Source organism: Streptomyces sichuanensis (assembly GCF_020328095.1).
Classification (GTDB): domain Bacteria; phylum Actinomycetota; class Actinomycetes; order Streptomycetales; family Streptomycetaceae; genus Streptomyces; species Streptomyces cinnamoneus.
Map to the genome: position 1 here is coordinate 172517 of NZ_JAIXMK010000005.1, position 47750 is coordinate 220266.

General features: G+C 71.3%; 44 protein-coding genes and 1 riboswitch (1 of these 45 cut by a window edge). Of the genes, 24 read left to right on the forward strand and 20 right to left on the reverse strand.

Annotation, left to right across the window (positions count from 1 at the left end; all coding sequences use genetic code 11):
• Positions 1-598, forward strand: the final stretch of a protein-coding gene (locus LE181_RS03955) for a hydroxymethylglutaryl-coenzyme A reductase family protein (protein ID WP_225659562.1). 1820 nt of this gene lie to the left of the window's left edge; the window shows 598 of its 2418 coding nt (coding positions 1821-2418); its start codon lies beyond the left edge, outside the window; it ends in the stop codon at positions 596-598.
• A 146-nt stretch (positions 599-744) separates the two neighbouring features.
• Positions 745-1116 carry a hypothetical protein gene (locus LE181_RS03960; RefSeq protein WP_225659563.1) on the forward strand — a complete coding sequence of 124 codons (372 nt, stop codon included), beginning with the start codon at positions 745-747 and terminating at the stop codon, positions 1114-1116.
• Between the two features lie 225 nt (positions 1117-1341).
• Here LE181_RS03960 and LE181_RS03965 read toward each other — a convergent pair whose 3' ends face one another.
• Positions 1342-1671, reverse strand: a complete 330-nt coding sequence (locus LE181_RS03965; RefSeq protein WP_225659565.1) for a hypothetical protein — start codon at positions 1669-1671, stop codon at positions 1342-1344.
• 228 nt (positions 1672-1899) lie between these two features.
• Here LE181_RS03965 and LE181_RS03970 point away from each other — a divergent pair, with 228 nt between their 5' ends.
• From LE181_RS03970 to LE181_RS03985, 4 genes are all read left to right on the forward strand, one after another.
• Positions 1900-3462: an alpha/beta fold hydrolase gene (locus LE181_RS03970; protein WP_225659567.1), complete on the forward strand. Its 1563-nt coding sequence runs from the start codon at positions 1900-1902 to the stop codon at positions 3460-3462.
• A 359-nt stretch (positions 3463-3821) separates the two neighbouring features.
• Positions 3822-4256 carry a hypothetical protein gene (locus LE181_RS03975; RefSeq protein ID WP_225659568.1) on the forward strand — a complete coding sequence of 145 codons (435 nt, stop codon included), beginning with the start codon at positions 3822-3824 and terminating at the stop codon, positions 4254-4256.
• Positions 4257-4687: 431 nt separating this feature from the next.
• Positions 4688-5272, forward strand: coding sequence for a dihydrofolate reductase family protein (locus LE181_RS03980; protein WP_225659569.1), 585 nt, complete (start codon positions 4688-4690; stop codon positions 5270-5272).
• 131 nt (positions 5273-5403) lie between these two features.
• Complete coding sequence (locus LE181_RS03985; protein ID WP_225659570.1) at positions 5404-6273, forward strand: DMT family transporter; 870 nt, start codon at positions 5404-5406, stop codon at positions 6271-6273.
• A 30-nt stretch (positions 6274-6303) separates the two neighbouring features.
• On the opposite strand, the gene LE181_RS03990 is transcribed toward LE181_RS03985, so the two are convergent.
• A complete protein-coding gene (locus LE181_RS03990) occupies positions 6304-7170 on the reverse strand; it encodes a LysR family transcriptional regulator (RefSeq protein ID WP_225659571.1) in 867 nt (288 codons plus the stop codon).
• Between the two features lie 160 nt (positions 7171-7330).
• Here LE181_RS03990 and LE181_RS03995 point away from each other — a divergent pair, with 160 nt between their 5' ends.
• Both LE181_RS03995 and LE181_RS04000 read left to right on the forward strand, forming a co-directional pair.
• The gene (locus tag LE181_RS03995) at positions 7331-7933 is read left to right on the forward strand and encodes a short chain dehydrogenase (RefSeq protein ID WP_225659572.1); all 603 of its coding nucleotides are present in this window, start codon (positions 7331-7333) and stop codon (positions 7931-7933) included.
• Positions 7934-8069: 136 nt separating this feature from the next.
• Entirely contained in the window at positions 8070-8720 is a 651-nt protein-coding gene (locus tag LE181_RS04000) for a CatB-related O-acetyltransferase (protein ID WP_225659573.1), read from the forward strand.
• Here the strand turns inward: LE181_RS04000 and LE181_RS04005 are convergent.
• Positions 8711-9520 carry a helix-turn-helix domain-containing protein gene (locus LE181_RS04005; RefSeq protein WP_225659575.1) on the reverse strand — a complete coding sequence of 270 codons (810 nt, stop codon included), beginning with the start codon at positions 9518-9520 and terminating at the stop codon, positions 8711-8713. The two genes, LE181_RS04000 and LE181_RS04005, sit on opposite strands and share 10 nt — an antisense overlap.
• Positions 9521-9899: 379 nt before the next feature.
• On the opposite strand from LE181_RS04005, the gene LE181_RS04010 reads away from it, so the two are divergent.
• Both LE181_RS04010 and LE181_RS04015 read left to right on the forward strand, forming a co-directional pair.
• Positions 9900-10289 carry an SH3 domain-containing protein gene (locus LE181_RS04010; protein WP_225659577.1) on the forward strand — a complete coding sequence of 130 codons (390 nt, stop codon included), beginning with the start codon at positions 9900-9902 and terminating at the stop codon, positions 10287-10289.
• A gap of 331 nt (positions 10290-10620) precedes the next feature.
• Entirely contained in the window at positions 10621-10989 is a 369-nt protein-coding gene (locus LE181_RS04015; RefSeq protein WP_225659579.1) for a hypothetical protein, read from the forward strand.
• 284 nt (positions 10990-11273) lie between these two features.
• Here LE181_RS04015 and LE181_RS04020 read toward each other — a convergent pair whose 3' ends face one another.
• The gene (locus LE181_RS04020) at positions 11274-11738 is read right to left on the reverse strand and encodes a DUF5959 family protein (RefSeq protein WP_225659581.1); all 465 of its coding nucleotides are present in this window, start codon (positions 11736-11738) and stop codon (positions 11274-11276) included.
• A gap of 339 nt (positions 11739-12077) precedes the next feature.
• Here LE181_RS04020 and LE181_RS04025 point away from each other — a divergent pair, with 339 nt between their 5' ends.
• Positions 12078-12635, forward strand: a complete 558-nt coding sequence (locus LE181_RS04025) for an RICIN domain-containing protein (RefSeq protein ID WP_225659582.1) — start codon at positions 12078-12080, stop codon at positions 12633-12635.
• A gap of 218 nt (positions 12636-12853) precedes the next feature.
• Positions 12854-14056 carry a serine hydrolase domain-containing protein gene (locus LE181_RS04030; RefSeq protein ID WP_225659583.1) on the forward strand — a complete coding sequence of 401 codons (1203 nt, stop codon included), beginning with the start codon at positions 12854-12856 and terminating at the stop codon, positions 14054-14056.
• Between the two features lie 72 nt (positions 14057-14128).
• On the opposite strand, the gene LE181_RS04035 is transcribed toward LE181_RS04030, so the two are convergent.
• The 3 genes from LE181_RS04035 to LE181_RS04045 all read right to left on the reverse strand — a co-directional run bounded on the left by LE181_RS04035 (position 14129) and on the right by LE181_RS04045 (position 18342).
• Complete coding sequence (locus LE181_RS04035) at positions 14129-14734, reverse strand: peptidase inhibitor family I36 protein (protein WP_225659584.1); 606 nt, start codon at positions 14732-14734, stop codon at positions 14129-14131.
• A gap of 135 nt (positions 14735-14869) precedes the next feature.
• On the reverse strand, positions 14870-17818 hold the full coding sequence (locus LE181_RS04040; RefSeq protein ID WP_225659586.1) for an AfsR/SARP family transcriptional regulator: 2949 nt from the start codon (positions 17816-17818) through the stop codon (positions 14870-14872).
• Positions 17815-18342, reverse strand: a complete 528-nt coding sequence (locus tag LE181_RS04045) for a hypothetical protein (protein ID WP_225659587.1) — start codon at positions 18340-18342, stop codon at positions 17815-17817. The genes LE181_RS04040 and LE181_RS04045 overlap by 4 nt, the downstream gene beginning before the upstream one ends.
• 346 nt (positions 18343-18688) lie before the next feature.
• On the opposite strand from LE181_RS04045, the gene LE181_RS04050 reads away from it, so the two are divergent.
• The 3 genes from LE181_RS04050 to LE181_RS04060 all read left to right on the forward strand — a co-directional run bounded on the left by LE181_RS04050 (position 18689) and on the right by LE181_RS04060 (position 23313).
• Positions 18689-20380, forward strand: coding sequence for a sigma-70 family RNA polymerase sigma factor (locus LE181_RS04050; RefSeq protein ID WP_308103062.1), 1692 nt, complete (start codon positions 18689-18691; stop codon positions 20378-20380).
• A gap of 174 nt (positions 20381-20554) precedes the next feature.
• Positions 20555-22582 carry an RICIN domain-containing protein gene (locus tag LE181_RS32115; RefSeq protein ID WP_263868388.1) on the forward strand — a complete coding sequence of 676 codons (2028 nt, stop codon included), beginning with the start codon at positions 20555-20557 and terminating at the stop codon, positions 22580-22582.
• Between the two features lie 119 nt (positions 22583-22701).
• A complete protein-coding gene (locus LE181_RS04060) occupies positions 22702-23313 on the forward strand; it encodes a hypothetical protein (protein ID WP_225659588.1) in 612 nt (203 codons plus the stop codon).
• Between the two features lie 48 nt (positions 23314-23361).
• On the opposite strand, the gene LE181_RS04065 is transcribed toward LE181_RS04060, so the two are convergent.
• Positions 23362-24666, reverse strand: a complete 1305-nt coding sequence (locus LE181_RS04065) for an outer membrane protein assembly factor BamB family protein (protein ID WP_225659590.1) — start codon at positions 24664-24666, stop codon at positions 23362-23364.
• Positions 24667-24756: 90 nt separating this feature from the next.
• Between LE181_RS04065 and LE181_RS04070 the strand changes: the two genes are divergently transcribed.
• The 3 genes from LE181_RS04070 to LE181_RS04075 all read left to right on the forward strand — a co-directional run bounded on the left by LE181_RS04070 (position 24757) and on the right by LE181_RS04075 (position 26052).
• Entirely contained in the window at positions 24757-25206 is a 450-nt protein-coding gene (locus tag LE181_RS04070; protein WP_225659592.1) for a 2-thiouracil desulfurase family protein, read from the forward strand.
• 136 nt (positions 25207-25342) lie between these two features.
• A complete protein-coding gene (locus tag LE181_RS32120) occupies positions 25343-25477 on the forward strand; it encodes a hypothetical protein (RefSeq protein ID WP_263868390.1) in 135 nt (44 codons plus the stop codon).
• Positions 25478-25578: 101 nt separating this feature from the next.
• Positions 25579-26052: a nuclear transport factor 2 family protein gene (locus LE181_RS04075; RefSeq protein ID WP_225659593.1), complete on the forward strand. Its 474-nt coding sequence runs from the start codon at positions 25579-25581 to the stop codon at positions 26050-26052.
• Positions 26053-26060: 8 nt separating this feature from the next.
• On the opposite strand, the gene LE181_RS04080 is transcribed toward LE181_RS04075, so the two are convergent.
• A complete protein-coding gene (locus LE181_RS04080; protein WP_225659595.1) occupies positions 26061-26846 on the reverse strand; it encodes a FadR/GntR family transcriptional regulator in 786 nt (261 codons plus the stop codon).
• A gap of 263 nt (positions 26847-27109) precedes the next feature.
• Between LE181_RS04080 and LE181_RS04085 the strand changes: the two genes are divergently transcribed.
• On the forward strand, positions 27110-28336 hold the full coding sequence (locus LE181_RS04085; RefSeq protein WP_225659597.1) for an acyl-CoA dehydrogenase family protein: 1227 nt from the start codon (positions 27110-27112) through the stop codon (positions 28334-28336).
• A gap of 81 nt (positions 28337-28417) precedes the next feature.
• Here the strand turns inward: LE181_RS04085 and LE181_RS04090 are convergent, their stop codons facing one another.
• The 5 genes from LE181_RS04090 to LE181_RS04110 all read right to left on the reverse strand — a co-directional run bounded on the left by LE181_RS04090 (position 28418) and on the right by LE181_RS04110 (position 32395).
• Positions 28418-29497, reverse strand: coding sequence for a magnesium and cobalt transport protein CorA (locus tag LE181_RS04090; protein ID WP_225659598.1), 1080 nt, complete (start codon positions 29495-29497; stop codon positions 28418-28420).
• A 317-nt stretch (positions 29498-29814) separates the two neighbouring features.
• Positions 29815-29997 (reverse strand): 4-oxalocrotonate tautomerase DmpI, encoded by a 183-nt coding sequence (gene dmpI / locus LE181_RS04095; RefSeq protein WP_190108612.1) that lies wholly within the window; start codon positions 29995-29997, stop codon positions 29815-29817.
• Positions 29998-30111: 114 nt separating this feature from the next.
• Positions 30112-31053: a LysR family transcriptional regulator gene (locus LE181_RS04100; protein ID WP_225659600.1), complete on the reverse strand. Its 942-nt coding sequence runs from the start codon at positions 31051-31053 to the stop codon at positions 30112-30114.
• Positions 31054-31170: 117 nt separating this feature from the next.
• Positions 31171-31734 (reverse strand): YbaK/EbsC family protein, encoded by a 564-nt coding sequence (locus LE181_RS04105; protein WP_225659602.1) that lies wholly within the window; start codon positions 31732-31734, stop codon positions 31171-31173.
• Between the two features lie 187 nt (positions 31735-31921).
• The gene (locus LE181_RS04110; RefSeq protein ID WP_372458233.1) at positions 31922-32395 is read right to left on the reverse strand and encodes an acyl-CoA thioesterase; all 474 of its coding nucleotides are present in this window, start codon (positions 32393-32395) and stop codon (positions 31922-31924) included.
• A gap of 122 nt (positions 32396-32517) precedes the next feature.
• Positions 32518-32740, reverse strand: a riboswitch (cobalamin riboswitch).
• Between the two features lie 133 nt (positions 32741-32873).
• Here LE181_RS04110 and LE181_RS04115 point away from each other — a divergent pair.
• Entirely contained in the window at positions 32874-33104 is a 231-nt protein-coding gene (locus LE181_RS04115; RefSeq protein WP_225659603.1) for a hypothetical protein, read from the forward strand.
• A gap of 95 nt (positions 33105-33199) precedes the next feature.
• Here the strand turns inward: LE181_RS04115 and LE181_RS04120 are convergent, their stop codons facing one another.
• Complete coding sequence (locus tag LE181_RS04120) at positions 33200-34753, reverse strand: FAD-binding oxidoreductase (RefSeq protein WP_263868395.1); 1554 nt, start codon at positions 34751-34753, stop codon at positions 33200-33202.
• A 253-nt stretch (positions 34754-35006) separates the two neighbouring features.
• On the opposite strand from LE181_RS04120, the gene LE181_RS04125 reads away from it, so the two are divergent.
• Positions 35007-36713, forward strand: coding sequence for an amidohydrolase (locus LE181_RS04125; protein WP_225659604.1), 1707 nt, complete (start codon positions 35007-35009; stop codon positions 36711-36713).
• Positions 36714-36744: 31 nt separating this feature from the next.
• Complete coding sequence (locus LE181_RS04130) at positions 36745-37749, forward strand: helix-turn-helix transcriptional regulator (RefSeq protein WP_225659606.1); 1005 nt, start codon at positions 36745-36747, stop codon at positions 37747-37749.
• Between the two features lie 58 nt (positions 37750-37807).
• Here the strand turns inward: LE181_RS04130 and LE181_RS04135 are convergent, their stop codons facing one another.
• The gene (locus LE181_RS04135; RefSeq protein WP_225659607.1) at positions 37808-38482 is read right to left on the reverse strand and encodes an HAD family hydrolase; all 675 of its coding nucleotides are present in this window, start codon (positions 38480-38482) and stop codon (positions 37808-37810) included.
• Positions 38483-38770: 288 nt separating this feature from the next.
• Between LE181_RS04135 and LE181_RS04140 the strand changes: the two genes are divergently transcribed.
• Positions 38771-42316, forward strand: a complete 3546-nt coding sequence (locus tag LE181_RS04140; RefSeq protein ID WP_225659609.1) for an NACHT domain-containing protein — start codon at positions 38771-38773, stop codon at positions 42314-42316.
• 52 nt (positions 42317-42368) lie between these two features.
• Here the strand turns inward: LE181_RS04140 and LE181_RS04145 are convergent, their stop codons facing one another.
• The 3 genes from LE181_RS04145 to LE181_RS04155 form a co-directional block, all read right to left on the reverse strand.
• Positions 42369-42890: a hypothetical protein gene (locus LE181_RS04145; RefSeq protein WP_225659611.1), complete on the reverse strand. Its 522-nt coding sequence runs from the start codon at positions 42888-42890 to the stop codon at positions 42369-42371.
• A gap of 163 nt (positions 42891-43053) precedes the next feature.
• Positions 43054-43809 (reverse strand): alpha/beta fold hydrolase, encoded by a 756-nt coding sequence (locus LE181_RS04150; RefSeq protein ID WP_225659612.1) that lies wholly within the window; start codon positions 43807-43809, stop codon positions 43054-43056.
• 30 nt (positions 43810-43839) lie between these two features.
• The gene (locus LE181_RS04155; protein WP_225659631.1) at positions 43840-44826 is read right to left on the reverse strand and encodes an AraC family transcriptional regulator; all 987 of its coding nucleotides are present in this window, start codon (positions 44824-44826) and stop codon (positions 43840-43842) included.
• A gap of 95 nt (positions 44827-44921) precedes the next feature.
• On the opposite strand from LE181_RS04155, the gene LE181_RS04160 reads away from it, so the two are divergent.
• A complete protein-coding gene (locus tag LE181_RS04160) occupies positions 44922-45947 on the forward strand; it encodes a zinc-dependent alcohol dehydrogenase family protein (RefSeq protein WP_225659613.1) in 1026 nt (341 codons plus the stop codon).
• A gap of 195 nt (positions 45948-46142) precedes the next feature.
• On the opposite strand, the gene LE181_RS04165 is transcribed toward LE181_RS04160, so the two are convergent.
• Positions 46143-47393 carry a phospholipase D-like domain-containing protein gene (locus LE181_RS04165; protein ID WP_225659614.1) on the reverse strand — a complete coding sequence of 417 codons (1251 nt, stop codon included), beginning with the start codon at positions 47391-47393 and terminating at the stop codon, positions 46143-46145.
• Positions 47394-47750: the final 357 nt, after the last annotated feature.

Sequence of the window (47750 nt, forward strand, 5' to 3'; positions counted from 1 at the left end):
GATGCCGTGGATCGGGCACGTTCCGAATGCCGCGGACATGGTGGAGATGAAAGACCTGTGGCGGGCCCTGGCCGACCACTCGGCGCAGGAATTCCCCGACATCGTCGACGGACGTCACCACGACCGCCTGGTTTCCTGCATTGGGACCATCGACCGCTGGTGGCCGCGGATCGAGGCGATGCCGAGGACTCTCGTGCACAACGACTTCAACCCGCGCAACCTCGCCATCCGGGCCGATGGCAGGCTGTGCGCGTACGACTGGGAGCTCGCCACCCTCCACATTCCCCAGCACGATCTGGCGGAACTGCTCTGCACCGCCCTGAAACCCGCCGACATCAACGCCACGGTGGTCGGGGAACTTTCGGAAATCCACCGCAGGTCGCTCGAAACCCATGCCCGGACCACCATCGACAGGGGCCAGTGGGAATCCGGGTACCGCCTCGCCCTCAGAGACCTGGCGGTCAACCGTTTCGGGCTCTACTTCGTGGCGCATACCGTTCGCCACTACGGCTTCCTTGAGCAGTGGTGGCGAAACCTCTGGGCCCTGATGGATCTGGCAGAGGCGGCTGAGAGAAGCTCATTCCCGCCCGGGCGGTGATTTTACTGATGCGCATTTCAGCGGATCGTAACTCTGAGCGCGCCATGCCGTTAGACCAACCGGGTGAGAGCCGGTGGTAGTGCCGCATGGCGCTCGCTCGCGCTTCTCACAGCCGTAACCACCCTTCGAAATGAAAAGGCGGACTAGTGGGTTCACTGAAGCGATTCGCGGTTCTGTCCAGCATGGCCGTGGCGGTCCTGGCGTCCCCCGCGGGTATCGGGGCCGCGAGCGCCGACACGATCGATCTGGGGGCGGGCGGCCTGCTGTCCAACGTCGCGAGCAGGAACGCCTCGACGCACTCCAACCAGTGCGGCTCCAGCCGGGTCGGCCTCCTCAACGACCGGAGCTGCGTCACCCGACAGAACTCCCACCACAACAAGAACCGTCAGGTGACCGGCCCAAGCGGCGGTCTGCTCTCCAACATCGACTCCCGCAACGCCTCCGGATCCAGCAACAACTGCGGGACGGACACCGTCGGAATCCTCAACCACACCACCTGCGTCACTGAAGAGAAGTAAGGCACGCAAGCGGGCCACGCCCGGGGCGGCGGCGTCACCCGGCGCCTCCCCGCTTCGATGGGCTAGGCACAGCGGCAACACTGGCAGGTGCACCTGACACCGCCGCCGGCCCGGGCATGTACGGCGGAGGCGAAGAGCTCTTTGCCTCCGCCGTACACGGCTCGCGCATTCCGCGCCGCCCCGCCCGTAGGTCGACCCGTCCGATGGGCCCTCGCTTGAGCGGGGTCACGGGGGAAACTCGGTGAACCGCACGCTGTGGTACTCGGGCAGCGTGCCGTTGTCGCCGGGGTTGAAGAACCCGAAGATTCCGCCATTGCAATTGCTCTGGAAGTAGACGTTGGCTACCCGGTTCGTCTGGTTGGAGATCGGGCCTCCGCCGTTTCCGAGATTGAAGCACGTGTTGTCCGCGGGATTGGTCAGGGAGCGTTCGAGGTCTCCTGGCTGCTCGTGGTAGAAGAAGGTGCCGGTGGCTGCTTGAGCGGGTCCCGCGGACATGGTCAGAGCCAGCAGGGCTGCAGCAACGGGTGCGTACAACGCGGCGGTGCGGTAGCGCATGACATGACCTCCGGTGTGCGGTTATGTCCTATCTCCAGCACAGCAGAAGCCGTCAAAAATTGTTGCCGCCGAGTACACAATCCCCCCGAGAGGGTGAAGCGGGACGTTGGACGGGCCGCTGGTTGGGGTGGCCCCACTCGGAGTGGGGGGACAGCGGTAGTGAGGGGGGACGGCTGCTCCGCTTAGCGTTTGGCCCGGCCGCAACGCTCAGCAACTCAAGGAGGCTTCGTGATCCACCCCAGTCCGGCCGCGAGCCGCACCTCGGTCGTTGGCCTTCTCCTCGCCGCCTGCCTCGGCACGGCCCCCACTGTCACGGCTGCGGCAGCTCCCACCGCGTCGAGATCCGGAGCCGGTCTCGACCGGTACCACGACCAGCACCTGCGCTGGGGCACTTGTGCCAAGAGCCCGGACGACACCATGGGCCGTGACCTGGACAAGGCCGGCGTGCAGTGCGCGGACGTCGTCGTACCGCTCGACTACGCCGACCCGCGGGGCCGTACGCTCACCGTCGCGATATCCCGGCTCAAGGCCACCGATACGCGCCACCGCATCGGCTCGATCCTGCTCAACAACGGAGGCCCCGGTGGTACCGCTCTTGAGTCTCCGCCCGAATTCCGTACGTGGATGAAGAAGACCGGCCCGCGATACGACATCATCGGCTTCGACCCGCGCTTCGTCGGCCGCAGCACCCCGCTGGACTGCGGCTGGTCCGTCGGCACCAGTTTCTTCTCGGCCGGTCTCAGCCGGGCAGTCTTCGAGCGCCAAGTCGCCCTCCAGAAGGGGCTGGCGTCCAAGTGCCATGCCACCAACTCCTCCGTGTTACCTCACATCAACACGCGCAACACGGCCCGTGACATGGACGTCATCCGCGGTGCGCTCGGCGAGAAGAAGATCTCCTACTTCGGCTACTCGTACGGTTCGTACCTGGGCACCGTCTACACCCAGATGTTCCCCGGCCGCACCGACCGCATGGTCCTGGACGGTGCCATCGACCCACGCAAGTTCAGTCCCCGGCTGCTCCAGGAGTCCGTCGGCGAAAACGAGCGGGCGCTCGCCGAGTGGGCCACCTGGGCCGCCGCTCGCCACGAGACGTACGGCCTCGGACGCACTCGTACCGAGGTTCTCGCCACCATCGACCACGTCATCAAGGCGTCCGCGCACGGCCCGCTGACCGTTGGCACCGCCCCGGCGACCTTCCAACTGGACGACAGTCAGGTCCCGTTCCTCCTGTTCGCAGGGGTCGACAGCGACACCGACACGTCCCGGGCGGCGCTCGGTGAGCAGGTGGCCGTGCTGGCCAGGGCCGCGGCCGGGCAGCCGACCCGGCTGTCGCCCCGGTTCGCGGAGACCCTGCGGTTCGCGATGACCGGCGAGCGGTCGCCGACGGCCAGCGTGCAGTCCGCGATCGTCTGCGGGGACGGGGTCGCCCCGCGCGACCCCGAGGTCTACTGGCGGGACATCGAACGCAGCCGTGCCGCGTACCCGCGCTTCGGCGCCCTGGTCAACAACATCGGCCCGTGCGCGTTCTGGGACCGGCCCCGAGAGGAACCCACCCAGGTGAAGCACGACGCCAAGGTGCTGATCGTGTCGGCCACCGGCGACCCGCGCACCACTCACAAGGGCGCCGTCGCCCTGCACGGACTGCTCCCGAGTTCCAAGCTGATCACCCTTGAGGGCGCCAACCGGCATGCGATCTACGGCCTCTACGAGAACGCGTGCATCGACAGCAAGGTCAACCACCACCTCGCCACCGGCAAGCTGCCCGCACACGACCAGGTCTGCCCCAAGTAGGTCAGGCACGGTGGAAAGGCCGACCGCGCGAAGACCGGCGGCCGGCGCGGCGCCTCGGGGGCCGCTGATTGCGCCCCCTCCGTTCGGTGGCCCCTCACTCCGGGGCTCACAACTCCGGTTCCGGGTCAACGGGCCTGCTGCCCGGTCGGGGCCAGGGTGTCGCGGTCGGCGTCGGCCGGAGCGGCGACGGGCGTCCCGGTGCCCGCCACCAGCCCGCGGGGCACCAAGGGCACCGCACATCTCCCCGAACCGTCCCCTTCCGGAGGCGCGGGGCGCCATGCGCAGTCGCGTATGGCAAGGTATGCCAACCGGACGCGATCGTTCCGTTCGGTTCACGCCCATCTTCAGGAGTACCACCCGTGAACGGAAAGCGCCGCCGGCTGCTGTTGGCCGCCGTCGACCCCATGCTCGTACCGGGGGAGCGGGTCGAGGTGACGACCATCGTGAACCTGAGTTCCGTCTCGGTGCGCCGGACGGCAGTGTTCGCGGCGGCCTCGGCGATCATGAGCGGGGGTGCCATGTCCGTGATTCCGGCACCGACTCCCATGTACCTGGCGATGACCGACCGCCGCATCTTCATCTTCCGGGCCAACCCGGCCTTCGCCCGCCCCGAGGAGCACGTGATGACGATCCCGCGGGCCGGTCTCGTCCGCTCCGAGATCAAGGAACGCCTGCTCAACTCGTCATTCGTCGTCTCCTCCCCGGACAGCGAGCACGGACTGAAGATCATCTTCCCGCTGGTCGGCCGCAAGGAGAGGAACGAGGTGGCGGCCGCCCTGCCCCTGGCAGGCTAAAGCCTGTCCTGTGACCGCTGTGACCAGCGGCTGAGGGTGCGGAGCCGGGGTGGTGGCGACGCACAGCGCGGACTTCTACGCCCGGTTCGCTCCGGCCGCGGACGAGGACCGTCTCCTGGCGACCTCCTTGCGGGTGCACTGGGGGTTCGGGTTCGACGACGCCCGGTGCGACGACGGGCCGTCGAGTACGCGACCTGCTCAGTGCGGTGAGGCCAGCAGCAGAGCCCACCAAGGGCCGTTCGCCCCGTCGTCCGGCCTACGCCGACGTGCCGGAACGCGCACGTGAGAAGTCGTGGGCCAGTTCCACCCCCACCGCACCCGGGACCGCAGCCTCGCCGGAAGACGCCCACCGGACCGTCGCGCGGGGCCATGATGGCCACGAGGTGCCCTGGACGTGGCATCTCGTCGCCCACGGGGAATGAGGACTCGCCTTGCGCAAGCTCACGTACTTCATCGCCTGCTCGATCGACGGCTTCATCGGCGACCCGAGCGGTGACGCCTCGTCCATGTACACCTTCGTGACCGACGAGTTCCTGGAGTTCCTCAAGACGGAGTACCCGGAGACCATCTCGGTCGAGGGCCGCCGGATCCTCGGTTTCGACGGCGCGGAGAACCAGCGGTTCGACACGGTGCTCCAGGGGCGCGGCAGCTACCGGCTCGCCCTGGACGCCAACGTCACCAGCCCGTACGCGCACCTGCGCGAGTACGTGGCGTCGCGGACGCTCAGGGAGTCGCCCGATGCGCACGTCACGATCCTCTCCGAGGACGTGGTCGGCGCGGTTCGCGAGCTGAAGGCGGAGGACGGCGGGCTCGGCATCTGGCTCTGCGGCGGCTCCCGGCTCGCGGGCGAGCTTCTCGACGAGATCGACGAGCTGGTCATCAAGACGTACCCACAGGTGTACGGCTCGGGCATGCCCATGTTCGGCTCGGACTTCGCGGTCACCGACTTCGCGCTGGATTCGGTCCGCGCCTTCGACAACGGTGTACTGGTGAGGAAGTACAGCCGCAAGCGGTAGCCCCGGCCGGCGCCTCGGCGGAGTCCCGGCGTGCCCGGCGCCCGCGCGCCTCTGCCCGGTACCCGGCCGGCCGTGTGATCGTCGTGTTCACCATGACGGCCGGCGTCCGAGGCGCCGAACCGGAGGATTCCGTGCCAGCCCTGCTCTCCGCACTGTTCGCCCTGTTGACAGCCGTGGCCAACGCCACGGGTACGGTGCTGCAGCGGATCGCCGCGCGCACCGTACCGCCGGGAGACGCCTTCAGCGTCCGCCTGGTGAGGCACCTGGTCCACAGCCCGGCGTGGCTCACCGGCATCGCCGTGATCGTGGGCGCCGCGGCGTGTCAGGCACTGGCCCTCAACCTCGGCTCGCTCTCACTCGTCCAGCCAATCCTGGTGACCGAACTGCCCTTCACCCTCCTCATCGCGTGCGCGTTCTCCCGACGGCGGCTGCCCGCGGCCGGCTGGGCCGCGTCCCTCATGGTGGCCTTCGGACTGGGCCTGGCGCTGGTGGCCGCCGCGCCCTCCGGCGGGCACAGCCACGTCTCCGCCGGCATGTGGGTCCTGACCCTGACCTCGACGGCAGGCGCCATGACCGTGTGCGTCGTCGCTGCCCTGCCCAGGCCGCGGGGCATGGCACGCGCGGCGTTCTTCAGCTCCGCGTCGGCCATCGGCTACGCCCTGACGGCGACGTTGATGTCGTCCGCCACCGACGTCTTCGAACAGCGGGGAGCCGGCGGCTTCTTCACCTCGTGGCAGACCTACGGTTTCGTCGCGTCCGGAGCCATGGCGCTGTTCCTGCTGGCCAACGCCATGGAGTCAGGGCCGCTGGTGGCCTCCCAGCCGGCCCTGACCCTGGGGGAGGCGCTGGTCAGCCTGGCCCTGGGCATGCTCGTCTACGGCGAGCGGGTACGCACCGGCTGGTGGCTGGTCCCGGAAGGCGTGGGCGCCGTGCTGGTCACCTGGGGCATCCTGATCCTGCCCGGAGTCGACACGGAGGGCAGCGAACCGTCAGCCACCTGACCCACGTCGCTCACTCATTCACCCATGCACTCATTCACTCACCAGGGCCTTCACCGCGGCAACGAAGTCCTCGGTGCGGGGATGCGTGGGGTGCGCCGGGCGGACGAGGTAGACGGTGGCCGCTGGTGCGTCGCTGACGCGGACGTACCGCACGCCCGGGTGGGTACGGCACTCCACGGTGCCTTCGGCTGCGATGCCGACGGCCCCGCCGACGGCGACGGCGTTGAGCCACTCGTCGACGTCGTGCACCTCGGCGCCGACCGCCGGCCGCTCCTCGGGCCGCCACAGCTCCGGCCCCGACGTGCTCACTGCGCGCCACGTCACCAGCGTTTCCCCGGCGAGCTCGGCCAGGCCGATCTCCCGCCGCCCGGCCAGCCGATGGTCGTCGGGAAGCGCGGCGAAGCGGTCCTCCCGGTAGAGGGCCTCGGCGCGCAGCCGCGGGTCGCCCGGGTCCGCGCGGACCACTGCCACGTCCACGGCCCCGGTCGCCAGACCCGCCGTGCCCTCGTCCTGCCGACGCAGTTCCAGCGGGACCTGCGGGTGGTCACGCTGCCAGGACCGCAGCAGCGGAGCCGTGGACCGGCCCAGCAGGGCGCAGTTGTAGCCCAGGCGCAGTGGCCGGGAGACGGCTGCGGCGTCGGCCAGGGCGGCGTCGACGTGGGCGAGGATGGCCCGCCCGTGGTCGTACAGCGTCCGCCCGGCCGCGGTGAGGGCCGTCCGGCGGGACGCTCCCGTGGATCCGCGGTCCACCAGGCGGGTGCCGACGTGCTGCTCCAACTGGGCCAGGGTCCGGGAGAGGGCCGGTTGCGTGATGTGCAGGCGGGCGGCCGCCGCGGTGACGGTGCCCTCGTCGGCGATGGCCACCAAGGCCCTGAGATGCCGCAGTTCCACGTCCATGCATGGGAAGCATAGTCCCTGACCAGAAGGCATTTTCGAACGGGCGAGCGGGTCCGTACGGTCGGAGACGCGACGGCCGGTGAGGCCGTGGCAGACCCACCCGTCACGCTCCGGCCGGCGAATACCGCACCGGTGCGGCGAAGCACGAAAGAGAACCCCTGTGAAGATCCTCCTCATCGGCGCCTCCGGCACCATCGGCAGCGCCGTTCACACCACCCTCACCGGGCGCGGCCACGACGTGGTGACCGTCGGCCGCACCAGTGGCGACATCCGTCTCGACGTCTCGGACCCGGAGGCCGTCGCGCGGCTCTACGAGCGGACGGGCGCACTGGACGCGGTGGTGGTCGCGGCCGGTGACGCCGTCTTCGGGCCGCTGGACACGCTCACCCACGACGACTTCACGGCCACGCTGCGCGGCAAGGCGCTGAGCCAGCTGGAGCTCGTCCGGCAAGGGGCCTCCCACGTCGCACCGCGGGGGTCGTTCACGCTGGTCACCGGGGTGCTCACGCACGAGCCCGTGCCCGGGGCAGCGGCCGCCGTGGCGGCGAACGGGGCAGTGGAGGCGTTCGTACGGGCGGCGGCGATGGAGCTGGCGCCGCAGCGGGTGAACGCGGTGAGCCCCGGCCTCGTCGCGGAGAGCGCCGCCGCGTACGAGGGGGTGTTCCCCGGCATGGAGCCGGTGCCCGCGGCCCGGGTGGCGACGGCGTATGTACGGGCGATCGAGGGAGCAACGACCGGGCAGGTTCTGCGAGTGGGGCACTGAGGCGACCGGGCCGCCGCGGCTCGGAGGTGCCTGTTCCGGCAGGTGGTAAATCGGTGTCCTGGCCAGCGCAGTGCCGCGATCATGGGATCGGATACCGACGGATACCGACATGCAACCCATAAGGAATCGCCCGCCCATGCCTGTGCCTGCCGACCCCACCGTTCTCCATCCGATGCCCGGGCAGCCCCGCGTCGTGCTGCTCAAGCCGCTGGTGAAGTCCCCCTTGATCGAGGTCGGGGAGTACTCCTACTACGACGACCCGGACGACCCGACGGCGTTCGAGACGCGCAACGTGCTCTACCACTACGGGCCCGAGAAACTGGTCATCGGCAAGTTCTGCGCGCTGGGCACGGGGGTGCGGTTCATCATGAACGGCGCCAACCACCGCATGGACGGCCCCTCGACCTTTCCCTTCCCCACCATGGGCGGCTCGTGGTCCGAGCACTTCGACCTGCTCACCGGCCTGCCCGGCCGAGGGGACACCGTCGTCGGCAACGACGTCTGGTTCGGCTACGGCACGACGGTGATGCCCGGCGTGCGCATCGGACACGGCGCGATCATCGGCTCCGGTGCCGTGGTCACCGCGGACGTACCCGACTACGGGATCGTCGGCGGCAACCCCGCCCGTCTCGTCCGCACCCGGTACAGCGAACAGGACGTCGCCCGGCTGCTGGCAGTGGCCTGGTGGGACTGGCCCGCCGAGCACATCACCGAGCACGTACGGACGATCATGTCCGGCAGCATCGCCGACCTGGAAGCCGCCGCTCCGGACACATCTCACACCTGACGCGGGACTTCCCTGTGTGACGCCAACGGCTGGCGGGCGCAGGTGAGGTCGCCGTCGTCGCCGGATCGAGAAGCGCTCTGAGCGAAGAGGACTTCTCGCCAGTATTCGACCGACCGGGTCAGGTCGCGGCCGACGTGTTCGAGGACCCGGCTCACATCCTTGAGCCGGGCCCCGGCGGGTGTTCCGGTTCCCAGGAGGACCGCGCCGTCATGAGCGGTTTCGGCGAGAGTGGCGGTCAGCCGGGCGTTGGCCAGCATCGCCCGGAACCACACGTCGTCATCGATGACGTACCGGTCGCGCCGCTGCCGGGCGTCGCGTTCGCGCCGGATCAGCTCCTGCCCCTCAAGGTAACCGACGGCCTTGGAGATCGATGCCGGGCTGGCGCGCAGCCGCTGCACGAGTTCGGCGGCGGTGACGCTTCCCGAGTCAGTGGTGTGCAGACAGACGAGCACGCCGGCCACCATTCTCGGTAAGCCCATGTCGACCAGGAGTCGCGTGAGCCGCTCGTCGTAGGCGCGCACCGCTCCCCTGTCCCGCCCGTAGGCATCGTGGTCGGCGGTGGTGACGGCGGCCGGCGGGGTGCAGGCGCCGGCGCGTCTGCCCCGCCGGGCGCGCTGCCCGGTCGCGTGGTGCGCACGGTCCGCGCGGTACTCGACAGGGCCGCCGTTGCGCATCACTTCCCTGGCGACGGTCGACGTCGGCCGGCCCAGACGTTTGGCGATCCCGGCGTACGAAAGCCCATCGGCCAGGCCCGCGGCGATGTGCCGGCGGTCTTGCTGCGTCAGCCTGCTTCCCGGCATCGATGGTCACCTCGTGTGGTCCGGAGCCGGGGACCAGTCTGCGTTCACGATCAGGTCGTTGCAACAAGGCATCCGGTCACTTTGCATTAACCGTCACGGTCATTGCAAAGATTCCTCCATGCTGGCCTGCTGTTTTCTGCGAACTCAGGACTTTATTCATTGACGTTGAAGTAAACGCGGCATAGCTTTTGCCCATGGCGAAGACCGTGAGGGCCTGAGGGAGCCCGCCACGAGGAGACCGCAATGACCGGCAATGTTTGCGGACTTCACCGAAATGTCGCTGACCTTTCCCATGCACAGCATTCTCGTGATGTCGGGCAGTCGCCACGGCTGCCCGCCGAACCGAAGTCGACCCGAAGTCGAGTCAAAGGGGAAACGCATGAGTGCGAACAGAATGAAGTCGGGGCTTCTCGCTGTGGCCGTAGTGCCGCTGCTCGTGGCCTCGGCGACGGTTGCGGCCACAGCGTCTTCGGCCAGCGCCGAGCCCAGCGGGACCACCGCCTGCTCCCACCCCACCTGGGAGAACAAGTCCCCGGGCAAGGGCACGCCCAAGGGCGACAGCGCCAAGATCCGCTCGGGCCCCAGCGAGGACTGCTCCGTGACCAAGGAGGTCTCCGGCAGCACGGTGCTGCAGTACCACTGCTGGGTGGAGAACGAGCACGGCCACAAGTGGACCCACGTCCGCATAGATGGCAAGGACACCATGGGGTGGGTCTACAACGACCGTCTGGACGACGGCGGTTCCAAACACCCCGCCAACAAGTGCTGACGTCGTCACCATGACATGCCGCGGGTGGATCCGGCGCACACGCCGGATCCACCCGCTGGGCACGTCCTCGCCGGGGCCGGACGGCGCTGCGACGGGTGCGCCACCGGGCCGGACGCCGGTGAGAACGGTGCATTCGTGGGCATGCGAGGGTGGTCCCGTGAAACGGGCTGACAACTCCACTACGGGCGGGGCGCGGCACCGTTCGCCAGGGGGCACGGCGGACACCGCGCCCGGGCGGACGACCGCTGCGGCTCGGACAGCAGTGCGTGACGCCGCGGCACCATGTGAGGCGGCGACCACGGGCACCGACCGCGCCGTGTGCCTATCGCTGGTGACAGTGGTGCCGCTGATGGAAGGCTTCCCGCCGCGATCCTCGTGGGCGGTCCTGGCCCGATCGGTGGCCCACCCCGATGTGGTGACGAGCGTCCGGCCGCTGAAGCCCCCGTTGCGCTGGATTGATGAGCTGGGACAGGCCATCGACCGAATGGCACGGCGAACCGACTTCGGTGGCGGACCAGGGCCGGGCCGCGTGGGGGCGCTCGCCGTGGCCGGTGCCGTCGAACAGCATCTGGGCAGCGTACGCATGGCCGCGGACGTCATCATCGACGAAGGCGATGGGTGCCCGGCGGCCTGGCGCAAGAACTTCGTGCTGATCACGCGACTGCACATCGCCCTCCTCGCGATGACCGTCGACGACTGAGCGGGCCAGTTGGAGCACGAGGAGGGCCGGCATCCCTGCGGTGATGGGTTGTGGGACGGCCCTAGAGGTCAGGGCGGCCTCTGTGCGCGGGCCGCTGCGCGCGGCGTACGAGTCGATCGCGCTGGGCCTGGCCGCCCACCAGCGGACGCCATTGAGGCGTCCGCCACGGCCGGGCTGAGCTGAGCCGGACTGGGAGCCGCCGCCATGGGAACGGCCCCTAGCGGCGGCCTGTGCCGGTAATCCGGCGGGCGGTGACCGACAGCAACCTACCGCCGACGGTTCGATCACCCGAGCCGTTCAAGCACGGCAAGTACGGCGTGCAGGCGTGCGCGGGACGTCTCGATCCACTGCTGGCCGAGGTCGAAGGAGAGCTGTACGGATGCGTATGCGTGCGGATCGTGCAGTTCAATAGCGCACGGGTCGTCAGCCGGCAGTATCCGCAGGTACATGTCCTGGCCCCCGGCCGGCCAGTCGACGGAATGCGGCTCGCCCTCGTGGACGGCGAACGCGCTGTCCATCCGGTCCAGTACGTGCGACCACTCCTCGATGTCCTCGCGGCTCATATACATGAGGCGAGAAATGGTGACCAGGTCTCCGGAGATGTCGACCTTGGCCGCGTAGTACGGCATTTCCCCGCTGTGAGGGTGGACGTCTCCGGTCAGCGTGACCGTGACGTCGTGCTGGTACGCCGCCAGGCGTATCAGTTCGTGTGGTGGGGCGGGTGCGGGGACGGTTCTGTCATCGTGCATGAGGCGGCATTCTGCCCCACATCAGTGACACGTCCCCGCCGGGCCGGCGGCACCTGATGCCGGTCGGGAACCGGGTGTTTCCCTAGGTTGCTCCCGTTACTGTCACAGGGCGGAGAGGGCCTGAGGGGGCCTGGGATCCGAGTACGCCCGGCCGGGCAGGTGGCGCGTTCGCGCCAACCTGACCAGCCGGGCGTCGTGCGTCTGCCGCTCCCCGCACCGTGACGGTAGCCTTCGCCTGGCTCGCGCCCCCGCATCCGGGGCGCGCCGGTTCGGTACGGCTCCTGGTCCGTGTACTTCCGTCCATGTACTCACGTCCATCGACGAAGACAAAGGGGACACATGAAGTCGCACTTCCGCTTGCCCGGCATCCTGGCGGCCACCGCGGCCCTGCTCCTCACCTCGGGGGTGACCGCGGCCTCCGCGAACACACCGCAAGACTCCGCGAAGCCGGAGAGACGCGCGCAGAACGGGGCCGACAGCTACGGCTGGGTCCGCAACGCCAACAGCGCCCACTGCCTGGCCGTCCCGGGCGCCAGCACGGACAACGGCAAGGGGCTCATCCAGTGGGGCTGCGGCACCTGGCGCGACCACTACTGGCAGTTCGAGTACGCCTTCTCCAGCGGCGGCATGAGCTACTACCGCGTGCGCAACTACAACAGCGGCCAGTGCCTGGCGGTCCCCGGCGCCAGCACCACCGCCGGCACCCAAGTCATCCAGTGGCCGTGCGGCACCTGGCCCGACCACTACTGGGGCATCGAGTACACGAACAACGGCAAGCGGCTCGTGAACTGGAACAGCAGGCAGTGCCTGGCCGTACCCGGCGCGAGCACCGTGCAGGGCGAGAAGGTCATCCAGTGGCCCTGCGGCACATGGGCCGACCACTACTGGAACTTCTGACGAACACCCCGGAAGCGATCTGACAGCGCACACGGACGTGCTCTGCGGGACGACCGATGCCCCCCCCGCGGGGCACGCCCGGCGCGTCCAGGGGTGGCTCCGGCCCCCGAGACGCCCTCAGGGCTACGTCAGGGCAGAGTCAGGACCGTCCCGGATGAGCAGACGATCTCGGCACGGGAGGCTTGGGGAAGTTCATCCCACCCCTGAACGGAGTCCCCATGCGCTGCTCTTCGGCCCTGACCCTGGCCGCCGCGACCGCCGTATCGCTGGCCTTGACTGCGGGCGCGTCCGTACAGGCAGCATCCGCCACGCCGGCCGCGCACACACCTGCGAAGCCCGACCGTGCAGCGCTGCGCGAGGCGATCGCGGTGCACCCGGGCGACGGCATGGCCGGTGCCGTGGCCCAGGTGTACACGTCCGGGCAGACCTGGCGGGGCGCGTCAGGGGACGTCGTCTCCGGCAAGAGGGTCACGCCCGACGCGCACTTCCGGATCGGCAGCGTCGCCAAGCCGATGGAAGCGGTCATCCTGCTGCAGCTCTCCGCCGAGGGCCGGGTGAACCTCGACGAAACCGTGCAGCACTACCTGCCCGGCCTCCTGCCCGACACCTTCGACGACATCACCGTGCGGCAGTTGCTCAACCACACCAGCGGCCTGCCCCAGGACTTCGACGGCGCTCCCGCACCGTCCCAGGACGAGGTCATCGAAGGCCGTTTCGGTTACTACACCTTTGACGAGATCGTTCAGCAGACGCTGCGGCCCCAGGGCCGCAACCGGCCGGGCCCGAGATTCGCCCCCGGCACCAAGCAGGAGTACAACTCCCTCGGATACCGCATCGCCGGCGAGCTCATCGAGAAGCTCACCGGCCACTCGTTCCGGCAAGAGGTGACCACCCGCATCCTGGCGCCTCTGAAGATGAAGGAAACGTACGCCCCGGCCCGCACGGCGCGGATACCGGCCCCGTACGTGCCCGGCTACGTGCCGGCCAGCAAGGGCGAGCAGATCGACGTCAACGAACAGGGCGGCCTACCGTCCAGCCTGATCTCCACGACCGCCGATCTCGACCGCTTCATGACCGGTCTCCTCAGCGGCCGCCTCCTGCGCCCCGCCCAGGCCGCCGAGCTGTTCGCCGTCCCGCGCGACGTGCACGGCAAGCCGCTGCCCTACGCGGACGGTTCCCACTGCAACACCGGGCCCGCGAAGGGCACCGCGTGCTTCAGCACGGTCCTCATGTCCGTTCCGCTGCCGGACGGCTCGGTGATGTGGGGCAAGACGGGAGGCGACCTCGGCTACCGCAGCGCCGCCTTCGCGACGCCGGACCTGAACCGCCGCGTCGTCTACGGCTACGGCACCGCCTCCGCCGACGGCGGAGGCGCACCTCCCCTAGCCACCCGCCTCATCGCGGCGATCAGCGCCGGCTGAGGGGCCCTTCGGCATGGAGAACCGGCACGGCGCCTGTGGGGCGGTGCCGTGCCGGTCGTGAGGTCATGCGGGTCAGCGGTCGAAGCTCACCGAGCTGGCCTGGTCGTTCATGGCGTCGCCGATGTAGGGGACGCCGCCGCTGTAGGTCTGGCTGGCGCCGAGGAAGTTGGCGTGCTGGTAGAGGGTGATGCTGCACTGGCCGGAGGCCACGGAGCTGATCTGGTCGTTCCAGTCGCTGCCCATGGTGGCGAACTCGGGGTAGCGCACACAGCCGACGCTGCCCGTGAAGGAGAGGGAGTTGCCGCGGAAATCGGAGTCCTGGTAGACCGTGGCGAGGACCCTCTGCGCGCCGGCCAGGGCGGACCGGGAGTTCTCCGCAAGCTTCATGCCGTGCTCACCGCGCGGACCACTGAGGCGTTCCTGGAGCTTCTTGTCGTGCGCGGCGGCTCGCGTGTCGTTGGGCGCGTCCGTGACACGGCCCTCGGTGGCGAAGGCGACGGCCTCTCTGTAGGTGCCGAAGCAGGACTTGGTGCCGTTGTCGGTGTCGACCACGCAGTGCCGGCTCGTCGTGGCGCGGCTCGCGGAACCGGCGTCCTGGGCGAGGGCGGGCGTGGAGACGGCGGCCAGGGTGGCCAGGGTGCCCAGAGCGAGGGTGACGAGAGTGCGTGCTGACTTCATGAGATTCCTCCTGAGTGAAGCTCCGGTGGGGCGGCCGGTGCGGTGGCCACATCGCAGACACTGCCGTCCTTCGTTCACCGCGGGATAAACGATGTCGCGGGGATCCGTTCAGCCGTCAGCCGTCAGCCGTCCCGGTCAGCGGTCGGCGGGTTTGTTCAGCCTCAACTGACGGATCTGCTCGGCGTCCTGGTCGGCCCGCAGCCGCTCGAAGAGCTCCAGGGCGGCCTGCAGACAGGCATCGGCTCGGGCGTGCTGTCCCAGGTGGGGGAGGCTGCGGCCGAGGGTCCTCAGCAGGCCGCCCTCCAGCATGGCGCTGACGCGGCGGGCGAGCGGCAGGAACGCCTCGGCGGTCTGCGCCGCGAGCGCGTACTGCTCCCCCTCGGCCTGCAGTTCGGCGATCAGATTGCCGGACGCGGCCTCGAACGAGGACACGTTCAAGGTGCGGAAGAGGGCCAGGCCCTCATCGGCTCTCCGCAGGGCCTCCTCCCGGTCGCCGCACAGGCGCAGGACCCGGGCCAGGTAGTACAGGCCGATGGCCTTGGACACCGACTCCTGTCCGCCGACCAGCCGGGCACCGCGTTCGGCGGCCTCCCGTGCCTCGGTCAGGCGGTCCTGCCGGGCGTAGTTGAAGGCCAGCTCGCCCAGCGCAGTGCCCTCGGCGGTCGCGGCGCCCAGGGCGTGGAAGAGCCGCACCGACGCCTCCCCGTGCGCGACCGCCGCGTCGAACCGGCCGTGGACCCGGGCGTTGGCGCACAGAGTGAGGTGGGCCGAGGCGCGCAGCCGTACCCCCGTCTCCCCGTCGCCGAGCTGCAGGCTGCGGGTGAGTTCGGACTCCGCCTCGGGGAAGGAGTTGGCGTGCCACAGGGCGTTCCCCCGTACGTACCGGGCCAGGGCCTCGGACCGGCGGTCACCGCGCCGTGCCGCGACCTCGGCGACCAGCCGGGCCTGTTCCGTCACCGCCGTGAGATGAGCGATACCGGAGAGCACGGTGTTCAACCGGTCGATCAGATCCGCGGCCTGGGACAGCGGCAGCGTCTCGTCGGCGCAGGCGCGGGCGATCAGCATCCGCTGCAGGGCCGTTTCCTCCCGCATCCATTCGGTGGCCTCCTGGGCGGTGGCGAAGTCGAGCCCGGGCGAGGCCACCGCGACGTCGATGAGCGTGCGTTCGCCGGGCTCCGCCGAGTGCGCGACCGCGTCGGCGTTGCGGGCCGTGGCCAGGCAGAAGTCCAGGAGACCGGCGACGGCCCGGGCCGTCGTGCCGGGGGAGTCCTCCCGGGCGCTCCTCGCCCGGGCGAAGGCGCGCACCAGGTCGTGGAAGTGGTAGCGGTCCAGACGGTGCGATTCCAGCAGATTGAGTTCGACCAGGGATTCGAGGAGCTCCTCGGCTTCGTCGGCGCCGAGCCCCAGCAGGGCGGCCGCGCTCGGCAGGGCGAGATCGGGTACGTCCACCACGGACAGCAGCCGGAACGCGCGCGCCTGCCCGGCGGTGAGGGTGGCGTAGGAGAGCTCGAACGCGGCCTCCACGGCGGTGTCGCCGGTGCGTAGTTCGTCCAGGCGTCCGCGTTCGTCCGTCAGGCGCCGGACCATGTCCGCGAGCGTGCGGCCGGGTTCCGCCGCCAGGCGCGAGGCGACGATCCGCAGGGCGAGGGGGAGGAAGCCGCACGCGGCTGCGAGGGCGGCGGCCGCCTCGGGATCGCGGTCCACGGCGCGGTCGCCGACGGCCCGCCGCAGGAGGGCGAGCGCCTCCGCCAGAGGCATGACGTCCAGCCGCAGGTGGCGGGCCCCGGGAAGCCCGGTGAGCCAGGCACGGCTGGTCACCAGGACGGCGCAGCCGGCGGCTCCCGGTATCAGTGGCCTGAGCTGTTCGCAGGACGCCGCGTTGTCCAGCAGCAGGAGCATCCGGCGCCCGGCCATCAGTGAGCGGTAGCGGGCCACGCGCTCGTCGGCGCCCTCGGGAATGTCCTCCTCGGCGGTGCCCAGCTCCCGCAGGAACCCCTCCAGCACGGCGTGCGGCTGCAGCGGCTCGGCGTCGGCGCCGCGCAGGTCGACGTACAGACGGCCGTCCGGGAAGGCGTCGTCCAGCCGGTGGGCGGTGTGGACGGCGAGCGTGGTCTTCCCGACGCCCGCCATGCCGTTGACCGCCGAGAGCACCACGGCCGCGGTGTCGGGCCGCGTGAGCGTCTCGGTGAGCTCCCGGATCTGCTCCGCCCGCCCGGTGAACCCGCCGATGGCGGAGGGAAACGCGGGGCCGTCCGGGACCCTGCGCCGGGAGTCCGCCCCGGTCCCGGTAAGCCGCAGCGAGGGGTCCGAGCGGAGGATCCGCCGGTGCAACGCGGCCAGTTCGGCACAGGGCCCGCGTCCCTCCGGCGGCACGTGCGCGAGTTCGGCGGCCAGGTACCGCCGGGTGTCCTCGTAGGCGGCCAACGCCTCGGCCTGGCGGCCGGAGCGGTACAGCGCCAGCATCTGCACCGCACGCAGCCGCTGGCTCGCCGGGTACTCCATGACCAGGGCCGCCGCCTCCGCCGCGAGGTGCGGCCGGTCACCGAGTTCGGCGTCGAGTTCGAGCCGGGCCTCCAGCAGCGACTGCCGCACGTCCGCGAGGTGTGCGCGCAGGGCTCGGGCGTGGGGGCCGTGCAGGCCGGCCAGCGGCTCGCCCGTCCACAGCCCCAGGGCCTCCGACAGGACCTCGCGGGCCTGCTCGGCCGGCCCGCCCGAGGCCCGTACCTCCGCCGCTCTCGCCAGCGCACGCTCGAAGGCCCAGGTGTCCACGGCCCGGGCGGGCACCTGCAACGCATAGCCGTCGCCCACCGTGACGAGCACCGGCTCGGCGGTGTGCCGGGCCAGTGCCCGGCGCAGCCGCCAGACGTGGGTACGGGCCGAGTGCTCGGCCCTGGCCGGCCGGTCGCCCTCGTCCCACACCCCGTCGACGAGCAGCGGCAGCGCCACCGTGCGCCCGGCGGCGGCCAGCAGGACCGCGAGGACCTCCCGCGTCCTGGGCTGGCCGAGGTCGACCGGTACACCGTCGTGCCGGGCCCGCACCGGGCCGAGCAGGGCGAACTCGAACCCCGGGACGAGGTCCTTCACCGGGTTGCGGACCCGCAGGGGAACTGGAGACCCAAGGTCGCCGACCAGAGCCTGATCACGTACGGCGCCTCGCTGTTGGGCATCGTCAGAATCGACATGTCGCCGTCGGGCCGTACGGTGAGCCTGGTCACCGGGAGGTGGAGGCAGTCCGCGCCTCCCGTGCGGCTCTCCCACAGGACGCCGCCGTCCTTCGCCGTGACGACGAGGTTGCCGTCGGCCCGCAGCGCGGCCCGGTTGCCCTCGCCGGTGGTGCCGGAGCGCCAGCGCGGTTGCGGGGCCGAGCCCCCGGCGCCGGCCGTGTAGAGGACGAGGTCGCCGTCGCCCTGCATGACGAGGTGGGTGTCGCCGGTGCCGAGCCGGTCGCCCGGGGACAGCGACTCCCCGGTGGAGAGGGTGGCCGCGGCGTTTCCGTCTGCGGCACGGGCCGTATCGCTGGTGGCCAGCAGCGCTGCCGTCGCGAGTACGGCCGAGGCGGCGAGGGTTGCGGCGCGGGTGGTGGCCTTGGGGGACGTTCTCGTCGTCATGGTGAGCCCTTTTCCGATCGTGGCGGCGCGTTCGTTGCGCGTTGGGCTAGACCATCGGTGCCGTCGATATATAAGCAATCAACGGTTCATAAACGAAAAATCCTTCCCTCCGGTGGTGAGGGCAGGGGGCGGGCCCGCCGGGCGGTGGCGGGAGGAGTCGCTGCGGCGGGAACGGCTCTCGGGGCCGCGTTTATCCGCCTGCTCACGGAGCGTCAGCACGCGGGGGCATGGCGTCCGGAACGGATTCTCGATCGAATCGCTGCTTTTTTGTTATGCGGCGGCCTCCCTCAGGTCTCCCAAGTGCCGGGACGCCACAGTGGCGCGGCAGGAACGAGGTGAGCGGAGCGTGACGGAAACGCATGTGACGGGCATGGTCGAGGCTGCGCAGGCAGGGGACGCGGCCGCGCGCGAGGAACTCGTCGCGGCCTGCCTGCCCCTGATCTACAACATCGTCGGCCGCGCGCTGAACGGGCACGCGGACGTCGACGACGTGGTGCAGGAGACCATGATCCGGATGGTCAGCGGCCTCGACGGGCTGCGTGACCCCGGCCGTTTCCGTTCGTGGCTCGTGGCCATCGCGGTCAACCAGATACGCCGGCACTGGCGCACCGAGCGCCACGACGCGCCCGTCACAGGACTGCAGGAGGCGGACGACGTGCACGACCCCGACGCGGACTTCGTGGGGCTGACCATCGTCCGGCTGAGCCTGGAGGGCCAGCGCCGGGAGGCCGCCGAGGCCACCCGCTGGCTGGACGAGGACGAGCGGGCCGTGCTGTCCCTGTGGTGGCTGGAGGCGGCGGGCGAGATCACACGCGCCGAGGTCGCCGAGGCGCTGGAGCTGTCGCCCCAGCACACCGCCGTCCGCGTCCAGCGCATCAAGGGCCAGCTGGAGACGGCGCGGGCCGTCGTCCGCGCCCTGTCCGCCGCCCCGCGCTGCAGAGACCTGGCCGAGGTCCTCGCCCCGTGGGACGGAGTGCCCTCCCCGCTGTGGCGCAAGCGCATCGCCCGGCACGCACGCGGCTGCCCCGGGTGCGGCGGCCACCGGTCCGCTCTGGTCCCGGCCGAGGGGTTGCTGGCGGGCCTCGGCCTGGTGCCCGTCGCCGCCGCGCTCGCCGACCGGGTCACGACGGCCCTGCGCGCCGCCCCCACCGCCTGCGACGCTTCCGGGCCGGCGGACACGGAGGCGGACGCGGCCACGGATACGGGCACGGATACGGGCACGGATACGGACGCGTCCGCGGACGGCGACGCGCCCCCGGGGCCGGACGGCCAACCGGAGACGGACCCGGACGCGGGCACGGGACCGGATGCCGGCTCGGCCGGGCGCTCTCGCAGCGTGGCGAGACCCGTCGTGACGGGCGCCGTCCTCGCGGCCGTCGTCGGCGGCATCCTCGCCGGCTGCGACCACGTCCCCACCGCCCCCGGCGACGCCGGCCCGCGCGAAGTGAGCGCCCCGGCCCGGACGGCCGCAGCCGCCCCGGCCCCCGTGTCGTCCGCCGGCCCGTCGCGGCCCGCGCCGGCACAGCCCGTACGGGAGGACGACGCCCTGGCCGCGGACCGCTCCTCGGCCGCCGGCCGAGGTGCCGTACGGACGGCGGAACCCGGCACCGCGACCCCGCCGCCGTCACCCACGCCCGCCACGCCCCCCACGTCCGTCGCGCCCCGGCGGACCAGGCCCACCGGCGAGCCGCGCGAACCGGTCGAGGGCATCGAACGCGAGGCCGTCCGCCTGGTCAACATCGAGCGGGAACGGCGAGGTTGTTGCCCCCTGCGACGCAGTGCCGAAATGACCGCTGCCGCGCGAGGGGGGCACTCCACCCAGCCCGGCCAGTACGCCGGCGCCGACCGCCGGGGCTTCTCGGGCGTGACCACGGTCGGCGGCCGGCCCAGTGCCGCCGCGGTCGTGTCCGCGTGGATGGGGACGCCCGGCCACCGCCAAGCGGTCCTGGACTGCTCGCGCACCGAGTTCGGCGTACGCGTCGACGTCACCGTCGGCGCCGGCGGCCCGCACTGGGACCAGACCTTCACCATCCGCTGAGCCTCTCCCGGCCCCAGCACCCCCTGAGCCACCGCCAGGCCCGGCCGGACGCCGCGCGACGAGTCCTGTCATGTCGCGGACACCCCCACTCCCGCCCCGGCGGACCCGGCGGTTCCCGGGGCCCCACCGGCCCCACGCAGCACCGACGACCCTCCACACCGATGGGACTGCACCATGAGCACACACCGCAAGAAACCCACCTCGCACCGCCGGAGCAGAACCCGGCGCCGGATAGGCATCGCGGCGGCCTCCACGGCGGTCGCCGCCGCGCTCGCCGCGGGTCTCATCAGCATGGTGTCGGCGTCGACGCCGGACGACGCGCCGGCCGAGGCCGGGAACGTCGCCGCCGCACAGCCGGTGCACCGGACCCAGCCCGAGCCGCTGAAGAAGACGCCCAAGGCCGACACGGGCCGCGGCCTGGTCTACAAGGGCCTCGACCCGGCGCCCAAGGGCGACCCGTGCGTCGGCGTCTACCGGGTCTCCGACGCCCGGCTGTGCACCCACGGCCCGGACGCTCCCCCCAAGGGCATCGACATCACCAAGGACACCGCGCCCGTCGCCAAGGCCGCCGACAAGCCGGAGCTGACCGGCGACGGCAAGCAGACGCCCGCCGCCGGCGAGGCCCTGCAGGGCACGACGCCCGCCCTCGACACCCGCACCGGCAACAGCGTCGCCGCCGCCGGCCCCACCCCGGCCGGCCCGAACGCGCCCGGGGGTGCCCGGACCCTCTGCGAGGGCGACGGATCCACCGGCAACCGCGTCCAGGTGCTGTACGTCCACGGCCCCGGCCGGGACCGGTTCGGCCAGTACGCGGCCTCGTTCAAGCAGTGGGCTGCGGAGACCGACGTCATCTACAACGCGAGCGCCAAGGAGACCGGCGGCGAGCGGCACGTCCGCTACGTCACCGAGGCCGACTGCACCCCCTCCGTGCTGAACGTCGAGGTCACCGACGGCGCACTCGCCGAGTTCGGAGCCATGAACAACGCCCTGGCCGCGAAGGGCTTCAACCGCCGCGACCGCAAGTACATGATCTTCGCCGACGCCCAGGTCTACTGCGGCATCGGCACGTTCAACGGCGACGAGCGCCCCGGCCCGGACAACCTGAGCAACTTCGGCCCCTCCTACGGCCGCACCGACTCCGGCTGCTGGGGCGGCAGCACGCCCGCCCACGAGCTCGGTCACAACCTCGGCGCGGTCAACAACAGCGCCCCGCACACCAGCAAGGCCGCGCACTGCGTCGACGAGTGGGACATCATGTGCTACTCGGACGCGCCGTACTACCCCAAGATGCAGACGATCTGCCCCGACCGGGCCAATGACAACCGCCTGGACTGCGGGCACGACGACTACTTCCACACCAACCCGAAACCGGGCAGCTACCTGGCCACGCACTGGAACATCGCCAACAACCGCTTCCTGATCAGCGGCGGCGGCTCCACCGACCCGAACCCCAGCCCCACGCCCACCCCGAACCCCACCGGGACCCCCAACCCCGGCCCGGCCACCGGGCCCGCGGCACAGGTCACGCAGATCACCCCGGACTCGGCCCTGGTCAGCTGGCCCGCGGTCGCCTCGGCCGCCGGCTACGACCTGCTGCTCAACGGCAAGAAGTACGCGGACGTCAAGGACGCCTCCGTCCGGCTCGTCGGCCTCACCCCCGACACGGCCTACAAGGTGACGGTCTCCGCGCGGGGCAAGGACGGCAAGGTCTCCGCCCCCGGCCGCGCCGCCTCCTTCCGCACCCTGGCCGCCGGCACCGGCACGACCAAGCCGGGCGGCAAGTTCCTGATGGTCAACAGCCTCACCGGCCAGGCGGCCGACCTGTGGGGCGGCTCCACCGCGAACGGCACCGTCGCCATCGCCTACCAGCGGCACGGCTACGCCAACCAGCAGTGGACGTTCGAGGACGCCGGCAGCGGCACCGTGCGCGTGAAGTCCGTCCAGTCCGGCAAGTGCCTGCAGCCGGGCAGCGACGGGCGGGCGGCGGCCGGCCAGTACGTCGCGCAGCAGCCCTGTGGCGGCTCGGCCGCCCAGAAGTGGAAGCTGACCTCCAACGGCGGCGGCTCGTACGTCCTCCAGCCGCAGGGGTCCTCCCTGACGCTCGGCATCAGCAAGCGCTGGTACTACGGCGGCTACCTGCTGGAGCTGCAGGAGCCGAACAAGCAGGGCTACCAGAACTGGACCCTGACCAAGGCATCCTGACGGCCTGACCAGCACCCCGGAACCGGGCCGGCGACCGCGGCCCTCACCCCACCCCCCACCGCGGTCGCCGGCCCCCTCCTGTGGCCCGCCCCCCTCCCCCTCCGCCTGAGGAGCACCCGATGACCTTCCGTCCCGCAGCACTCGCCCCGGCAGCCGGGCTGATCGCCGCCCTGACCGTGCTGGGTACGGCCGCCCCGGCCGCGGCGCACGGCGACACCATCCACTTCACCGTCACCGGCGACCGTCCCGACGGCCACGTACGGGCCGTCGCCGCCTGGGACAACGACGACGACCCCGTGGACGAACCGGTCGCGGGCACCCTGACCGCCCAGGACCCCAACGGCGTCACGCGCGGGCCCTGGCCACTCGTCCGCGTCGAGGGCGCCAAGGCCACGTACACCACCCGCGAGACACTCACCCCGGGCACCTGGAAGATCACCGTCCACTGCGGCTTCCCCGACCTGGGCCACGGCGAGGCCACCGTGAACGTCCCCGCCCTCACCGAGGGCGCCCCCGCCCCCTCGGCCACGACGTCAGCGGCCCCCGAGCGGACGACCCCGCCGCCCGCACCCCGGACCGGCGCCGCGGCCGCGGCCGACGACACGGAGAGCGCCGACGGGGCAGGCGTGAGCGTGACCGCGAAGGTGGCGACGGTTGCGGCTGTCGCGGCCGCCGCCGTGACGGCCGCCGCCCTCATACTGCGCTCGCGCCGCAACCGCAGGCGCACCTGACCGGCCGGCACCCCCCCCGGCCATCAGCCGGTGCCTGTGGTGCCTGTGTCAGAGCCGCAGCGCCTGTACGCCCCTGGAGGACAGCCCGTACAGGACGTCCGATGCGACAAGCGGGTCGTCCATGACGGAAGAGACGCCGGGCAGCTGCCAGCGGGGCTTGCCGGTGCGGGCGTCGTAGGACCACCAGGCCGCGTCATGCGTCACGATCACGTCGTTGCCGACGACCTCGGGGGGCGACCAGCACGCCTCCATGCGGTCCACGCGCCACAGTTGTCTGCCGGTGTCCGCCGACAGCGCCAGCACGTAGCCCCGCTTGCCGCTCACGTTGAAGAGGCTGTCGGATCCGAAACCTTCCCCCGAGGTGACGAAGAGGCGTCCGTCGCGCTGGGTGACCACCGGGCGGCAGTAGCCCTTGGCCACGGTGCGACGCCAGCGCAGGCCCCCGTCCCTGGCGTCGTACGCGGCGAGATCACCGCGGGAGGTGCACACGTACACGTGGCCGCCGTCCCCGGCGGCAGTGATCACCCCGCCCATGGCGGGCGCCCGCCACCGCCGTTTGCCCGCTTCCGTGTCGTACGCGCAGAGCCTGTGCTGCTCGTCGAGCAGATAGACGGTGCCGCCGTCCGGCGCGACGGCGACGGTCTCCTCGCTCGCGGAGGCCGGCGCCTGCCAGCGTGCTTCGCCGGTGAGCGGGTCCAGCGCGCCCACGGGGCGGGCGTCGCCGGGGGAGTCGGAGAGCTGTCCCGTACGGGCGAGGAGCAGCCGCTGCCGGGGCAGCGGCCGGAAGATCCCGGAGGCCGGGGCGGTCCAGCGCGTCCGCCCGGTGGCGGTGTCCAGAGCGCACAGGACGCCCGGCGCGCCGGGCGCATCGTCGTCGGAGTTGCGCTGCAGGTGGACGCAGACGGTGGAGCCGAGCACCACCGGCCGGTCGGGCGTCCCCGTGCTGAGCGGCCCGGCCGACCACACGGGCTCTCCGTCGTCGGCCCGGTGGGCCCGGACGACGCCGCCGCGGCCGGCGACGTAGACGGTGCCGTCGGCCACAGTGAGGGGACCGGCCTCCCATGCTTCCGCGTTCACCCGCACGCTCCACCGCCTGCGCCCTTCGCCGGCGCCCAGCGAGAGAAGGCCGGCGGGGGAGTCCGTGACGGCGTAGAGGCTCTGCCCGTCGCCGGCCAGACCGAACTTCAGGCCGGCCTCGAAGGTCCACAGCGCTCTCCGTTGCGGAGGCGCGGCGACGTCCTCGTCCCGGAGGGCTTCCCATCCCGCATAGCCGCCGGCGCCGAGGACTCCGGCCGTCGCGGTGAGCAGGAGGGCCCGCCGCGACGGGCGACTACTGTTCGAATTCGTGGACACGCTCGGTAACGTACAACGTCGCAGGGGTCGCTCGGCTTGCGCCCCGTCCCGGCCCCCGCACCGTCGTGCCGCTGTGGCTAGCCTGGCGGCATGGAAGCAATCCTTGTCAGCGCGTGCCTGCGCGGGGTGCCGTGCCGGTTCGACGGACGTCACAAGGCGTCGTCGGAGATCGATGACGCAGTGGGCGGCCGCGACGTCGTGTCCTTCTGTCCGGAGGTCGCGGGCGGGCTCGCTACACCGCGGCGGCCGGCGGAGCTGGTGGGCGGCGACGGGCACGACGTGCTCGACGGGACGGCGCGGGTCGTCGAGGACACCGGGCGTGACGTGACGGCGGAGTTCGTGGACGGGGCACGACGCGCACTCGCGGCGGCGCGGAACGGGGGCTGCACCGAGGCGCTCCTGATGCCGCGCAGTCCCTCGTGCGGCCGGGGCGCGGTGTACGACGGGTCGTTCGCCGGGGAACTGGTGCCGGGAGACGGAGTGACGGCGGCGCTGCTTGAGCGGAACGGGATCGCCGTGCGGCCCGCACCCGGAGTGTGAAGCCGTTGTTCCCGCAGAACGACCCTCATCGGCCGCCTCGCACGGCAGCGGGAGGGGGCGGGCCGCGAGGACGGGAGGGCGTCAGGACGCCTTGATCTCAAGGTGCTTGATCCTGCCGTCGGCGTCGAGACGGGCGATGTCCTGGCAGTCGGGCGTGACCGCGCCCCGGCAGGAGGGCAAGCACCGGCTGATCTCGCTCCGGCACGCCGACCTGGAGCGCCGCTTCCCCGGCTTGATCGATCCGCTCATCCGCGCCGCCGGGCCTGCCTGACCGAAGGAACGCCGGAGGAATTGCCGTCGCATGGTCCGGCGAGTGACGGCGAGAGCAGAGGGCTTGACCTCAAGCGCACTTGACGTAAGAGGGTTCTGGTCATGAACACGAACGACATGCACCGAACGCTGCAGGGCCTTGTCGACCGGGCAGAGATCACCGACCTGATGGACCGCTACCTGCGCTCCCTGGACGACGGGGTTTTCGACGAGGAGTGGGCTCGTACGTTCCACACGGAGGACGTCACCGCGGACATGCCCATCGGCACCGTTCACGGTCGCGACGCCTTGCTGGACCACGTCAGCCGCGGGATGGCGCTGTTCGACCGAACGGTGCATCTGAGCACCAACGCCGTCATCGAGCTCGACGGCGACCGGGCCACTGTCCGCAGCGCCCAGCTGAGCACCCATGTTCTGGCAGACGGCTCGGACGGCCTCTTCGTCTCCGCCGGCCACGTCGACAACGAACTGGTCAGGACGGCTGACGGCTGGCGAATCTCCGCTTCGGCTCTCCGCGTGGTGTGGACCCAGGGCACCCCGCCGCGCCTTCCGGACGGACTTGCCGCGGCCCTCTGATCGGTTTCTCACCGCGGCGGCTCGTGGGTGTCGGCCCGGTCGGGACGGGCCAGCTCCATCGCCTTGGCGCGGTCCCGCGCTTCCAGGGCGTCGACGAGCGCGGCGCAGTGCGCGTAGCGGTCCTGCAGGGAGCCGCCCGCGTCGGGCCCGGCCAGAGGCAGGAGCGTCGCGAACAGGGAACGCAGCAATGCGTTGGGGCTGACGGCCACCAACCGGCTGCGCAGCCGGTGGTCGGCAGTGGCGAAGGCGGCCGGGTCGCACGCGCTCGCCGCCGAGGCCAGTTTGGGCAGTTCACGTCGCAGGTCGGCGATATCGGCCGGTGAGGCGTGCCAGAGGGCATCCTCGACGAGGAGCGGGCTGAGGGCGTCACGGATGCGCCGGGCCTCCTCGGCGCGCACGCCGTCCGTCGGGTGCGCGTCCAGAGCCAGGACGGAGTTGCCCAGGCGGCGCATGGGTGACTGTTCGGCGGCGAAGAGGCCGCCGCCGGGGCCCGGGCGTACGGTGACGAGCCCGCGGGACTGCAACAGCCGCAGGGTCTCGTTGAAGGTACCGACCGACACCCCGCATGCCGCACGCAGCTCGTCTTTCGTGCCCAGGCGCCGACCCGGCTCCGTCCGTTCGATCATCGCGGCGATCTGCTCGGCCGCGACCTCGGCACGGGAGGCCGCGGTGCGTTCCCATTCGGCGCGCCGCAGGGCGGGCGGCTCGACATCCTCGTGCACCTTGTGCGGCCCCGAGCCGCTGTGTCCGGCCTGCTGGGCCGACTGAGCCTGCCTGTGGTGATGCGCTTGCATTCCGCCCCCTCCATCCATCCTCACCTGTATTGATTATGACGAATACTCTCCCATCCCTTGACGCCTGAGGGAACCCGTCTGCATGATCACCCTAATCATCATGATGAATAGGGGGCGTGATGAAGACGAACGAGACAGCCGTATCCAGTGGGAGTACGGCCACGCCCTGCCGTGGCTGCGCGGCGCGCCGGCCCGACGCGATGGGTTCGCCTGTCCTTCGCCGCCCCTTCCCCTTTCGCCTGTCCGACACCGTGGAGAGAGACATGACCCTCACCAACCCTTCCGTCCAGGCCGCCGCCGCAACCGCCACGGCAGTCCCCGGCCGCGCCGAGCTGGTGGCGCGAGCCACCGCGCTGCAGCCGCTGTTGCGCGAGCACGCCGCCAGGATCGAGGCGGACCGCAAGGTGACCGACGAGGTGATCGACGCCCTGGCCGACGCGGGGCTGTTCAAGCTGACCGTGGCGCGTCGTTTCGGCGGATACGAGACCGACATGCGCACTCTGCTGGACGCGTCGGCCGCGCTCGCGGAGGGCGACGGTTCCACGGGATGGGTGGTGGCCGTGGTCAACACCTGCAACTGGCTGGCCGGCCTGTTTCCCGCCGAGGTCCAGGAGGAGGTCTTCGGCGCCGATGCCGACGCCCGGGTGACCGGTGTCTTCACCCCTGCGGCCGCCGGCAACCACAAGGTCGAGGGCGGCTGGCGGATGTCCGGCCGCTGGTACTACAACTCCGGTGCGTGGCACTCCACATGGGCCGTGCTGGGCATGCCGCTGACCGACGAGAGCGGCGAGGTCGTCGACCAGGCGATGGCCCTGGTGCCGCGTACGGACCTGGAGATGCAGGACGTCTGGCACGTCGCCGGAATGCGCGGCACCGGCAGCAACTGCCTGATCGCCGAGGACGTCTTCGTGCCCGAGCGCCGCGTCATCTCCGTGCCGCGGGCGATCGACGGCGAGCTGCCCGCGGTACACGGGCCGACGGGCCTGTTCCGCTCGCCGCTCTCGCCGCTGCTCGCCCTGGGCCTCGCCGGGCCCCAAGTGGGCATGGCGCGCGCCGCACTGAAGCTGGTCACCGAGAAGGCCGCGACCAAGCCGATCTCGTACACCTACTACGCGACGCAAGCGGAGTCGGTGGCCGTACAGCTCCAGATCGCCGAGGCCGCCCTGCAGATCGACACCGCACAGCTGCATCTCCACCGCGCCGCCGCGGACATCGACGAAGCCGCCGCCCGCGGCGGCGAACTCGACGTCCTGACCCGCGCCCGGGTCCGGGCGGACAGCGGGCACGCCATCAAGAACGCCCTTGAGGCCATCAACACCCTGCTCAACGTGCACGGCGGCGGCGCCTTCGCCGACGCGAATCCGCTGCAGCGGATATGGCGGGACGCGAGCATCGCCGGACGCCACGCGGTCGCCATGCCCGCGGTGAGCATGGAGATCTACGGCAAGGTGCTGCTGGGCGTCGAGGAGCGGATCACACCGTTCGTGTGAACAGGGTCGGCGGACAGGGGCGGTGGGCGCTCGGTGACGGCCGGGCCCGAGGGTGCGTTCTCGGCCCGGTTCGTCACCGCGTCAGCGGGTCCGCCCACGACGACGTTGTCCCTCGCGCGTCCCATGCCGCACTTCGGGGACGCTTCCCATGTCCGGCAGCTGGGGTGCCGGCTGCTGCTGTGGGCGGTGCAGCCAGACGTACAGCAGCAGGCAGGGAAGGAGCAGTCCGACGGCGGTGAGGGAGACGAAGGCCGTGAAACTGCTGATGTGACGGGTCAGCCAGTCGAAGTTCTGCCCGAAGAAGCCGACCACGAAGGACAGCGGGAGGAACACGGTCGCGAGGACGGTGAGCCGTTCCACCGTGGCGCTCTGCCTCAGATTGATCTTGTTCTGCTCGACGGAGATCACTGCGATGTTCGCTTCGAGGACGGTGGCCAGGAGGTCCCGCTGCGCGGCGACCTCCTCGTTGACCAGCAGAAGGTGGTCGTGCACGTCGCGGAAGTACGGCAGGAGTTCGCCTGCCGTCCTGCCCGGCTGCAGTCGTCGGGCAATGACGGCCAGGAGCGGGTGCACGGCGCGGTAGAAGTCGGTGACCTCACGACGCAGGGAGTAGATCCGTTCGGTGGGAGCAACCGCCCCGGAGAACACCGTGGCCTCGATCTGCTCGATGTCGTGTTCGAGTTCCGTGACGACCGGCGCGTATCCGTCGACGACCTGGTCGAGGATCGCCCACAGCGTCGAGCCGCTGCCGGTCCGCAGCAGCTCCGGCCGGCGTTCGAGCCGACTGCGGGCGCCGTGCAGCTCGCTGGCGATGCCCTGACGCACCGTGATCACGAAGTGCTCGGCGAGGAAGACGCTGATCTCACCGGTGTCGACCTCCTCGCGCTCGTCGTCGTAGCGCGCGGTGCGCAGAATGATCAGCTCGGTGCCGTCCTCGTACTGCTCGGCCTTCGGCCGCAGATGGAAGGCCCGGGCGTCCTCCACGGCCAGTTCGTGCAGCCCGAAGCACTCGCGCACCCTGGCCAGCTCCTCGGGGCCCGGCTCGAACATGCCCAGCCAGACGAACCCGCCCTGCGCGCAGCGCGCGGCCGCTTGCTCCAAGGACATCGCACCCTCGTGCTGCCGGCGCCCGTCGCGGTAGTGCGCGCAGTCGACGATCACGGTCTTCCACCTCCCGTCCAGACGGCGTGCTGCACCACCTGGCACCACCTGGTACCCGTCGATGGCACAGCACGCCCCATACGCCTCACAGCACCACATACTCCTACGTCGACGCCATGGTGACGGGACAGTGGGCAGTCGTCGGTGTGCGGCGTGTCTGCTGAGCCGGTTTCCGCCGGACGGTCGTGAGGGCCGATGTCCGCCGTACGGCGGGGGCGGCGTCACGGCCGGCCCCGTGCCCGGCCGTCCCGCTCCCCCTCGGCCCCTGAGATGGCGCCGGCGGGGCCGTGTGGCTGCTCCGGCCCGGCCCCGGCCGCCTACTTGTCGGCGGTGAGCTTGCCCGCCACACCCCAGCTGTCGGTGGGTACCTCGTGGATCCAGACCTGCACGGCCTCGGCCGGAATGTTCAGCGAGTCCACGAACGCGTCGGTGACGCGGGCGACCAGCTCGCGCTTGAGCTCGATGTCGCGGGGACCCTGCTGGATGGTGACGATGGGCATGATGTGCTCCTCGGTGCCGGCGCCCGCACCGGCCGTTCCGGTGCGTTTGGCTGCCGGGAACAGTTCATCGCGCGGGACCGGTGCCGACCCAGACCCGAATCGCTCTCGCAGCGATCACGATTGCTGATCACTGCTGGTCATGGGGCCATTGGGTCGGTCGTTGCGGTCGTCGCCGGTCAGAGCCGTCAGAAGAAGATCGAGCAGCGGGGACGAGGCGCCGGAGCGGACAGCGAGTTCGACGGGCAGCCGCAGCCCGGGGGCGGCGAAGGGGACGAAGGCGACTCTGGGCGCCTGCACGCGCCGGGCGTTGCCCTCGTAGACCACCGTCCACATGGGGGTGCCCGAACCGATCGCGGCGAGGGCGTCCTGGAGGCTGCTGGTGGCCGGGCCGGCAACGGGCGTGAATCCGGCCCGGCGGCAGCCGTCGAGGACGAGGTCGACGAGCGAGGGATGGTTGCGGCGCTCGGTCAGGCACAGCGGCAGTCCGGCGAGGTCGGTGAGCGAGACACCCGGCCGTTCCGCGAGCGGGTGCCGGGCGGGTACGGCCGCCACGAGCTCCTCCTCCCACAGCGGGCGACGAACGGTCTCCGGAGCGCTGCTCCCCTCCGGCCGGGCCCCACGTACGAAGGCGGCGTCGAGCCGTCCGTCGGCGAGCTGGACGAACCGTTCCCGTACCGGGAGCGAGACCAGTTCCACCCGCACGTCCGGGGCGTGGCGGGCGAAGTCGTCGATGAGCCGGTCGAGCCTGTCCCCGAGGCCGGTGACGGTGCCGAGCCGGAAGACACCGCTCCGGCCATGGGCGAGCTGCGCGGCCACCGACCTGGCCGCGCTCTCCGCCGCGAGTACGGACCGTGCGGCGGGCAGAAACGCTTCCCCGGCCGCGGTGAGCCGGACCGTTCGGGGCGTCCGGTCGAAGAGCTGGACTTTCAGCTCCCGTTCCAGCCGCCGTATCTGCTGACTGACGGCGGGCTGACCGATCACCAGCCGCTCCGCCGCCCGCCCGAAGTGCAGTTCCTCTGCGACGGTCACGAAGTAGCGCAGCTGACGCAGCTCCATGGTGCCCCCTGCGGGTTGCTCAGGGGTCTCTTCCGGCCCTCGCCGGCCCCTTCGGATCGATCTTGCCGGAACGCGGGGACCCTTCGGCCCTGCGCACACCGGGACGGGGCTGCTGCGTCACACGGCAAGGCCCTCAAGGACCTCGGCGCCCGGGAGCTGCGCGAGAGCCCGGCCGGGGAGGATCAGTTTGCCGCGGCGGCGGCCGCTGCCGATGAGGACGAACGGTGCGGCGGCGACGGCGGCGTCGATCAGCAGCGGCCAGTCGGCCGGCAGACCGATGGGGGTGATGCCGCCGTACTCCATGCCCGTCGCGCCGACCGCCGTGTCCATGGGGGCGAAGGACGCCTTCCGGGCCCCGAGGCGCTTGCGGACGGTGCTGTTGACGTCCACTCGGGTGGTGGCCAGGGCGAGGCAGGCGGCCAGGGTCGTCCGGTCGCCCCGTTTCGCGGCGACCACCACGCAGTTGGCGGAGACCTCCATCGGGACGTCGTAGGCCGCGCTGAACGCCGCGGTGTCGGCCTGTTCGGGGTCCCCGTCCACGTAGAGCACGGAACGGGCGGCCTCCGGCACGTCCCAGCTCCTGAGCGCGGCGGCCACCGGCTCGGCGAGACGGTCGGGGATGTCCAGGGCCCGGTCGACGGCTTCGAAGGAACCGAACGGGAGAGTGGGGCGATCGCTCATGGACCGACTGTAACGACCGAGAGGGAGGCTCCCGTCCGGGTGTGCCCTTCACCGCTTCCGGCGGTGCGGAGAACGCACCCCGTCCCAGGGCGGAGCCCGGGAGAGCCCCCGTACGTGTACGGCGAGCCCATGGAGCCCCCCGCCGGCGGCTCGTACCGCTCGCCGGCGGGGTCCGTACGGCTGCCGGTCAGCCGCCGCCGTGCCCGGGCCCTTCCTCCACCACCAGGGGCGGTACCGGGCGGGGACGCCCCTCGGCGTCGATGGCGACGAACGTCAGGCGCCCGGTGGCCACCTCGGCCGTCGGGCCCGAGGCGTTCCAGCGTTCGGCGGTCACCCGGACCGCCACCGTCATCGACGTGCGGCCGGCGCGCTCCAGTTCGGCGTGCGCGCCGAGGAGATCGCCGGCACGGACCGGGGCGAGGAACGTCATCCGGTCGACGGACACGGTCACCGCCGGCCCGTCGGCGTGTCGGCCGGCGGCGGCCGCCGCCGCGTCGTCGATCAGTTTCATGACGACACCGCCGTGGATGGTGCCGTAGAGGTTGGTGTCGTGCTCGCTCATGATGTGGGCGAGGGTCACGCGGGACTCTGCCGTGCCCTTGGCGGTACGAACCTGGGTGGCACGGGTACCGGTACCGGTGTCCGGGTGGTCGATCGTCACGTCAACTCTCCTTCGCGAGTCGCGGATCGGCCTCGGTGCACGCGAGGACGCGACGGAACGGCCCGGTCCGCCCGTGCCGTCGCCGACCCGCCCTGGAGGTCACCGAGTGCTCCGCGTGCGACCGCCGCACGCGGGCAGCGGCAGGTCTTCGGACTCGCGGGCACCTCTCGTGGGACACGAGCTGTCTACTGGCCGTCGCTTCCCGGATCCATCGGAGACCCAGTGCTGATGACGGCGGTCGTTCCCGCTCACCGCTGCGGGGCAGTCCCGGATTCACACCGGGTTCCCTCTTGCGACGCACCCCGCCTGGCGGACGGGTGCGAACCGGCTGCATGATCAGCGTAACCGCCGTGATCGGCGCGGCGGCTACGCGGATGGCCCCGGGGGCCCGGCGCGTGCGCCGTCCGGATGCTTCCGGGCGCTCCCGTCCGCCGTGGCCGGGCGAGGCACCACCGTCGCTGACGGGAAAGCTCTCCCCATGTGGTTTTTCTCAAGGAAGAAGAAGGACAAGGGCCGTGGCGGCCACGACGGTGGCACGCATGTCCCGGACGGTGACGAGGGCGGCGAGGGTGGAGACGGTGGTGACTCCGGCTCCGGCTCCGGCTCCGGCGGGCACGGACACGGGCACGGGCACGGCAACGGGCACCACCACGGCGGTGATCAGGGCGGCTCCGGCTGCGGCGGCGGCGCCGGTTGCGGCAGCGGATGAGGAGCCTCGCCCGCCGTCCGGAAGCACCCGCACCGGCGGCGACCGTCAGGCCCTGCGTTCGCGCCCCCGCGCTGAGGGCACCCCTCCGTGAGGCGTCATAGCGCCTGGGGGAAGTCGAAGACGCGCTGCGGATCGTACTGCCGCTTCAGCTTCGCCAGCCGGTCGGCTGCGTCCCCGTAGTACGCCGTGCGCCAGTCCTTCAGGCCCGCATCCGTGTAGTTCTGGTACGCGGCACCGGAGGCATGGCGGCGCATCGCGGCGTGCATCCCGTCGAGCCAGGCGGCCTGTGCCGTGCCCGCGCCGCCCGCCGCCCACGACGTCAGGTACTGCGCCAGCACGCGCGAGCGTCGGTGCACGAAGGCCGTCGCCAGCGGCTGTACGCGGTTGACCGCGCCGCCCAGGGCCGTCAGCTGCACCGAGGCGCCGCCGCCCTTGACCCCGCGCCCGAAACGTTCCAGCTGGTCGAGCAGCGTCTGGGCGCCCGCGGCGTCGAGCCGGCGGTCGAAGAAGTCCGAACGCGCCGCGTACGTCTCGCGCTCCAGCTTTCCGGAAGCCTCGCGACCGGGCGTGGCACCCGGCAGGTGGCACTCTTCGGTGGACTTGTCGCCGCAGCCGGCATAGGCACGGGCGGTGTCGAGGTAGGAGCGGCGCCGCAGCCGGACGGTCCCGATGCCGCTGCTTCCGCCGCTCGCCCTGGCCACCTTGCCGATCAGCTCGTCGTAGGCGTTCTCCAGGTCCTGCTGCGAGCCGACCGAGAACGCGGCGACGGATATCCGGGGGCTGCCGCCCGCCGCGACCGACAGGTCGCAGGCGGACCAGATCTCGTCGGGCCGGCCCGGCCCCCACTCCTGCCACGCCCGCACGACGGCCGCGGCCTTGGACCAGGGGAACGAGACGTAGCCGGTCACCCCTTCGCCCACGGTGCGGGTACGGAAGCGGAGTTCGGTGACGACGCCGAAGTTGCCGTTGCCGGCGCCGCGCAGGGCCCAGAAGAGGTCCGTGTTGCGGGTGGCGTCGCAGTCGACGGTCTTGCCGTCCGCGGTGACGAGCGTCGCACCGGTGAGGCTGTCGCAGGTGAGGCCGTAGGCGCGGGAGAGGACACCGTGCCCGCCGCCCAGGGTGAGCCCGGAGACCCCGACGGTGGGGCAGGAGCCCGCCGGGATGGTCACGCCGTGCGCGGCCAGGCCGGTGTAGACGTCGATGAGCTTGGCGCCGGCGCCTATGACGGCGGTGGACGCGGACGGCGTGCGGACGTTCTTCAGCCGTGAGACGTCGATGACGAGCCGGTCGTTGCCGCTGGACCATCCCGCGTAGCTGTGGCCGCCGTTGCGTATGGAGACGGGTATGGAGAAACGGCGGGCGAAGGCCAGGGCCGCGACGATGTCCGGTGTACCGGCGACGTAGGCGATGGCGGCGGGGCGCAGGGCGTCGAAGCGGGTGTTGTAGAGCTGACGGGCAGCGGTGTAGTCGGCGTCGTCGGGACGCACGAGGCCACCGGCGAGCCCCTTGCCGAGGGCCGCCCAGTCGCTCTTGGCAGCCTTCTGGCCGGCCGCCTCCGCCGTGCCCGTCCTCACCATGCCGCCCCAGGCGGCAGTCGCCGCCAGCCCGGTGCCGCCCGCTGCCAGTAGTGTGCGCCTGCTGATGGCCATGCAGATCCCTGCCCCTTGGTGCCCGTGTGCGTATGCGTGTGCATGTGCGTGGGCGTGTACGCGTGCGTGTGCGCCAGTGCGCCTTGCCGAAATCCCCGTTGATCACTCAGATGACGCGGAGGAGCGGGAGGTTCCCGCCGTCATCGGTCGGATGACCGATGTGCGCGGCCGCCGGCAGGGCGCACTGTGGTGGCGGCCGCCGCGGGGCCCCCACCGCGGCGGCCTGCCATGACAGCTCATGAGGAGGACCGCCTTGCCCGCCACCCCGGCAGATCTCGTCTTCGTCAACGGCTCGGTCCTGACCGTCGACTCCCGCTTCACCGTCGCCTCCGCCCTGGCCGTCACCGACGGCCTCGTCAGCACCGTCGGCGACCGGGCGGCGGTCATGGCGCATGCCGGCCCCGCGACCCGCGTCGTCGACCTCGACGGCGGAACCCTCCTCCCCGGCATCAACGACTCCCACCTGCACGGTTGTGCCTTCGGGCTGACGAAGCCCCCGCTGTCCGTCGACGTCGCCCACCCCGCCGTACGGTCGATGGCCGACGTGGCCGAGGCCGTGCGGAAGGCGGCCGAACGGACCCCGGCAGGGGAGTGGATCACCGGCTACGGGTGGGACGCCGGATATCTCGCCGAATGCGTCGCCGGCCCCTCCCGGCAGCCCACCCGCCAGGACCTCGACGCCGTCAGCCCGGACCACCCCGTCCTGTTGTACTCCGCCACCGGCCACGCCACCTGGGTCAACTCCGCTGCACTCGCGCGGGCCGGAGTGGACCGCAACACCCCGCCCCCGCCCGGTTCGGTCATCGTCACCGACGCGGCGGGAGAGCCCACCGGCCTCCTCTACGAGGGCGCCCAGGACCTCGTCCACCGGGCTCTGCCCACCCTCTCCCCGGAGGTGCGGGCCGACGCGATCAGGGCCACTCTGCGCGACCTGGCCCGGCTCGGCATCACCAGCTACACCGAGCCCGGCCTCGGCCCCGGCGGAGACGCCCTGATGCGCGGCGCCCTCGCCCACAGCACGCTCGACGTCTACCGGCGCCTGCTGGCCGACGACGAACTGACCGCGCGCGTCAGCGTGCTGCTCCTGCCCACCGGCATGACGAGCACGGCCGAGGACTTCGTCCGGGTGCTGACCGCCATGGACGAGGCCCCGTCCACCGATCCCCGCCGCCTGAACGTCGTCGGCGTCAAGCTGTTCGCCGACGGCATCCCGGTCAACAGGACGTCCTGGATGCACGAGCCGTACGTCGGCGGCGGCTGCGGTTCCCTGTGCGTCGGCGGGGACACCGACGAGGCACGCGTCGAACAGATCGCGGAGATGATCCGGCACACGCACGCCGCCGGACACCAGGCCGGCGTCCACGTGACCGGGGACCGGGCCATCGACACGGTCGTCGACGCCTTCGCCGCCGCGGCCGCCGCCCATCCCCGGCCCGACGCCCGGCACTACGTCATCCACGGCGACTTCCTCAGCGCCCGCAGCATGCGCAAACTGGCCGCGCACGGGTTCGGCGTCAACATGAACCCGACCATCAAGTGGACCATCGCCGACATGGAGGAGGAGTTCGTCGGCCCGGAAAGGGCCGCGTACGAATGGCCCTACCGGGACGCGATCGACGCCGGCGTCACCGTCACCAGCGGCTCCGACGCGCCCGTCACCCTCCCCGACTGGCGGCAGGGCGTTTCCACGATGATGCTGCGCGAGTCCAAGGCCAGTGGCCGCGTCAGCGGCCCCGACCAGCGCATCCGGCTCGCGGAGGCCATCCGCACCTACACCGTCGACGCGGCCTGGCAGGACTTCGCCGAGGAGTGGAAGGGATCGCTGGAGGTGGGCAAGGTCGCCGACCTGTGCGTCGTCGCCGGGGACCTGCTGACGGCCGACCCGCGCGACATCCCGGGCATGCCCGTGGTGTTCACCGCCGTCGGCGGCGACGTCGTGCACGACGAACTCGCCGTTTGACCCCTTACCACCAGATGATCATGCTGAACGGATGACAGCGAACCAGAGCACGACGGACGTGCTGAGCGCCGCCCTGAACGTCCGGGAGGCCGCGCGCCACGCCGTCAACGGCACCGGCGGCGCGGACACCGTCCTCACCGCGCTGTCCGCGGTGATCGACTACGACCACGCCTCGCTGTCCCGGTGGGATCCGCTGCGCGGCCGCCACCTGACGCTGGCCGGCAGCTACCCGGCCGGCGCCACCCGGTACATCGAGAACCGGCTCCACGACGACCCCGGCTTCTCGCTCATCCGGCACTCGGCGGACACCACGCGCTGGTGGCACGACGTGCCCGGACCGGTGCGGCGCACCTCCACCGGGTTCCACGAGGTCCTCGAACCCCTGGGCGTCGAGGACGGCGTGGCCCAGTGCCTGTTCGCCGCCGACGGCAGGTACGTGGGCATCCTCAACGTCAGCACCACACGCGCCCGCTGCGACCAGCCGGCCGTGCGGGCCGTGATGACCCTGCTGGGGGAGTGCCTGGCGGCCGTCACCGACCCGCTGCTCGGCCCCCGCTCCTCCGGCGGCCCCGCCCGGAACGGCGACGCCGCGGGCAGCTCCTGTGCGGTGCTCGTGCCGCAGGACGAGGACGGCACCCCCGTCGTGATGAGCGGCGAGCCGCTGCCCGGTCTCACCGATGCAGGCTCGCCGTTGGTGGCCCTGCTGCGGCGGACGGCCGCCCGGCAGGGGGGACCGGCAACCGTCCTGGTCCCGTACCGGCAACGGACCCTCGAACTGCACCTGACCCGCCAGGACGCGGGAACGGTCGTGGTGTGCCGCACCGTCGCCCGCCCCTCCGCCCTCTCCCCGCGGGAACTGGAAGTCCTGGCGGAACTCACCCAGGGCCGGACCAACCGGCAGATCGCCGACCGCCTCTTCCTCAGCCCACGTACGGTCGCCACCCACATCGAGCACATCCTCGCCAAGCTCGGCGTCCCCAACCGCGCGGCCGCGGCGGGGCGTGCGGTCGCCTGGGGCCTTGAGCCGGCCTCCTGACCGCTGCGGAATGCGGATCCGGAATGCGGAGCGTTCCGGTACGGGTGGCAAGGGCGGGTCAGTGGGCGGCTTCCCGTCCGAGTTCTCCGGCCCACGCCACCAGTTCGGGTTCGGCCAGGCTCGTGCCCAGCCAGTCGTGGTCGAGGTCGGTTCCGGGGAGGGAGGGCACGACGGCCACGTAGAGACCGGCAGCGCGAGCGGAGGCGATGCCCGTGGCCGAGTCCTCGAAGGCGACCGAATGCCGGGGAGCCACGCCGAGTGCCGCGCACGCCGTGAGGTAGAGGTCCGGCGCGGGCTTGGGGGAGTGCACTTCGTCGGCTGCGAACGAGGAGGGGAAGTAGTCGGCCAGGCCGGCCGATCGCAGTGCCGTGTCCAGGAGTTCCCGGGGGCTGTTGCTGGCGACGGCTATGGGGACGGCCGCCCGGCACGCGCGAACCAGCTCGGCGGCCCCGGGGAGCGCCTCGGCACCCCTGGCCAGTTCGTCGCGGACTCTTTCGAGGAGTTCGGCGGCGATGTCCGCACCGGCTCCGGGCCGCCCGAAGTGGTGGGCCATGGCTTCCCCGGCGTCTTCCACGGTACGGCCGATGACCAGGGCCTTCTGCGCGGGACCGAAGGGCTGTCCGTGCTCTGCGAAGATCGCCGTTTCCACCACGGTCCAGCAGTCTTCGGTGTTGACCAGAAGGCCGTCGCAGTCGAAGACCACGGCCTCCGTGCCGGCGGGGAGTGAGCGCATGAGTGTTCCCTTTCGACCGGACGATGTACAGGTTGCCCGCCCGGCGGCTGTGCACGTCCGAGCAGGTGATCATGAACGGTCACCCTAGGCCGGGCGTCAGGGAACTTCTATATTCTTGCCCGTAATCGGGCAGGAAATCCCCGATTCAGTGCCCCGGGCCGCCGCCCCCGTCGCCGACCGGGTTGCGCCGACCCAGTCCCGTGGTTCGATGGAAACGGACCGTATGACGTCCGCGCTCCCCTTCTCTTTACCTTCCCTTTGCCGAGACACCCGGAGGGAGGAGGGGCGATGACGAAGGTGGTCCGGCGCCCGCCCGGCAAGGAGCGGCCGGGCAAGGTTCCCGTGGCGGGGCTGCGGCTGCGCCGGGCGGCGGCCCGCGGTCGGTGTGCGGTGCAGTCGTTCCGGCATGGTCTGACGCTCCGCCGGGAGGTGGGCCGGGACAGCACCCGGCCCGCGAAGTGGCGTCGGTGGGGTTCCTACACCAGCTTCGCGCGGACGTTGTCCGTGGCGGCCGGCCTGCTCGTCCTCGCCTGGTGCGCCGAGGGCCTCTACGGCGTCTTCCACGGCACGACCGCGTTCGAGAAGTGGATGACGCGGACCACGGGGCTGGACGCCATCCTGCGCTTCGTGGGGCCCGTCCTCACCGCCGGAGCCGCCGCCACCGTCTTCCTGTTCGTCTGGTACGGATACACGAAGCAGCGGTACCTCGCCAAAGCACGCAGAAGCCCCCGCACCCTGGTCCCCACGGCCGGGCCGAACACCGGCCAGGTCGTCGGGCGCCAGGAGATCGCCCAGGTCATCGCCGAGCGGCTGCGGGACCGCGCCACGCGCCGGCCGTATCTGCTGGTCGGCGGGGTGGGCACCGGGAAGACCGCGGTGATGGTGCAGCTCACCGAACTGCTGGCCCGGCAGGGCGCCGTGCCCGTGCCCGTCCGTCTGCGGGACGCCGCCGGACAGGCCGACCTGAACTTCGAGCAGATGGCCAAGCGGCGCTTCGCCGAGGAGGCCCCGCAGGGCATCCTCGCCCGCAGCAAGAACGACAAGGTCTGGCAGCAGCTGCTCGCGGACGACAAACCGGTCGTCATCGCCGACGGGCTGGAGGAGGCCCTCCTGGACGAACAGCTCCAGGACGACCGGGACAACATCATCCGCCGTGCGATCGACCGCGCGTACGAGGAGAAACTGCCCCTGGTCATCGCCTCGCGACCGCACAGCCCCCTCGAAGGGACCCGCGCCGCGATCATCGAACTGGAGCCGTTGAGCGAGGAGGCGGCGCTCCACTTCGTGGAGGCGCAGGCCCCCGAGGCCGACGAGCGCCGTCTCGACTGGATCGTCGAGACGGCGGAGGTGACCGAGTCGCCGCTCTACCTGCAGATCGCGCGCGAACTCCACGACCACGGCGTGCTCGAACGCGACCGTCCGCAGACCGACCGCCGGCGGCTCGACACCCGCAGCTGGGACCGCTCCACGCTGCGGTTGTGGCTGCTGGAGACCTGGGAACGGGCGTTGACGGAAGGGCGGCTGCGCCAGGAGGTGGTCCTGTCGCCGCAGGACCGCCGCGACACGATCGAGGTCGTCTCCGCGCTCGCCTGCGTGGGGCTGCTCCAGGACAAGCTGGAGGTCGGCTTCGCGGACCTGCTGGGGGAACAGGTCCGCCCCACCCCGGTGCACCGGGCCGGCGCCGAGGCCGGACGCCTGTGGAAGCGGGTCCACGACTTCGACCCGACCGGCAGACGGGGAAACGCCCTGTCCGAGTGGCACCGCGAGCAGATCTGGAGCTCGCTGTGCGGGCGGGTCAGCAGTGAGGAAAGACGGTCGCTGCTGGGCGGGACCGTCGGTCAGCGCCAGGCCGCGCTCGCCCGGTGCGTGGCCAACGCGGACGCGCTGCGGCTGGTCGAGGGCTTCGAGAAGAAGGTGCGCTTCCCGCACAGCATCCTCCAGGTGTACTTCGGCTTCCGCGCGCTCCACGACCTCGGGGAGGCCCGCGCGAACGAACTGGTCGACCAGGCCCTGCAACCGCCCGGCCCCGGCCGGGAGCTGCTCATCGCCCTGGTGCTGCTCTCCCGCCGGTGCGCGGCCGAGGCGGTGGCACCCGAAGCCGGCGTCACGGCGGCGGTGAAGAAGGACCTCCGGCAGCGGTACCGGCGTTTGACGCTGAACGGCCGGCCCCTGGCCCTGCGGCTGTGCCGCGCAGCCGGCCGGCGCACGGACCCCAAGGCCCTGGACATCTACGCGGCCGCCCTGGAGATCGAGAGCGTGGCGGAGCGGCCGGAGTACCTGGACGCGATCACGAGCACGCTCGTGGAGCGCTGGCACGACGTCAAGGGCGACGCCCGGACGCTCGACGAGGCGAAGCTCGGCTGCGTGAAGCAGCTCGGCGCGGCCTTGCGCACGGCAGCCGACAGGACCGACACCACGCCGCTGTACACGAAGCTCTTCAAACTCGGCATCACCGAGACCTCGTACTCCATCCGCATGGCCGTTTCCCAGGAGTTCGGGAACGGCGGGGACCCGGCGTTCGCGGTGATCCGCCCGTGGATCCACGACATCAACCGGGACCCGATGGAGGAGTACGCCCGCCGGATCGACGCCGCCGACGAGGTGCAGAGGCGGCGCTTCGACGCGTGGGCTGCCGACCTGCAGAAGGCGGCGGGGACGGAGGGCTCGTCCCGGGCGGCGCACGAGGAGCGCGTGGCCCGGCTCTACCGTGCGCGGCACGTCATCGTCCAGGAATACCGGCAACAGCGGGTGGACATGTGGCGGGAGTTCGTCATGCGGGCCTGGGCGCTCCCGATGCTCCTGGGTTCTGTGAGCGACGGGCTGCGGGACGAGGCCCGCAACCGCCTCGCGCTGTGGCTGCGGCATCTCGACCCGAAGTACACCGACGGCAGGCCCGACCTGCCGCTGTCCCTGGAGAACGCCCTGGCGCAGGGTTTCAAGTACGCGGCCAACCGCCGCATGAGGCATCCGTTCACGTATCCGGGCGGCCGGGCGGACCTCATCCGGCAGGCGGAGACCATGCTCCGGCAGACCCGGTGCTGGTACGCGCAGATGTGCCTGCTCCACGCCCTGTGCCTGTGGCAGCTGCCGGACACCGCTGCCCGCCACAAGGGCCTCGCCGGTGAGACGCGCCCCACGACGGCGGTGCAGAGCGTGGAGCGGTGGCTGTCCATGGCCGGTACGAACCACACCCCCACCGCCCTGGCGGCGGTCGACGGCAGCGCGCCGCGCCAGCCCCTGCACCCGTTCCTCGCGGAGGCGGGCGATCTGGCGGCGCTGGCCCTGGAGACCAGGAGGCCGGAGCGGTTCATGTGGATCGACGAGAAGGGCGTCGCCGACACCATCGGCTCCCGCAGCAGCGGCCGGCCACGCTACCGGAAGCACAATCTGTGGATCCCGCCCTCGACCGGCTGGAGCGCCCTGGACGCGCGTGCCCAGCGGCTCGTCGCCGAGGTGCTCGTCCTGCTCAACCTCATCGAGCGCGACGGGCATCCGGACGAGGTCGAGGACCGCCTGGCCGCCTCCAGCAGACCGGGCACGGGCCTGCCTCCCTGCATGACGACCGACCGCACCCCGCTGCACCCGGAACTGACCGCCGGCTCCTCGGGCCCGCCGGCGCCGGGTACCACCTGCCTGCCCAGCTGCGTCTTCCAGTTCTGCCCGTACCCACCGCGCGGCACCCGGCCCCGCTCCGAGATCCGCGAGCCCTTCTGCCGCCAGCAGCAGGCCCTGCTCCGTCGGCGGGTCCGCAGAAGGACCCCCGACTGGGCGGGCATGCGCGCTCCCGAACTCCACGGCTTCTGGGAGACCATGGCCCACCGACTGCGCGGCTGAGCAAGAGTGATTCTGCTGAGCCCCGCGGGCTCAGCAGAATCGGTGTGCGTGTTTACGTCACGTTCTCGGCGCCCGACCGGACGACGCCTCCGCGCCATTCGGATCCGTCCCAGACGTACACATGGGCTCGCGTTTCGTAGAAGCCCGCCCCGCAAGACGACGCCCCGCCGTAGTCGAATACCCAGCCGGGTCCGTAGGGGCCGCCGAGGTCGCCACCGCTGACGCCGGTGGGACCGTACTTCCAGTCGGTGCTCCGGCACTTCGTCCAGCTGGACCCGTTCCACTTCCACACCTCGACCTGCACCGCCGCCGCCGTGGGCGACGTATTGGTCAAGCCTGCACCGCATCCCCCGCTCCGCGCGTAGACGTTGCCGTACGCGAGGTTGCCGGAAAAGACTCCGGGGCGGACGTGATCGATTCCTGCGTCGCCTTGCACGCACAGGCCGGCGCCGTTGTACACGGTGGCATTACGGACCCAGGTCCATGCGTAGGCGGGCTGATTCCAGATCACTGCGAAAAGCAGTGCGACGATTCCGGACAGCGCACATTTCAGGGCTAGGCGAGACTTTGCCATGATCTCTCCAGTCGTTGAGCCTGGGCCCGCCTGCAGTACAAAAAGGAAGGGGCGGGCCGCTGATTTGAGGAGCGATTCGGCATCACCAGCAGTGTCAGCTGACCGGATCGGTTACTGCAACCGGGGGAGGCGCGGGCCGCGCCTCCGGCGGCGCGTTGGGCGGTCAGGTGCGGAGGAACGCCTCCAGGGCGGTGGCGAAGGCCACCGGGATTTCGTACATCGGGTAGTGGCCCGAGTTGGCCATGACCTCCAGCTCGGCCTGCGGGTAATGGGCCAGCCAGGTGCCGCGCATCGCCTCGGCGGTCAGAGCGAGGTCGTGCTCGCCGACGAATACCTTCACCGAGAGGGAGCTGCCGGCCACCTTGGCCGCGAAGTCCTGGGTGGTCCACTCGGCCAGGTAGGAGGCGAAGGCTTCCGGCCGGGAGACGGCCACGGAACGGGCCGTCATCGCGTCCAGCCACCGGCCACACGCCCGGTGCCCGGTGACCATGTCGAGGATGGCCCGCCGGTTGGCCGGGCTCTGCGCCGCGCCGTGGAAGAGGTCGTACGCGTCGCCCTCCAGCGGGTAGGCACTCGCCGGAACCGGCGTCACCCCGACCAGCTTGCGCACCCGGCGCGGCGCCTCGGCCAGAATGCGCTGTGCCGCCTTGCCGCCCATCGAGTGCCCGACCACGGAGAAGGTGTCCCAGCCCAGGTGGTCGGCGAGAGCGAGCGCGTCCGCGGCGATCTCGGCGAGGGTGAACTCGCCCGCCACGTCCCGCCGGTCGCCATAGCCGCGGTAGTCGAGGAAGGCGTAGCCGAAGGCATCCGGGTCCAGATGGTCGAGGAACTGGCCCCAGGCGGCGCTGGTGCCGAACCAGTCATGCAGGACCAGGACCTTGTGCGCGCCGGTGCCGATGGTGCGGTGGCTGATGGTCATACGGGCTCCCGTCGGGTGGAGTGACGGCCGTTACTTTCCCCACCGGGGCGGCACTACTCCGCTCCACGCACCGGCTTCGCTCACCACTGCCCGTGCGCCAGGACCGCCCTGCTTGCGGTACTGGCCGGGTGCCACCCCGTACTCCCGCTTGAATGCCTTGGCGAAGGCGAACTCCGAGGCGTACCCCGTGCGTTCGGCGACGGTCCGCAGTGGGTCGTCGGCCTTCCGCAGGAGCGTGCCGGCCGTCGTCATGCGCCACCAGGTGAGATAGGCCAACGGCGGCTGGCCGACCAGGGCAGTGAACCGGCGGGCGAACGCCGCGCGGGACAGGCCGGCAAGGGCACCGAGCTCCTCGACCGTCCAGGGCCTGGCGGGTGCCTCGTGGATGGCGTGCAGGGCGGTGTTGACGGCCGGATCGCTCAGGGCCGCCGCCCATCCCGTCGGCCCCTCCGGACGCTCGGCCAGCCACCAGGTGCGCAGCAGATACAGCAACAGCGTGTCGAGGAGCGCGGGCACGACGGCATCGGAGCCGGGCTGGGGGTCGGACAGTTCGGCCCCGAGCAGATCCACGGCGGAGCGCAGCCGGTCGTGGGCACCCACGCGGGCCGGGATGTGGATGAAGGGCGGCAGGTCGGTGAGCAGTGGATGCGCCCGCGCCTTGTCGAGCCGGTAGGCGCCGCACAGCATGAGGGTGTCGTCGCCGTGGACGGGCCCGCGGTGCCGGAGCGTGGGCCAGGAGCCGTCCGGCTTCAGGACGGCGTCCTCCAAGGGGCTTTCGGGCCGGTCGGCGAGCCCGTGGCCGTACCCGTGGGCCAGGAAGACGACGTCGCCGGGGCCCATCCGGACGGGATCGGCGTCCCCGGGCGGCAGCAGCCAGGCCGACCCCTGCAGCACCACGTGGAACCCGGCGCCGTCGGACTCCGGGAAACGCACGCCCCAGGGCGCGTGCTTGACCGCGCGCGAGGAGTGGGGGCGTCCGGTGCGCATGGCGGCGATCGCATCGCTCAGTACGTCCATGGCGGCACCGTACAGCAGATCATCAAGACGATCGGACATGAAGGGGAGCGTCAGCGACATGGATCGTCTCCCGTCGGGTGCGTACGGTCGTCTCCATGACAACTTCCTCTGCACACACCGCAGTCACCGGCGCCACCGTCACCAAGGCCGTTCTCTTCCACGAGCTCGGCGGCCCCGAGGTCCTCAAGGTCGAGGACGTGGCACTGGCCGGCCCCGGCCCCGGCGAGGTGCTCTTCCGCGTCGAGGCCATCGGCCTCAACCGCGCCGAAGCCCTCTTCCGCTCGGGCACCTACTACTACCAGCCGACGCTGCCCGGCTCCCGGCTCGGCTACGAGGCGGCTGGCGTGGTCGAGGCGGTGGGAGAGGGCGTGAGCGCCTTCGCGCCCGGCGACGCGGTGATGGCCGCGGCCAACTTCGACTTCGGAGTCCACGGGGTGTACGGCGAGCGGGTCGTCCTGCCCCAGGAGTCGGTCGTGCGCAGGCCCGCCGGAGTGGACGCGGAGACGTCCGCGGCGGTGTGGCTGACGTATTCGACGGCGTACGGCGGCATGGTGGAGACGGGCGGGCTGGCCCCCGGCGACCACGTAGTGATCACGGGCGCGTCCAGCGGCGTCGGGACGGCCGCGATCCAGACGGCCCTGCGGGTGGGCGCGATCCCGATCGCCACCACACGCGGCGAGGCCAAGCGGCAGCAGTTGCTGGAGCTCGGCGCGGCCCACGTGATCAACACCGATACCGAGGACCTGGTGAAGGAGGTCCGGCGGATCACCGCCGGCCAGGGCGCCCGGCTCGGCTTCGACGCGGTGGGCGGCCCCGGCTTCGCGACCCTCGGCGACGCGCTCGTGCGGGGCGGCACGTCGGTCATCTACGGCACACTGGACCGGCGCCCCGTCGAGCTCTCGCTGAACTGGCCGCTCACCGTTCACGCCTACTCCAACGGAGCCCTCACCCGCGACGAGTCCTACCGCCACCGCGCCGCCGCCTTCATCGGCACGGGCCTGGAGAGCGGCACACTGGCACCCGTCGTCGCGGAGACCTTCGACGGCCTGGAGCGGATCGTGGACGCCCACCGCCTGATGGAGTCCAACACCCACACTGGCAAGATCGTGGTGAAGGTGTGAACCCGGCCGGGAAGCCGGTGCCGGCACGCCACGGCTGATCCCGAACTTCGGCGCTTGTGCAGACGCCGAGATTCCGTGCTTCGAACGGCCGCTTCGGAGCTGATGCGAACACACTCCGCCGAGCGGACGAACAACGCACCACCCGAAGGGCTACGGCCGTCCCCCCGGTCACGGCCGTAGCCCGGTATCGGGCGGTCACTGCGTGGGCTCGATGGCCTCTTCTGCGCCGTCAGGGTCAGTGGCGGGCGCGGCGTCCGGCCCGGGCTCCCAGTGGTTGCATTCGCCGTGGAGGTAGTCGAACCGCTTCTGGTACGCCGCGGTCACCGGGTGGTTCCGTAACGCGAGAATGGCCTCGTCGTTCTGGCGCAGTCCCCGATTCGTGAGGTTCTGGCTGCCCACGTACAGGGTGGTCTGCGACCCCTGCCGGACGATGAAGAACTTCTCGTGCACCGGGATTCCGCCGGCCGGTGTATGGCCGCAGTGACGGACGGGTATGACACGGTCCAGGATCGGCACCCCGGGCATCGAACCGTCACCGGTGACGATCCTGACCTGGCACCCCCGCGTACGTGCGGCGGACACCAGTGCGTCCACCACACCCCGCCGCGCGATCCTGAAGTTGGCCAGGTCGATGCGCGTCCGCCCGGAGGGCGCGCACGTGGTGTTGCGCAGAACGTCGGCGATGGGATCGTTGCTCGAACTGCTCGGCTTACCGCCGGACTCCTTGCGGGGGAACGTGTAAATGCGATGGGCGCCCGCCGGGAAGGTTTTCCCGTAGTCGTTGTTGACCTTTTGGTCCTTCCCGTAGCGCATGAGGTCGTTGAAGTACGTGAGGTAGCCCTGGTACAGGCCCGCGTGACTGACGGTGAGGGCACTCTCGTACGCCCTGTAGTGATCGAGGTTCGCGGAGGAGACGTAGAGCACGTTCCGCGCGGTCTTTCCTCCCCGTAGTTTCACCTGGGATATCGTCATGAACTTGTTGTGCATGACCGGTCGTTCGTTGAGCGGCTTTGCTTCGATGCGGTTGCTCATGCAGCCGCGGACCGGCTCCTTGCCCGAGCGCCGCGGATCACATTCCACGACCTTGGCCGACGGAATCGCCTTGAGACCCTTGTAGTACTGGTTCGTGGGATGCACCATGGCGCCGTCGACCACGACGCGCACGTGCACTCCCCGCTTCGCCGCGCCGCGGAGGGCGGTGACGATCTCCGGCCGGTCGAAGTAGTAGAGGGTGAGCGAGAGCGTCGCTCCGGGCGATGCCGCGTCGATGAGCCGTTGCACGTGCTTGACGACACCGGCGTGTGCATCACGGTCGGACTTCTTGCTGAACCAGGTGTAGTCCCGTACCTCGGCAGAGGATATGGGGACCGCCGCGGAGGCCGCGTCGCTCGTCCCGGTGGGCGTGGCGGCCGCGGCCGGCACGGCAGACAGGGAAACCACTGCCATGGAGGCAGCGGCCAAGGCGCCACTGCCGATTTTCTTTGTTCTACGATGCTTCATCGGCCTTCCTCAACTCGGAGTCCCCGGCCGGCATCGCTCCCGATGCAGACTCGTTCACATGACGCGGGAGACAGCCTTATTCGGGAATTCGGGGCCTTATGTACTTCGTGCTGCCGTGATAGTGGCGAGCCTCGAACACACCGTCAATGTGGTGGGCCGGCCTCCGACCGTTGCTCCCGATGTCCCGGCTGGTGAGAGCGTTGTCCGGGACAGTCCCGAACGGGGCGCACAAGCGATACGGCACGCGTCCAGCGCGTCCGGCCGCCGCGGAATCCGACCGGTTTCCCGGGGTGGCGCCGTGGG

Excerpts from the sequence above, each read along its gene's own strand:
- LE181_RS04120 (WP_263868395.1), bottom strand. The coding sequence starts at position 34,753 with ATGGCCATCAGCAGGCGCACACTACTGGCAGCGGGCGGCACCGGGCTG.
- LE181_RS04135 (WP_225659607.1), bottom strand. The coding sequence starts at position 38,482 with ATGCGCTCACTCCCCGCCGGCACGGAGGCCGTGGTCTTCGACTGCGAC.
- LE181_RS04130 (WP_225659606.1), top strand. The coding sequence starts at position 36,745 with ATGACAGCGAACCAGAGCACGACGGACGTGCTGAGCGCCGCCCTGAAC.
- LE181_RS04070 (WP_225659592.1), top strand. The coding sequence starts at position 24,757 with ATGGAAGCAATCCTTGTCAGCGCGTGCCTGCGCGGGGTGCCGTGCCGG.
- LE181_RS04145 (WP_225659611.1), bottom strand. The coding sequence starts at position 42,890 with ATGGCAAAGTCTCGCCTAGCCCTGAAATGTGCGCTGTCCGGAATCGTC.
- LE181_RS04010 (WP_225659577.1), top strand. The coding sequence starts at position 9,900 with ATGAGTGCGAACAGAATGAAGTCGGGGCTTCTCGCTGTGGCCGTAGTG.
- LE181_RS03965 (WP_225659565.1), bottom strand. The coding sequence starts at position 1,671 with ATGCGCTACCGCACCGCCGCGTTGTACGCACCCGTTGCTGCAGCCCTG.
- LE181_RS04105 (WP_225659602.1), bottom strand. The coding sequence starts at position 31,734 with ATGAGCGATCGCCCCACTCTCCCGTTCGGTTCCTTCGAAGCCGTCGAC.
- LE181_RS32115 (WP_263868388.1), top strand. The coding sequence starts at position 20,555 with ATGAGCACACACCGCAAGAAACCCACCTCGCACCGCCGGAGCAGAACC.
- LE181_RS04100 (WP_225659600.1), bottom strand. The coding sequence starts at position 31,053 with ATGGAGCTGCGTCAGCTGCGCTACTTCGTGACCGTCGCAGAGGAACTG.
- LE181_RS04035 (WP_225659584.1), bottom strand. The coding sequence starts at position 14,734 with ATGAAGTCAGCACGCACTCTCGTCACCCTCGCTCTGGGCACCCTGGCC.
- dmpI (WP_190108612.1), bottom strand. The coding sequence starts at position 29,997 with ATGCCCATCGTCACCATCCAGCAGGGTCCCCGCGACATCGAGCTCAAG.
- LE181_RS04140 (WP_225659609.1), top strand. The coding sequence starts at position 38,771 with ATGACGAAGGTGGTCCGGCGCCCGCCCGGCAAGGAGCGGCCGGGCAAG.
- LE181_RS04160 (WP_225659613.1), top strand. The coding sequence starts at position 44,922 with ATGACAACTTCCTCTGCACACACCGCAGTCACCGGCGCCACCGTCACC.
- LE181_RS03990 (WP_225659571.1), bottom strand. The coding sequence starts at position 7,170 with ATGGACGTGGAACTGCGGCATCTCAGGGCCTTGGTGGCCATCGCCGAC.
- LE181_RS04075 (WP_225659593.1), top strand. The coding sequence starts at position 25,579 with ATGAACACGAACGACATGCACCGAACGCTGCAGGGCCTTGTCGACCGG.
- LE181_RS04020 (WP_225659581.1), bottom strand. The coding sequence starts at position 11,738 with ATGCACGATGACAGAACCGTCCCCGCACCCGCCCCACCACACGAACTG.
- LE181_RS04005 (WP_225659575.1), bottom strand. The coding sequence starts at position 9,520 with ATGCCGGGAAGCAGGCTGACGCAGCAAGACCGCCGGCACATCGCCGCG.
- LE181_RS32120 (WP_263868390.1), top strand. The coding sequence starts at position 25,343 with ATGTCCTGGCAGTCGGGCGTGACCGCGCCCCGGCAGGAGGGCAAGCAC.
- LE181_RS04150 (WP_225659612.1), bottom strand. The coding sequence starts at position 43,809 with ATGACCATCAGCCACCGCACCATCGGCACCGGCGCGCACAAGGTCCTG.
- LE181_RS04165 (WP_225659614.1), bottom strand. The coding sequence starts at position 47,393 with ATGGCAGTGGTTTCCCTGTCTGCCGTGCCGGCCGCGGCCGCCACGCCC.
- LE181_RS04000 (WP_225659573.1), top strand. The coding sequence starts at position 8,070 with ATGCCTGTGCCTGCCGACCCCACCGTTCTCCATCCGATGCCCGGGCAG.
- LE181_RS04045 (WP_225659587.1), bottom strand. The coding sequence starts at position 18,342 with ATGACGACGAGAACGTCCCCCAAGGCCACCACCCGCGCCGCAACCCTC.
- LE181_RS04080 (WP_225659595.1), bottom strand. The coding sequence starts at position 26,846 with ATGCAAGCGCATCACCACAGGCAGGCTCAGTCGGCCCAGCAGGCCGGA.
- LE181_RS04155 (WP_225659631.1), bottom strand. The coding sequence starts at position 44,826 with ATGGACGTACTGAGCGATGCGATCGCCGCCATGCGCACCGGACGCCCC.
- LE181_RS04030 (WP_225659583.1), top strand. The coding sequence starts at position 12,854 with ATGCGCTGCTCTTCGGCCCTGACCCTGGCCGCCGCGACCGCCGTATCG.
- LE181_RS04025 (WP_225659582.1), top strand. The coding sequence starts at position 12,078 with ATGAAGTCGCACTTCCGCTTGCCCGGCATCCTGGCGGCCACCGCGGCC.
- LE181_RS04085 (WP_225659597.1), top strand. The coding sequence starts at position 27,110 with ATGACCCTCACCAACCCTTCCGTCCAGGCCGCCGCCGCAACCGCCACG.
- LE181_RS04115 (WP_225659603.1), top strand. The coding sequence starts at position 32,874 with ATGTGGTTTTTCTCAAGGAAGAAGAAGGACAAGGGCCGTGGCGGCCAC.
- LE181_RS04060 (WP_225659588.1), top strand. The coding sequence starts at position 22,702 with ATGACCTTCCGTCCCGCAGCACTCGCCCCGGCAGCCGGGCTGATCGCC.